General features: G+C 65.2%; 48 protein-coding genes and 2 pseudogenes (1 of these 50 running past the window's edge). 19 read left to right on the forward strand and 31 right to left on the reverse strand.

Annotated features, from left to right (window positions below; all coding sequences use genetic code 11):
• The 8 genes and pseudogenes from ACCC97_RS11665 to ACCC97_RS11700 all read right to left on the reverse strand — a co-directional run.
• Positions 1-405 (reverse strand): annotated as a pseudogene (locus ACCC97_RS11665) (hypothetical protein); the annotation flags it as partial.
• A 79-nt stretch (positions 406-484) separates the two neighbouring features.
• The gene (locus ACCC97_RS11670) at positions 485-1,312 is read right to left on the reverse strand and encodes a GNAT family N-acetyltransferase (RefSeq protein ID WP_413332915.1); all 828 of its coding nucleotides are present in this window, start codon (positions 1,310-1,312) and stop codon (positions 485-487) included.
• 8 nt (positions 1,313-1,320) lie between these two features.
• A complete protein-coding gene (locus ACCC97_RS11675; RefSeq protein ID WP_007837288.1) occupies positions 1,321-2,415 on the reverse strand; it encodes a hypothetical protein in 1,095 nt (364 codons plus the stop codon).
• Entirely contained in the window at positions 2,415-3,359 is a 945-nt protein-coding gene (locus tag ACCC97_RS11680) for a methyltransferase (protein WP_413332917.1), read from the reverse strand. The genes ACCC97_RS11675 and ACCC97_RS11680 overlap by 1 nt, the downstream gene beginning before the upstream one ends.
• On the reverse strand, positions 3,356-4,258 hold the full coding sequence (locus tag ACCC97_RS11685) for an iron-containing redox enzyme family protein (protein ID WP_413332919.1): 903 nt from the start codon (positions 4,256-4,258) through the stop codon (positions 3,356-3,358). Before ACCC97_RS11685 ends, ACCC97_RS11680 begins: the two co-directional genes overlap by 4 nt.
• A gap of 106 nt (positions 4,259-4,364) precedes the next feature.
• Positions 4,365-5,195 carry an urease accessory protein UreD gene (locus tag ACCC97_RS11690; RefSeq protein WP_007837292.1) on the reverse strand — a complete coding sequence of 277 codons (831 nt, stop codon included), beginning with the start codon at positions 5,193-5,195 and terminating at the stop codon, positions 4,365-4,367.
• Between the two features lie 124 nt (positions 5,196-5,319).
• Positions 5,320-5,847, reverse strand: coding sequence for a nucleoside deaminase (locus ACCC97_RS11695; RefSeq protein ID WP_007836108.1), 528 nt, complete (start codon positions 5,845-5,847; stop codon positions 5,320-5,322).
• Positions 5,844-6,869, reverse strand: coding sequence for an ABC transporter substrate-binding protein (locus ACCC97_RS11700; protein WP_007836107.1), 1,026 nt, complete (start codon positions 6,867-6,869; stop codon positions 5,844-5,846). Before ACCC97_RS11700 ends, ACCC97_RS11695 begins: the two co-directional genes overlap by 4 nt.
• Positions 6,870-7,203: 334 nt before the next feature.
• Between ACCC97_RS11700 and ACCC97_RS11705 the strand changes: the two genes are divergently transcribed.
• Positions 7,204-8,286 (forward strand): aromatic ring-hydroxylating oxygenase subunit alpha, encoded by a 1,083-nt coding sequence (locus ACCC97_RS11705; protein WP_007836105.1) that lies wholly within the window; start codon positions 7,204-7,206, stop codon positions 8,284-8,286.
• Between the two features lie 12 nt (positions 8,287-8,298).
• Here the strand turns inward: ACCC97_RS11705 and ACCC97_RS11710 are convergent, their stop codons facing one another.
• Complete coding sequence (locus ACCC97_RS11710; protein ID WP_007836104.1) at positions 8,299-9,600, reverse strand: D-amino acid dehydrogenase; 1,302 nt, start codon at positions 9,598-9,600, stop codon at positions 8,299-8,301.
• Positions 9,601-9,728: 128 nt separating this feature from the next.
• Here ACCC97_RS11710 and ACCC97_RS11715 point away from each other — a divergent pair, with 128 nt between their 5' ends.
• The 4 genes from ACCC97_RS11715 to ACCC97_RS11730 all read left to right on the forward strand — a co-directional run bounded on the left by ACCC97_RS11715 (position 9,729) and on the right by ACCC97_RS11730 (position 11,943).
• Entirely contained in the window at positions 9,729-10,196 is a 468-nt protein-coding gene (locus tag ACCC97_RS11715) for a winged helix-turn-helix transcriptional regulator (protein ID WP_007836101.1), read from the forward strand.
• A 25-nt stretch (positions 10,197-10,221) separates the two neighbouring features.
• The gene (locus ACCC97_RS11720) at positions 10,222-10,623 is read left to right on the forward strand and encodes an OsmC family protein (protein ID WP_007836099.1); all 402 of its coding nucleotides are present in this window, start codon (positions 10,222-10,224) and stop codon (positions 10,621-10,623) included.
• Positions 10,624-10,716: 93 nt separating this feature from the next.
• Entirely contained in the window at positions 10,717-11,613 is an 897-nt protein-coding gene (gene lpxO / locus ACCC97_RS11725; RefSeq protein WP_007836098.1) for a lipid A hydroxylase LpxO, read from the forward strand.
• A gap of 108 nt (positions 11,614-11,721) precedes the next feature.
• On the forward strand, positions 11,722-11,943 hold the full coding sequence (locus ACCC97_RS11730) for an oxidoreductase-like domain-containing protein (protein WP_007836097.1): 222 nt from the start codon (positions 11,722-11,724) through the stop codon (positions 11,941-11,943).
• Between the two features lie 101 nt (positions 11,944-12,044).
• On the opposite strand, the gene ACCC97_RS11735 is transcribed toward ACCC97_RS11730, so the two are convergent.
• The 5 genes from ACCC97_RS11735 to ACCC97_RS11755 all read right to left on the reverse strand — a co-directional run bounded on the left by ACCC97_RS11735 (position 12,045) and on the right by ACCC97_RS11755 (position 21,250).
• The gene (locus ACCC97_RS11735; RefSeq protein ID WP_007836096.1) at positions 12,045-12,425 is read right to left on the reverse strand and encodes a cupin domain-containing protein; all 381 of its coding nucleotides are present in this window, start codon (positions 12,423-12,425) and stop codon (positions 12,045-12,047) included.
• A 127-nt stretch (positions 12,426-12,552) separates the two neighbouring features.
• On the reverse strand, positions 12,553-13,920 hold the full coding sequence (locus ACCC97_RS11740; RefSeq protein ID WP_007836095.1) for an HlyD family type I secretion periplasmic adaptor subunit: 1,368 nt from the start codon (positions 13,918-13,920) through the stop codon (positions 12,553-12,555).
• Positions 13,921-13,964: 44 nt separating this feature from the next.
• Complete coding sequence (locus ACCC97_RS11745; protein ID WP_007836094.1) at positions 13,965-15,689, reverse strand: type I secretion system permease/ATPase; 1,725 nt, start codon at positions 15,687-15,689, stop codon at positions 13,965-13,967.
• On the reverse strand, positions 15,686-17,479 hold the full coding sequence (locus tag ACCC97_RS11750; protein WP_007836093.1) for a type I secretion system permease/ATPase: 1,794 nt from the start codon (positions 17,477-17,479) through the stop codon (positions 15,686-15,688). Before ACCC97_RS11750 ends, ACCC97_RS11745 begins: the two co-directional genes overlap by 4 nt.
• A 90-nt stretch (positions 17,480-17,569) precedes the next feature.
• Positions 17,570-21,250, reverse strand: a complete 3,681-nt coding sequence (locus ACCC97_RS11755; protein ID WP_413332923.1) for a beta strand repeat-containing protein — start codon at positions 21,248-21,250, stop codon at positions 17,570-17,572.
• Positions 21,251-21,731: 481 nt separating this feature from the next.
• Here ACCC97_RS11755 and ACCC97_RS11760 point away from each other — a divergent pair, with 481 nt between their 5' ends.
• On the forward strand, positions 21,732-22,379 hold the full coding sequence (locus ACCC97_RS11760; RefSeq protein ID WP_413332925.1) for a LuxR C-terminal-related transcriptional regulator: 648 nt from the start codon (positions 21,732-21,734) through the stop codon (positions 22,377-22,379).
• An 11-nt stretch (positions 22,380-22,390) separates the two neighbouring features.
• Here ACCC97_RS11760 and ACCC97_RS11765 read toward each other — a convergent pair whose 3' ends face one another.
• From ACCC97_RS11765 to ACCC97_RS11780, 4 genes are all read right to left on the reverse strand, one after another.
• A complete protein-coding gene (locus tag ACCC97_RS11765) occupies positions 22,391-23,161 on the reverse strand; it encodes an ABC transporter permease (RefSeq protein ID WP_007836088.1) in 771 nt (256 codons plus the stop codon).
• Between the two features lie 10 nt (positions 23,162-23,171).
• Positions 23,172-24,017, reverse strand: coding sequence for an ABC transporter ATP-binding protein (locus tag ACCC97_RS11770; RefSeq protein ID WP_413332927.1), 846 nt, complete (start codon positions 24,015-24,017; stop codon positions 23,172-23,174).
• Positions 24,017-25,051 (reverse strand): ABC transporter substrate-binding protein, encoded by a 1,035-nt coding sequence (locus ACCC97_RS11775; protein WP_007838478.1) that lies wholly within the window; start codon positions 25,049-25,051, stop codon positions 24,017-24,019. The genes ACCC97_RS11770 and ACCC97_RS11775 overlap by 1 nt, the downstream gene beginning before the upstream one ends.
• Before the next feature lie 181 nt (positions 25,052-25,232).
• Positions 25,233-27,533, reverse strand: a complete 2,301-nt coding sequence (locus tag ACCC97_RS11780; protein ID WP_007838480.1) for an NADP-dependent malic enzyme — start codon at positions 27,531-27,533, stop codon at positions 25,233-25,235.
• 230 nt (positions 27,534-27,763) lie between these two features.
• On the opposite strand from ACCC97_RS11780, the gene ACCC97_RS11785 reads away from it, so the two are divergent.
• Positions 27,764-29,098 carry an NAD(P)/FAD-dependent oxidoreductase gene (locus tag ACCC97_RS11785; protein WP_413313737.1) on the forward strand — a complete coding sequence of 445 codons (1,335 nt, stop codon included), beginning with the start codon at positions 27,764-27,766 and terminating at the stop codon, positions 29,096-29,098.
• Positions 29,099-29,207: 109 nt separating this feature from the next.
• On the opposite strand, the gene ACCC97_RS11790 is transcribed toward ACCC97_RS11785, so the two are convergent.
• From ACCC97_RS11790 to gcl, 3 genes are read right to left on the reverse strand one after another with little or no spacing between them, the layout of a single operon-like run.
• The gene (locus ACCC97_RS11790) at positions 29,208-30,116 is read right to left on the reverse strand and encodes a 2-hydroxy-3-oxopropionate reductase (RefSeq protein WP_007839011.1); all 909 of its coding nucleotides are present in this window, start codon (positions 30,114-30,116) and stop codon (positions 29,208-29,210) included.
• A 23-nt stretch (positions 30,117-30,139) separates the two neighbouring features.
• A complete protein-coding gene (gene hyi, locus ACCC97_RS11795; RefSeq protein ID WP_413332930.1) occupies positions 30,140-30,925 on the reverse strand; it encodes a hydroxypyruvate isomerase in 786 nt (261 codons plus the stop codon).
• Between the two features lie 20 nt (positions 30,926-30,945).
• Entirely contained in the window at positions 30,946-32,736 is a 1,791-nt protein-coding gene (gene gcl, locus ACCC97_RS11800; RefSeq protein ID WP_413332932.1) for a glyoxylate carboligase, read from the reverse strand.
• Positions 32,737-32,951: 215 nt separating this feature from the next.
• On the opposite strand from gcl, the gene ACCC97_RS11805 reads away from it, so the two are divergent.
• The gene (locus ACCC97_RS11805) at positions 32,952-33,857 is read left to right on the forward strand and encodes a LysR family transcriptional regulator (RefSeq protein WP_413332934.1); all 906 of its coding nucleotides are present in this window, start codon (positions 32,952-32,954) and stop codon (positions 33,855-33,857) included.
• 22 nt (positions 33,858-33,879) lie between these two features.
• Here the strand turns inward: ACCC97_RS11805 and ACCC97_RS11810 are convergent, their stop codons facing one another.
• The 3 genes from ACCC97_RS11810 to ACCC97_RS11820 form a co-directional block, all read right to left on the reverse strand.
• Positions 33,880-35,376 (reverse strand): carotenoid oxygenase family protein, encoded by a 1,497-nt coding sequence (locus ACCC97_RS11810; RefSeq protein ID WP_413332936.1) that lies wholly within the window; start codon positions 35,374-35,376, stop codon positions 33,880-33,882.
• Positions 35,377-35,389: 13 nt separating this feature from the next.
• The gene (locus ACCC97_RS11815; protein WP_413332938.1) at positions 35,390-35,827 is read right to left on the reverse strand and encodes a DUF2141 domain-containing protein; all 438 of its coding nucleotides are present in this window, start codon (positions 35,825-35,827) and stop codon (positions 35,390-35,392) included.
• Between the two features lie 166 nt (positions 35,828-35,993).
• Entirely contained in the window at positions 35,994-37,106 is a 1,113-nt protein-coding gene (locus ACCC97_RS11820) for an AI-2E family transporter (RefSeq protein ID WP_413332939.1), read from the reverse strand.
• Between the two features lie 448 nt (positions 37,107-37,554).
• Between ACCC97_RS11820 and ACCC97_RS11825 the strand changes: the two genes are divergently transcribed.
• The 6 genes and pseudogenes from ACCC97_RS11825 to ACCC97_RS11850 all read left to right on the forward strand — a co-directional run bounded on the left by ACCC97_RS11825 (position 37,555) and on the right by ACCC97_RS11850 (position 44,729).
• The gene (locus tag ACCC97_RS11825) at positions 37,555-42,399 is read left to right on the forward strand and encodes an RHS repeat-associated core domain-containing protein (protein WP_413332941.1); all 4,845 of its coding nucleotides are present in this window, start codon (positions 37,555-37,557) and stop codon (positions 42,397-42,399) included.
• Positions 42,396-42,731, forward strand: coding sequence for a hypothetical protein (locus ACCC97_RS11830; RefSeq protein WP_413332943.1), 336 nt, complete (start codon positions 42,396-42,398; stop codon positions 42,729-42,731). Before ACCC97_RS11825 ends, ACCC97_RS11830 begins: the two co-directional genes overlap by 4 nt.
• A 158-nt stretch (positions 42,732-42,889) precedes the next feature.
• Positions 42,890-43,102 carry a hypothetical protein gene (locus tag ACCC97_RS11835; RefSeq protein WP_413332945.1) on the forward strand — a complete coding sequence of 71 codons (213 nt, stop codon included), beginning with the start codon at positions 42,890-42,892 and terminating at the stop codon, positions 43,100-43,102.
• A 57-nt stretch (positions 43,103-43,159) separates the two neighbouring features.
• Positions 43,160-43,594: pseudogene (locus tag ACCC97_RS11840) on the forward strand (RHS repeat domain-containing protein); the annotation flags it as partial.
• A 209-nt stretch (positions 43,595-43,803) separates the two neighbouring features.
• Positions 43,804-44,082 carry a hypothetical protein gene (locus ACCC97_RS11845; RefSeq protein ID WP_413332946.1) on the forward strand — a complete coding sequence of 93 codons (279 nt, stop codon included), beginning with the start codon at positions 43,804-43,806 and terminating at the stop codon, positions 44,080-44,082.
• Positions 44,083-44,171: 89 nt separating this feature from the next.
• Entirely contained in the window at positions 44,172-44,729 is a 558-nt protein-coding gene (locus ACCC97_RS11850; protein WP_413332948.1) for a hypothetical protein, read from the forward strand.
• 723 nt (positions 44,730-45,452) lie between these two features.
• On the opposite strand, the gene ACCC97_RS11855 is transcribed toward ACCC97_RS11850, so the two are convergent.
• Together ACCC97_RS11855 and ACCC97_RS11860 are read right to left on the reverse strand one after the other, a co-directional pair.
• Complete coding sequence (locus tag ACCC97_RS11855; RefSeq protein ID WP_413332949.1) at positions 45,453-46,160, reverse strand: GntR family transcriptional regulator; 708 nt, start codon at positions 46,158-46,160, stop codon at positions 45,453-45,455.
• 35 nt (positions 46,161-46,195) lie between these two features.
• Positions 46,196-47,521, reverse strand: a complete 1,326-nt coding sequence (locus tag ACCC97_RS11860; RefSeq protein ID WP_413332951.1) for a C4-dicarboxylate transporter DctA — start codon at positions 47,519-47,521, stop codon at positions 46,196-46,198.
• Between the two features lie 396 nt (positions 47,522-47,917).
• On the opposite strand from ACCC97_RS11860, the gene ACCC97_RS11865 reads away from it, so the two are divergent.
• A complete protein-coding gene (locus ACCC97_RS11865; RefSeq protein WP_413332952.1) occupies positions 47,918-48,961 on the forward strand; it encodes a DMT family transporter in 1,044 nt (347 codons plus the stop codon).
• Positions 48,962-49,222: 261 nt separating this feature from the next.
• Here ACCC97_RS11865 and ACCC97_RS11870 read toward each other — a convergent pair whose 3' ends face one another.
• The 3 genes from ACCC97_RS11870 to ACCC97_RS11880 are packed head-to-tail and all read right to left on the reverse strand — an operon-like array spanning position 49,223 to position 51,378.
• A complete protein-coding gene (locus tag ACCC97_RS11870; RefSeq protein WP_413332954.1) occupies positions 49,223-50,437 on the reverse strand; it encodes an L-dopachrome tautomerase-related protein in 1,215 nt (404 codons plus the stop codon).
• Positions 50,438-50,479: 42 nt separating this feature from the next.
• Complete coding sequence (locus ACCC97_RS11875) at positions 50,480-50,773, reverse strand: putative quinol monooxygenase (protein WP_413313746.1); 294 nt, start codon at positions 50,771-50,773, stop codon at positions 50,480-50,482.
• Between the two features lie 14 nt (positions 50,774-50,787).
• Positions 50,788-51,378, reverse strand: a complete 591-nt coding sequence (locus ACCC97_RS11880; RefSeq protein WP_413332956.1) for an SDR family NAD(P)-dependent oxidoreductase — start codon at positions 51,376-51,378, stop codon at positions 50,788-50,790.
• A gap of 122 nt (positions 51,379-51,500) precedes the next feature.
• Here ACCC97_RS11880 and ACCC97_RS11885 point away from each other — a divergent pair, with 122 nt between their 5' ends.
• The 3 genes from ACCC97_RS11885 (at position 51,501) to ACCC97_RS11895 (ending at position 53,802) form a co-directional block, all read left to right on the forward strand.
• A complete protein-coding gene (locus tag ACCC97_RS11885; protein ID WP_007839034.1) occupies positions 51,501-52,406 on the forward strand; it encodes a LysR family transcriptional regulator in 906 nt (301 codons plus the stop codon).
• Between the two features lie 397 nt (positions 52,407-52,803).
• A complete protein-coding gene (locus ACCC97_RS11890) occupies positions 52,804-53,082 on the forward strand; it encodes a phage integrase family protein (protein ID WP_007839035.1) in 279 nt (92 codons plus the stop codon).
• Positions 53,083-53,151: 69 nt separating this feature from the next.
• Positions 53,152-53,802, forward strand: coding sequence for a hypothetical protein (locus ACCC97_RS11895; RefSeq protein WP_413332957.1), 651 nt, complete (start codon positions 53,152-53,154; stop codon positions 53,800-53,802).
• A 27-nt stretch (positions 53,803-53,829) separates the two neighbouring features.
• On the opposite strand, the gene ACCC97_RS11900 is transcribed toward ACCC97_RS11895, so the two are convergent.
• Together ACCC97_RS11900 and ACCC97_RS11905 are read right to left on the reverse strand one after the other, a co-directional pair.
• Positions 53,830-54,789, reverse strand: coding sequence for a Bug family tripartite tricarboxylate transporter substrate binding protein (locus ACCC97_RS11900; protein WP_413313754.1), 960 nt, complete (start codon positions 54,787-54,789; stop codon positions 53,830-53,832).
• 74 nt (positions 54,790-54,863) lie between these two features.
• Positions 54,864-56,123 (reverse strand): CaiB/BaiF CoA transferase family protein, encoded by a 1,260-nt coding sequence (locus ACCC97_RS11905; RefSeq protein WP_413332959.1) that lies wholly within the window; start codon positions 56,121-56,123, stop codon positions 54,864-54,866.
• A 108-nt stretch (positions 56,124-56,231) separates the two neighbouring features.
• Here ACCC97_RS11905 and ACCC97_RS11910 point away from each other — a divergent pair, with 108 nt between their 5' ends.
• Positions 56,232-56,840: the 5' portion of an SMP-30/gluconolactonase/LRE family protein gene (locus ACCC97_RS11910; RefSeq protein ID WP_413332961.1), read on the forward strand. 273 nt of this gene lie beyond the right edge of the window; 609 of the gene's 882 nt are visible here — the first part of the coding sequence; it begins with the start codon at positions 56,232-56,234; its stop codon lies beyond the right edge, outside the window.

The following is a 56,840-nucleotide window of genomic DNA, read 5'->3' on the forward strand; positions in this document are numbered from 1 at the left end:
TGCGCGCGCGGACGCGAATTCCGAACCGTCCGTTGCGAGCTGCCCCGTACCGTCGAGCCGCTTGCCGGTGGCGTCCGCGACCATCAGGCCGAGCGGGAAGACCGGGCTCAGCGTGCTGCGCTCCGCCAGCCATCCCCGCAGCCGGTCGGGCTGCGTCAGGAGTTCCGGCGGCAGGGTGGCCGCCAGGCGTTCGAGGAACGACAACCGCTCGCCCAGGTAGTTGTCGACGTTGCGCGCCACGTAGGCGGCCAGCGCCGTTTGCTGCACCGCCACCGATCGGGTCAGCTCCTCCCGCAGGAAGCGGCTGAGCTGGATGTAGCTGCCGGCGGTTCCCACCACCGCCATCAAAAGGCCCATCATGAGCAGGCGAACAACAAGGCTGTTGGCGGATTTTCTGAAGTTCACTCTGGCGGTGGGGCGTGAGGGCGTGAGGTGCGGGACTGTATCCCAAGCGCCCGGGCGCGCCGTGATCGCGCCCGCAACGTCACGCGGCGACGCCGAAGAAATGCTGGCGGTAGCGCGGCGACACGTCGTCCACGCGCAGCATCATCGGCAGGTCGGCGGTGTTGAACGCGACATCGAGCGCGGGCGGGCCGAGCAGGCGCGCGCCGCAGCGCAAGTAACCCTTGATGAGCGGCGGCGCGGCGGGAGGCGCGGTGTCGCTGTCGGCATCGGCTTCTGCATCGGTGTCCAGCGGCAGTGCGATGCGTGGCTCCACGCGCCAGCGCTGCTCGACCAGGTGCGTGCGGCACAGCTGGTGCCACAGCCGCGCGGCAGTCAGGCCCTGGTCGTCGAGCCCGATGCTGGCGCAGCCGATCATGGTGTCGAGTGCGTGGTCGACCATGTACTGCCCCAGCGCGGCCCACAGCGCCATGATCACGCTGCCCGAGCGCCAATCCGCATCCACGCACGAGCGGCCCAGCTCCAGCGCCCGCGCACGCAGCGGCGCGAGCGGCGCCAGGTCGAACTCGGTGTCGGTGTAGAAGCCGCCCGCGCGGCGCGCTGCTTCCGGAGTCAACACGCGGTAGGTGCCGATGAGCGGGCCGCGGCCGTGCACGGGGTCCACCGCATGCACCAGCAGGTGGTCGCAGAAGGGGTCGAAGCGGTCGGCATCGAGTCCGGGCGGCGTGCCTTCGGGTGGCGCGAGACGGGCGCCCATTTCCTGCGCGAACACGCGAAAGCGCAGGCGCTGGGCGTCGCGCACGTCCTCTTCGCAATCGGCCCAGCGGGTTTCCAGCATGGGCGCCGCGGCAGCGAGCGGCGCGAGCGAACGGCGGGGCAGGGCGTGCGAAGCGGTGATGTCCATGTGCATGCGGCAATTCAGTTGGATGGCGGATAGCGGTCGACCAGGCGGTTCTGCCGCCGGTTGAGCCGTGCGAGGGCGAGCAGGCCGATGGGCCGTACGCCGGCCTTGCGCTGCGCTGCGCCGATGGCGAACAGCAGCCGCTGCTTGGCGAAGACCATGCGAAAGCCCTGCAGCACGCCGATGTCGGGGTCCCAGGCCTCGATGGCTTCGGATCCCGCGCCGTTGATCTCCATGATGGTGAAGCCGCGCCCGGCGCCGAGTTCGCGCAGGTTCTCGCAGCGCACGTCGAAGCGCCCGAAATGGAAGTCGGGCATGTCGCGCGCGATGGCGTCGATGGCACGCACCAGCTCGGGCGTGATGAGCGCCGCGCCGTCGCGGTACAGCCCGCCCACGCGGGTCGAGCCGATGGTGGCCAGCCGAACCTGCTGGCCGGCGGCCGGCACGCTCTCGGACGGCACGCTGCATTCGTGGCGCGGCGAGCGCGCGATGCGGCGCGCGCGCACGTCGGCCGCCACGAGCTGCGCCACGGTGCTGCGGCCGTCGCCCGTCACGCGCGGGAAGTAGCGCAGCGCGAGGCCGATGATGCGGCCCTCGCCGGTGACGGGATCGCGTGCGTAGAAGATGCCTGCCTCGCCTTCCTGCGGCAGGTAGCGTTGCAGCACGACCGTTTCGCCGGAAGGAAAGGCGGCCAGGTACGCCCGCAGCGCAGCCATGTCGGGCAGCAGGCGAACGCCGTAGCCGCACAGGCCCAGGTCGGGCTTGGCGACGATGGGGAATGCGAGGCCGTTCTCAGCCATGATTCGCCGCAACGAGTCTTCGTTCGCCGTGCCATCGTTGAACACCGCGCAGTAGTCGGCCGTGAGCGAGCGCGCCAGCGGCCCCATGCCGCGGAAGTATTCGAGCTTGCCTTCGCCCACCAGTCCGCCCGAGGTGAGATGCGGGTTGGCCGCCGACGGCAAGGTGGCACCGCCGTAGCGCAGCGACAGCCACAGCCACTGCACCACCAGCGGCACGCAGATGAGCCACTTGGGCATGCGCTCCAGCACGCTGCATTCGCGCACCACGGCGAGCCGCGCGGTGTCGGCGCCGAGGTCGAGTCCGGCGGCCATCACGCGGCCTCCGCTGTGCGCGCGGCAACGAGCCCGACGGCGGCGATGCGGTCGATGTGCGCATACACCGGGCGTTCCAGTTCCTCGCCGAACACGTCGGGATCGATCTCGGCATACGACCACTCGAAACCCGGCGCGGTGAGCAGCGGCCGTATCTCGGCAAGGAACGGGTCTTCGCCATCGACCATCGCCACGCCGGTGTAGAGCAGCAGCTGCCCGCCCGGCGCCAGCCGCTTCAGCGACTCGGCCGCGATGCGCACGCCGAGCGCCCGCCCGAGCCGTGCGCCGCCGTGGCGGTAGGCGCGCTGCGCGGCATCGTCGAGGTAGGGCGGGTTCGACACGATGAGGTCGAAGTCGCCTTCGACCGCCGACAGCGCATCGCCCTGCGCGAGCGTCACAGGGATGCCGGCGGCCTCCGCATTGACGGCCGTGTACTCCAGCGCCAGCGGATTGATGTCGTTCATCACGATCGTGCAGGGCGTGTCCGTCGCCGCCAGCGCACGCGCCACCGCAATGCCGCCCGCGCCGCTGCCGCAGCCCACGTCGAGCACGCGCAGCGGCTGCTTTGTCTTGCGCGGGTTCAGCGCATAGCGGATGAAACGCCCGAAGCGATGCGTGTCGGGCCCGAAGAACACGGCGTTCTCCTCGACCGTCGGGTAGGCCGAGTGAAAGAACAGGTCGTCGCCGAGGCTGGCTATGCGCACCGTGCTGCGCAGCAGCGACCCTGTGCAGCGCACGATGCCGGCCTGCTCCATGCCGGCCAGCAGTTCCGGCGGCACGGTGCCCGCTTCGAACGGCAGGTTCCAGCCGAAGATGTCGCGCAGCGTCGCTCCCGGCTCGCGCCCGCGCCGCGCGAGCACGCGCTGGTGGGTCAAGGGCGTGACGGTCGTGAAGCGATAGCCCGTGGCCGCCACCTGGCGCAGCACGCCGGCTGCGTTCATCATGCGGCGACCTCCTCGGCTTGTTGCAGTTCGGCGGTGTAGCGCGCGAAGCAGCGCTCTCCGCAAACGAGCCGCATCAGCGCGCCCTCGGCGATGAACTGCCCGCAGGACGGATCGGCCTCGACCAGCGGCCGGATCACCTCGCGTATCCACGCGCGCGAGTGCGACACGTCGAGCGCCGCATGCAGGTCGAAGTAGGCGCGCGCACGGCCGCTCAGGCCCAGGCGGCGCATGCCGGCCGCCACCTGCTTCACCCGCCCGGGGGCCGTGAGCTCGATGACGCCGAGCGCGCCGATGGCGTGGTACGCGTAGCGCCGCGTGGTCGCCAGCCCGACCATGGTGTTGGCCAGCGCGAGCGACTCCCATACGGTGGTGTCGATGGCCGGATGCAGGTCGAGTTCGCGCACCATGTGCTCCAGCATCTGGCCGTGCATGGCGCTGCGCTTGCCATGGCCCATCTCGTCCCAGAAGTTGCGCGCGCATTCGAGCTTGGGCTGCGGCGGCAGCTTGACCTGGGTGCAGGCCAGCAGGTCTTCGAAGCCCGCTTCGCCTGCGGCCTCCTGCGTGAGGAACCAGCGCATCTGCGGCAGGGTGGCTTCCTGAGCCAGCCAGTCGAACAGCGGGTGATGCTGGCCGGGGCCCGTGCGCGCGAGCGACGCGAACCAGTTGGCGAAATGGTCCGCATTGCCGGCCGAGGCCGATGCCGCCACCTGCACCGTGGTGCGCAGGGCTTCGAGGTACCTGCCTTCGATCAGGCGGCATTCATGCTCTCGGGCGAGCTCATCCTGCCAGTGGGGCGACGGGCTGCCGAACTTCAGCCGTGCGGCGTTGAAGTGCGCCAGATGCCGATGAAGCTGCGTTTCCGCATGGGTGTGGGCGTTCGGGGCGTTGTCTGGAGACATGGCCGATCCTCGTCATCCGCTGGGCAAAAGAGGCAGCGTGCGCCTTTGCAAAGCGGCTGTCCGTCAGACGGCGCCTACAGATTGGCCCCAGGGGCGAAGATCGGGCTCAGGTCGCCCAGATGCGCGGCGTGGCCGCGGGCAGCTGCCACAGCTCGCCGCGCCATGCCTGCCAGACTTGCCGCAGCAACTGCATCGCGGGCTCGACCACGGGCGCGAGCACGCGCAGCACGACCACTTCGGCATGCGGGCTGGTGGCACCTGCGCTGCCGAACAGCGGGCTCGCTTCGAGCAGTGAGCGTGCGTGCGCCAGCAGGGCCTCGCGCCGGGCGCGCGCTACCGGCGAGCCCGCCACGAAGAACAGCGAGGCCAGGCAGCGGTGGCCGTTGAGGCCAATGGGGCTTTGCAGCAGCCGGTGGTCGGCCGCGTCGATGCGTCCGCGCTCCAGCCACACGCCGGGCACCTCGATGTGCTGCAGGTAGCTGCCGCGCTCGAAGGGCTGGTTGGCATTCGGCAGGCCGAGCGCGGTGATGTCCCAGCCGATCAGCTCGGCGCCGGGCTCGATCTCGATGGAAAGCCGGTTCTCTGCCTGGCAGCCGCTGTAGCAGATGGCTTCGAGCGGCAGCCATTCGAGCCGCGCGCCGGCTGCGAGGCGGATGCGCGTGCGCTGCAGCGCCAGCTCGCCTTCGGAGCGGTAGAAGCGCGAGGCGCCGGGCGTGGTGATCAGGCCATGGCTGCCGTCGGCGGCCTCGATGCCGAGGTCGAGCGTGTCTCCACCCACCAGGCCGCCCGGCGGATGCACGAGCACGTTGTGGCAGACGGCATCGCCCTCGGGGTACAGGCTCTGCAGGATGCGCAGCGGGCCGTCATGGCGGAAGCGGGCGACGGTGCGGGCGGATTCCCGCTGGTAGGAGAGATGGAGACGGGCGTGCCAGGGCATTCGCGGAGTCTAGTCGGGGTGTTTTCGTGGAACACCGCGGAACCGGCTTCGCCGGGCCGCCGGTGTTGCCCCCGGTAGGGGGTTGGCGAAGCGACACGAAGTGCGCGAAGCCTGGGGGCGAGCCCTACTTCCAGGCGCCGTCGTGCGCGGCACTCGCTTCGTCGACGAGTGCCGGCCCGATGCATTCGATCGGGTGTGGCGAGGCGCGGAACACATCGCGGCACGACAGCTCGGCATCGCGCTGGTCCTGCCGCTCGCCGCGGAACACGCGCAGGCGCTCGGCATCGATGCCGAACACCACGCGGCCGATGTTCGACCAGAAGATCGCGCCGGCGCACATCACACAGGGTTCGCCCGAGGCATAGAGCGTGGCGCCCGCGAGTTCCTCGCGCGGGAGCTTGCGCTCGGCCAGCGCGCGCAGCGCATTGATTTCTGCATGCGCCGTGCAGTCGCCGGTCTCGGCATTGCTGTTGCCGGCTTCGGCCAGCACTTCGCCGGCGGCCGAGACGATGACGCAGCCGAAGGGGCGGTTGCCCCGGCGGCGCGCCGCGTGCGACCAGACGATGGCCTTGCGCAGATAGCGGCCGTCGCGTTCATCGAGTGCTGTTTCGGCGGGATAGATGACGGTGTGGGTGTCGCTGTGGAAATTCATGCTTTGGGAAGGGAGCGTTCGATGCGCAATGGAAGCATCGAAGTATTGAAGATGGCGTCGGACGCGGGCTTGATCTTGAGGCCGAAGACATCGGCCACTTCGTCGACCTGCTGTTCGAGCAAGAGCTTCCGGATGTCGCCGAGGCCATGATCGCGCGTGTCGGCCGCACCCACGTACTGCGCGGTGATGCCCCAGCGCTCGAGTTCGATTTTCTCATCGAGGATGGGCTCGCGCTGGCGCATGGCCGCGATGCTCGGCGCCGGATTGGAAAAAGTCTCGACGATGGCGCGGTTGCTCGCGCGCAGGAAGGCCGCGACCACCTTCGGGTTCTGCGCGATGAGATTGCTGCCTGCAAGGATCGCGTTGCCGTACAGGTTGACGCCAGCGTCGGCGTACTTGAGCACCGACAGTTCCTCGGGCTTCATGCGCGCGAACAGCGACACGGCCGAGTCGTGGAAGTAGGTGGCGGCATCGACGTCGCCACGCACCATCACGTTGTCGCGCGCGCTGAAGTCGGTGGTCTGCCACTGGAAGGCGTCGGCGCGCATACCCTGCTTGCGCGCGACCAGGGGCCATGCACGGCGGGTCGATTCGACGGCGGCGGCCGCCACCTTCTTGCCCGCGAGGCTCTTGAAATCGCCGGTCACGCCGCGGTCCTTGCGGCCGATGATCGCGAACGGTGCGCGGTTGTAGTACTGGTACACGGCCTGCACCATCGGCGTGCCGGGGTTCTGCGCATTGAACTCGACCAGCGAACTGATGTCGCCCAGGCCGAGCTGGTAGACGCCGCTGGCGATGCGGGTGATGGAGGCCACCGAGCCGGCGCCGGTGTCGATGCTCACGTCGAGCCCCTCGTCCCTATAGTAGCCCTTGGTCTGCGCGAGGAAGAAGGGCGCGGTCTGGCCGTTGATGCGGAAGTCGAGCGTGAACTTGAGCGGGGTGAGCCTGGCGCCGCCCTGCGCGAAGACGGCGGGAGCGGCAAGGGTGGCGGCGCTGGCCGCGAGGAAGGATCGGCGTTGCATGTGGGGCCTCGGAAGCTTCGGTTCTTGAATCCCTCCGCAAAAATGCGGCAGGCGTTTCAAGAGCAATTTCCGGGCGGGCGCACGTTCGTGGTGCGTGCGCTGCTGAACGCTTCTACTCTTGCGGTGGGTCATGCACGACGCATGCCAAGGGATTTTGCTCGGGCATTGCAAGGGAAAACGTGCGCCGACCAGGAAGCCGCGCCACAATCCGGGCGCGCAATTTGCAAGGCAGGTTGCGCAGAGTAGAAGCGTTCAGCCACGCGACGGTTCCCGTCGATGGTGGGAAATTGCTCTTTCAGTTCGTCCCCCACACGACCACCGAAGGAGTCCGCGCATGCTCGTCACCCAACAACCCGTCTTCCGCAAGTTCTGGCATGCCGTCATGCCGCTCACCGAACTGGCCGGCGGCCCGAAGCCTTTCAGGCTGCTGGGCGAAGACATCGTTCTCTTCATCGACGCCGACGGCCAGCCCGCGGCGCTGCGGGACCGCTGCTGCCACCGCACCGCGAAGCTCTCGAAGGGCTGGTGCGTGGACGGAGAGGGCCGGACCTGCGGCACCGGCGCCATCCAGTGCGGCTACCACGGCTGGACCTACGACCGCAGCGGCCAGGTCATCCGCATTCCGCAGTACGAGCCCGACCGCAAGATCTCGCCCGAGTACCGCACCACGGCCTACCGCTGCACGGCGCGCTATGGCTATGCGTGGGTGGCGCTCGAGGAGCCCATTGCCGACATCCCGGCCATTGCGGAGTTCGACGACCCGGGCTACCGCACGATCTTCCAGTTCTACGAAGAGTGGCAGACCAGCCCGATGCGCGCGCTGGAGAATTCCTTCGACAACTCGCACTTCAGCTTCGTGCACCGTGCCACCTTCGGCGTGGCCGCGAGCCCGAAGCCGAGCAAGTACGAACTGGTGGAGAACGAGTCGGGCTTCTACGCGGAGACGGTCATCGATGCGGCCAACCCGGTGAAGTTCCATGCGATCAGCGGCGTGACCGATCCGATCACCACGCGCCACATGCGCAACGCGTATTACCTGCCGTTCTCGCGCCGGCTCGACATCGAGTACCCGAGCGGCGTGCGCCACATCATCATCAACTGCTTCACGCCCATTGACGACGGCCGCATGCAGCTGTGCCAATGGCTGTTCCGCAACGACACAGAGTCTGACTGCACGGCGCAGATGCTGATCGACTTCGACGACGCGGTGACGCGCGAGGACAAGGACATCCTCGAATCGACCGACCCCGATGCGCTGGTCGATACGCGGCGGCGCGGCGTGGAGTATTCGATGGAATCGGATCGGCCCGGCATGCTGATTCGCAAGCACCTGATGCAGCTGCTGGCGAAGCATGGCGAGGCGGAGGTTTATCGCGGCATGAGCAGTGCCGTGATTCCGATTGCAAAGGCCGCCTGAGCGGCCTCCGCATCAAGCCGGGGCAGTCGCCGGGTTCGGGCGCGTTGCGTGCGACGAGCCCTGTTCGTAGCGGTCCATCGCAAGGCCATCGGTGCGGATCTCCGGGCGCTGGCCCATCACCATGTCGGAGATCAGCTTGCCCGAGCCGCAGGCCATGGTCCAGCCCAGCGTGCCGTGGCCGGTGTTGAGGAACAGGTTGGCATAGCGCGTGCCGCCGACGATGGGCGTGCTGTCGGGCGTCATCGGGCGCAGGCCGGTCCAGAAGCTGGCGCGGGGCACGTCGCCGCCGGGGAACAGGTCGGTCACCACCTTCTCGAGCGTGGCGCGGCGTGCAGGGTTCAGGCGCAGGTCGAAGCCGCCGAGCTCGGCCATGCCGCCCACGCGGATGCGGTTGTCAAAACGCGTGACGGCCACCTTGTAGGTCTCGTCGAGCACCGTCGATTGCGGCGCGAGCGATTCGTCGAGCAGCGGCACGGTCAGCGAATAGCCCTTGACCGGGTACACCGGGATGTCGAGGCCCAGCGAGGCGATGGCGGCGCGCGAGTAGCTGCCGAAGGCCATCACGTAGCGGTCGGCCGTGAGGATCTTGCCGGCGGTGGTGCGCACGCCGGTGATGCGGCCGCCGTCGGTTTCCAGCGCGTCGATGGTCTGGCCGAAGCGGAAGTCGACGCCCAGGCCGCGGGCGATCTCGGCGAGGCCGCGCGTGAACAGGTGGCAGTCGCCGGTTTCGTCGTTGGGCAGGCGCAGGCCACCCGTGAGGCGGTCGCGCGCGCCGGCCAATGCGGGCTCGACGCGGGCGAGGGCGTCGCGGTCGAGCAGTTCGTAGGGCACGCCGCATTCCTCGAGCACCGCGATGTCGCGCTGCACCGCGTCGAGCTGGGCCTGCGTACGGAACAGCTGCAGCGTGCCGCCGGTGCGCTGCTCGTACTGCAGGCCGGTGTCGGCGCGCAATTGCTGCAGGCAGCCGCGGCTGTATTCGGCCACGCGCATCATGCGTTCCTTGTTCACGGCATAGGCCTCGGGCGAGCAGTTGCGCAGCATCGCGGCCATCCAGCGCAGCTGGAACAGCGTGCCGTCGGGGCGGATCGACAGCGGCGCGTGTTTCTTGAACATCCACTTGATCGCCTTCAGCGGAATGCCCGGCGCGGCCCACGGCGTGGAGTAGCCCGGCGACACCTGGCCGGCGTTGCCGAAGCTGGTTTCCTCGGCGGGGCCGGCCTGCCGGTCGAGCAGGGTGACCTCGGCGCCCGAGCGCGCGAGGTAGTAGGCCGTGGTGGTGCCGATCACGCCGCCGCCGAGAACGATGACTTTCATGGTGTATTCGCCGATTCAGATGGAATGAGTGGAATCTAAAGTGCACAATGCAGTGGATTCCATCGTTTTCAGTGAATTGGCAGCGAAATTCACTGAGACTCATCGTCCAACGCCGCGCCAGAAGTGAAATGCCCGAACTCGACCGAATCGACCGCCGCATCCTCGACCTTTTGCAGCGCCAGGGCCGCGTTTCCATGACCGAGTTGGCCGAGCACATCGGCCTGTCGGCCTCGCCCTGCGCCGAGCGCGTGAAGCGCATGGAGCGCGACGGCGTCATCACCGGCTACCACGCGCACGTGTCGCCCGAGGCACTGGGCAAGACGCTGCTGGTGTTCGTCGAGATCAAGCTCTCCGCCAAGTCGGGCGACGTGTTCGACAAGGTGCGCAAGGAGCTGCTGCACATGCCCGAGGTGCTCGAATGCCATCTGGTGTCGGGCAGCTTCGACTACCTCGTGAAGGCGCGCCTGAGCGGCATGAGCGAGTACCGGCACCTGCTGGGCGACATCCTGAAGAAGCTGCCGGTGGCGGCCGAGTCGCACAGCTACGTGGTGATGGAAGAAATCAAGGAAACGCTGATGCTGGCGGTCGACCGCTGAGCACACACCTCATTCAAGGACAGGCATGACCATTTCGATTCGCCGCGACGGCACCACCGGCACGCGCCACATCCTCAAGATCCGCAACCACGAGATTCCGGTCGACGCCTCGCCCGCGGGCGGCGGCAGCGACGCGGGCCCCGAGCCGCATGACCTGTACGACGCTTCGCTCGCCGCATGCAAGGCGCTCACGGTGCTGATCTACGCGCGCCGCAAGGGCATCCCGGTGGAAGACATCGAGGTCGTGGTCGACCGCGACGCCAGCGAGGAGCGCAAGGGCGTCTACCGCCTCAAGTCGGGCCTGCGCCTGAGCGGCGACCTGAGCGAAGCGCAGCGCGACGAACTGCTGCGCGTGGCGGGCAAGTGCCCGGTGCACAAGCTCATGACCGAGGTGAAGACCGAGATCGAGACCGGCTGGGCGGACTGAGCGCCAGGTGCCGCACGGCCAAAAGGCGTGGTCAGGTCCGTTTTGGGGCAAGGATTTACACTAGCCGGTGCCGTTTACAGGACACTTTCAACAATGAAGTGGGTCATTCTCGCCATCTTCGCGCTCAGTGCGCTCTACGTTCATTTCCGCGGCCAGGTGCGGCATCGCTTCTTCAGGCAGCTCTCCGACCACTCGACCTTCCTCGCTCCGCTGAACGTCTTCATGTACCTTTTCTCGAAGGTGCCGGGTACACCGTACCTGTCGCCCGCGCAGTTCCCCGAGATGCGCGTGCTCGAAGAGAACTGGGAGGTCATCCGCGAGGAAGCGCTGGCCATGCGCAATGGCGGCAGCATCAAGGCATCGAGCCAGTTCAACGACGTGGGCTTCAACTCCTTCTTCAAGAGCGGCTGGAAGCGCTTCTACCTGAAGTGGTACGACGAGGCGCATCCCTCGGCCGCCGTGCTGTGCCCGCGCACCACCGAACTGCTGAAGGGCATCGGCACCATCAAGGCCGCCATGTTCGCCGAACTGCCCCCGGGCAGCCGCCTGGTGCGCCACCGCGATCCCTTCGCCGGTTCGCTGCGCTACCACCTGGGCCTGTGGACGCCGGGCGTCGAAGGCTGCTACATCGACGTGGACGGCCAGCGCTACCACTGGCGCGACGGCGAGGCCGTGGTGTTCGACGAGACCTTCATCCACTACGCCGAGAACACCACCGACCACGACCGCGTGATCCTGTTCTGCGACATCGAGCGCCCGCTGAAATACCGCTGGGCCAGCGCCGTGAACCGCTGGTTCGCAAAGAACCTGCTGGCCGCCGCGAGTTCGCCCAACGACGTGGGCGACAAGACCGGCGGCATCAACCGCGCGTTCAAGTACATCTACCAGATCCGCGTGATCGGCAAGCGCCTGAAGGCGTGGGACAAGCGGGCGTACTACCTCGTGAAGTGGGCCATCTTCGGCGGCCTGGCGCTCTGGATCTTCTGGTAGGGCCACCAGGGCCGGCCTCTCGCGGCCTTTGCTGAACGCCAAAGGCGGTGAAGGATTGGCCTTCCCCTCGGCTCGAATCGAACCCCGACGCATGAAGATCTGCCGCCCGTGAACGCCATCGACCGGCTGCCCGAACCCACGAACCTCGCAGGCGCGCAAGCGCTCATCGCGCGCGTGCAGGCATTGCTCGATGCTGCGGGGCTTGCGATGCGTGCGCCGCCGTCCGAGCCCACCACCTGCTGCGGTCGCGGCTGCAACGGCTGTGTATGGGAGGGCTGGCTTGCCGCCGTGGCCTACTGGCGCGACGAGGCCTCGCTGATGCTCGGTTGAAGGCTCGGACATGGCGCCCCTGGCCGCGGCAAGGAGCGCTCGCGATCGCATCCCCGTTCGATCATCCCGAAGATTTCTGCCCCTGAGGCCTCCGCCCTGGGTCAGCTCTTGGGCTTTGCGTATTCCTCTGCGCTCATCACCTCGAGGCCGACGAACGAGTCGTTGCCTTCGACCCACGCGTCGTGACCCGGCGGGATGGTGTACGACATGCCTTCCTTGATGACGGCCTGCGAGCCGTCATTCATTTGCACGGTGATTCGGCCGGAAACCGCATACCCGACGTGAGCCACCTGGCAACTGTCCGTGCCCACGACCGGCTTGATGCACTTCGACCAGCGCCACCCGGGCTCGAACTTGAAGCGTCCGAGCGTGTACCCCTCGAGACGGACCACTTCGACCCGGGTCTTTTCAGGCTCCCGAACCTCGTCCGGTTCGTCATGGGATTTCGTCTGAAGCTTGTTGACATTCATTGGACTTGCCATCGCTACTCTCCTTGCACGAAGTGAGCAACTGGTTCGCGGCAGCCTCGTGCCAAGCCGCACGTGAACGATTGAATAGTAGTCCTGGGCCACCCGTGCGGTGACCTGGAAGCAGTGTTTTCTTTACCGATCATTCTTCCTTCATGGAGGCTGCGATGCGCTTGGTGAGCGGATGCAGGAGGTAGACGAGCAGCGAGCGTTCCCCCGTCTTGAAGACCACCTCGACCGGCATGCCCGGCTGCAGCGAGCGTTTGCCCAGCTTACTCTGGCCCTCCTGCGTCACTGCCACCCGCGCGAGGAAATAGCTCGTGTTGGTCTGGGCGTCCGTCAAGAGATCGCCGGATACCGAAACCAGCTTGCCCTGCACCACGAGCTGCGGAGAATGGGCAAACGTCGAGAAACGCACGTCCACCGGCATGCCGGCGTGGACGCGGTCGATCAGATGGGGTGGCACTCTCGTTTCAAGCAGCAAGGGCTCATTGGCAGGCACCACATCCATCAGCTTTTGCCCCGGCGCGATCACGCCACCCACGGTCTGCGCCACCAGCGCCACCACCTGGCCCGAAGCGGGCGAACGGATCTCGGTGCGGCCCAGTTCGTCCCGCAAGGCAAGAAACTTCTCGAAGTCTCCAAGCACCTCGCGGCTGACTTCCGCCTGCTGCGTCTCCACTTCCTTGTGATATTCCTGCTGCCTGGCAATGGCGCGCTGGCGAAGCTCCGCGACCGACCGCCGGGCCCGGCCCATGTTGCCGATGAGTTCGGCAATGAAGGTGCTCGATTCCGCTGCCTGGCGTTCCATCTCCAGCTGGCGAGTGCGCGGGACATAGCCTTCGGCAACCATCTTGCGTGTCTGGGTCAGTTCCTCGTCGAGAAGCGAAAGCTGGGTTCGGCGGCTGCTCAACATGCTTGCGTAGGCTTGGGACAAAGCTTGCTGGCCCTGGATGTTCTCTTCGATCGATTGCAGGTCGGCGCGCAAGGCGGCGCGGCGCGACCTGAGCAGTTGCTCCTGGTTGAACATCTGTTGCCGGATCAGCGGGTCCGCCGCAGCCGCCTGCAAGTCCGGATGGAATTCGATGGTGTCCTGTCCCCCCTGCTCGGCCAGCAGGCGGCCTTGTATGGCGCGAAACCCCAGGTAGCGCTGCCGCACCGTTTCGAAGCTCGCCCTGGCCGCGGCGTCATCGAGCTTGAACAGCAACTGTCCTTCCTGGACTTGATCGCCTTCGCCGACCCGCACCTCCTTGAGGATGCCTCCGACCTGGTGCTGGACCGCCTTGCGCTTCGTGTCGATGGCGACCTGCCCCTGGCTCGGCACGCCCTCGTCCAGCGGAGCAAATGCGGCCCACAGCAGAAACCCGCCGAATCCTGCGACCAAGGCCCATGCGCCGATTCGCCCTGCGCGTCCAAACTCGTTTCCGAGTCCATTGGCATCCTGCGATCGATCGTCCTCGATCGGCGCGGGGACGGAACTCACGTCTCTGAGAAGGTTCGGTTTGGCCATTTGGGACTCCCTGCGAGATGAATCGAGGACAGGACGGCGCCGGATCAGGCCGACTGCACCAAGGCCGCCGGCCGCACGTCGGTCCGAGGGCGACGAAAAGACGCGAGCACGGCATCGCGCGGTCCGTCTGCCGTCAGTTCGCCATCGCCCAGAACCAGGAGACGGTCGGCCACGGCCACCGCGCCCTGGCGGTGGGTCACCAGGAACACCGTTGTCCCCTTGGCCTTCAGCTCGCGTATGGCTCGCAGCAGCGCTGCTTCCCCAGCATCGTCCAGGTTGGCATTCGGCTCGTCCAGAACGATGAGCGATGGGTCGCCATAGAGCGCCCGGGCCAGCCCGATGCGCTGCCTCTGTCCCCCGGAAAGTAGGCGCCCTGCGTCCCCGATGGGGGTGTCGTAGCCCTTGGGAAAGCGCAGGATCGTCTCGTGCAGGCCGGCGCTGGATGCCGCCTCGATGACCTTGCGCGAGTCGACCTCGCCGAGCCGCGCAATGTTCTCGGCAATGGAGCCCCCGAACAATTCGACGTCCTGCGGCAAATAGCCAAGATGCGGGCCCAGTTCGAGACGATTCCAGCCCCGGACCGGCACGCCGTCGAGCAGCACCGCGCCACGGGATGCCGTCCAGATTCCGACCATCACCCTCACCAGCGTGGACTTGCCCGAGCCGGAAGGTCCCAGCACCGCGACCACGGTTCCCGCGGGGACCGCAAACGAAATGTTCTTCAGGATGGGGGCCGTGCGCCCTGCGGCCTCCGCAAAGACGCCTTGCAGGCTGATCTCGCCGGTGGGCGCGGCTCGGGAAGGGGCAGGCGCCTGCTCGGGGAAGTCGGCCAGCAGTTTCTCAAGACGTTCGAGTGCGGCACAGCAGGAGACAAACCCACGCCACGCACCGAGCAGCTGGTCGATGGGCGCGAGGGCGCGGCCCATCAGCACGTTCGCCGCAATCATCGCGCCTGCCGACAACTGTCCATCGATCACCAGCAGCGCCCCCGCCCCCAGCGCGAGCGACTGTTGGCTGTAGCGTATGAATTTGCTCCAGCCGGTGACGCGATTGACAAAGCCGTGCGCGGAAGCGCTCTTGTCCATGCAGGCCGCGTGCTGGCGATTCCAACGCTCTTGCAGGTTGGCGACCATGCCCATCGATTCGAGCACCTCGATGTTTCGAAGCTTGCTCTGCAGGTCGCTCATCGTCTCGCTCGCGGCTTTCAGGGCCGCTTCCGATGGCGCGACGGTCTTCCTCTGGCCGAACCAGGCCAGTGCGGCCTGGACAAGGGCGAAACAAAGCGCCAGGACGCCGAGCCAGGGATGAAGAAAGAAGATCACCGCGATGTAGATCGGCGTCCAAGGTGCATCGAAGAGCGCAAAGATGCCCAGGCCGGTCAGGAACTGGCGGATCTGGTTCAGGTCTGCGAACGGTCTGGACGCGGTGGATGTCGACTGGCCGAGGTAGGCCTGGAAGCTCCCGTTGAACACCCGGGTGCTCAGTTGCCGGTCGAAGCGCAGGCTGGCCCGCACCAGCAGGCGCGAGCGCAGCCATTCCGACAAGGCCAGCGCACAGAAAAGGAACATGGTGATCAAGGAAACCGCGAGCAGGGTGAGTTCGCTTTGACTGGCCAGCACGCGGTCGAACAGCTGCAGCATGTAGATGGTCGGCGCGAGCATGAGCAGATTGGTCAGGAAGCTCAGCATTCCGACCAGCAGGAACTCCCTGCGGAAACCCCAGAGGGCGCGCCCCAGTTCGCTGCGGTTGAAGAGCGGAGGTTTCTTCATGGCAGTGGATTCGTCTGAAGCGCGGCGCTCGCAGCGGTTGCGGCATCGCGCGGCTTCGGTACGGGACTGTTGGCCGCCTTGCGCATCCGGTCCACCGCCTGCTCACCGGCTTGCCGCAGCGCAGCCAGGACCTCGTCGCGTGCGCCGAATGCCTGCATCGCGCCGTCGCACAGCACCAGCATCTTGTCCGCCACGGCCAGCACGCTGGAGCGGTGCGTCATGACGACGAATGTCGTGCCGCGCGCCTTGAGCTTCGAAATGACAGCCGCCAATGCGGCGTCGCCAGCGTCGTCGAGGCTCGAATTCGGTTCATCGAGCACCACCAGCGCGGGCTCGCCGTAGATCGCGCGCGCCAATGCGACCCGCTGCCGCTGCCCGCCCGACAGCATGGTCCCTTCGGGGCCGATCGGGCTGTCGTAGCCCAGCGGAAGGCCCGCGATGCAGGCGTGCAGATCGACGGCCAAAGCTGCCGCCTCGACCTTCGCAGGCCGCACCTCCCCGAAGCGCGCGATGTTCTCGGCCACCGTGCCCTCGAGCAATTCCACGTCCTGGGGCAGATAGCCGATGTGCGGGCCGAGTTCGCTCTTGTCCCATGCGAAAACGTCCGCGCCGTCCAGCCGCACCTTGCCGCTCGTCGCGGGCCAGAGGCCGACGATCAGGCGTGCCAGGGTCGTCTTCCCCGCGGCAGAAGGCCCCACGACGGCGAGCACCTCGCCGGGCACCAGGCCGAAGGCCACGTTCTTCAGAATGGCCGGACCGTTGCCCGGAGCGCCGGCAACGAGGCTTTCGACTTGAAGCGCGCCTTTGGGCGGCGGCAAGGACATCGTGTCCGGTCTTTGGGCAATGACGCCCAACAGGCTGTCCAGACGCTGCCATGCATCGCAGGCATTCACCACCGCGCGCCATTGCGTCACGAGCTGCACCAGCGGCGCCAGGGCCCGGCCGCCCAGGATCGAGCCGACGACCATCATTCCGGCGCCGCCGTTGAGCTGGTTCTTCAGCAGCAGCCAGGCACCCAGGCCGAGCAACAGGGAACCCATGGCGACCTGCAGGAACTTGCTGACGGCCTGATAGGCCCCGGCACGGTCCGAAGCGATGGCCTCGCGCTGCAGGAAGTCGCGTCGCTTGTCCATCCAGCGGCGATGGACGTCCGGCAGCATGCCCATCGACTCGATGACCTGCGAGTTTCTCAACGCGGCGTCCGCATACTGCTGCGCTTCGATCGCACTGCGATTGGCCGACACCAGCGGCGGCCGCGTGCTCCGGTCGTTGATCCACCCGACGAACACCTGCAGCAGCGAGCCCACGACGGCCGACAGGCCCAGCACCGGGCTGATGGCGAACATCAGCCCCACGAAGACCAGCGAGACCGGCGCTTCCATCAACGCCAGCAACGGCGGTGAATACAGGAACTCCCGCAAGGTCCGAAGGTCGTTGAGAGGCTGCACGGTCCCGCCCGGCAGCCGCTTGAGACCCGCTTCGAAGATGGCGCAGAACACGCGGTCCCGCATCTTCCGATCCAGTTTCTGTCCGGCCCGATACATCACCTCCGCGCGTGCCCAGTCGAGTATTTCCATCAGGCAGTAAGCGGCCAGGACCAGCAATGTCAGCATGGCCAGCGTGAGCGGGCTGCGGCTGTTCACCACTCGCCCATACACCTCCAGCATGTACCCGCTCGGCGCCAGCAGCAAAAGGCCGGAGCAAACACTGAACCAGGCCGCCCGCACGAAGTAGGCGCGGAGCGTTGTCACCGCCTGCCGCAACTCGCCAGACTTTTCCTGAGGCTTCATACCACCTCGCAGGTTCGACATCAGTACGCCCGAGCACAGGCGGGGTGAGAAGGGGGCCGCGTTTCTGCTGCCCCCTTGCGCCAGGATTCGTTATGCGATCGCTTCCGTTTGCTGGGTCGTGCCTATCAGGTTGGCCACGCCGTCGATCTCCAGGTGGACGTCGAAGTTGAAGCCCGCGAAGTCGGCATCGCCGTCGATCACCTGACCCACAAAGTTCAGGTCCACGTCCGAATTGATCGTCGTCGATGTGATCACATCGATCTTGATGATCTTGAACACGTCGTTGTCCGCCGTATCGGCATAGTTCGAGCCGGTCGCTGTCAGATTCACCGTGTTGTGGCTGCTCAGGCTGATGCCCGTGCCGGTGATGTCTTCGGTGCTGCTCAGGACCTGCACGCCCGTGATCTGGTAGTTGGCGCTGTCGTAGTCGTCCTCGCCGATGCTGACGACCTTCAAACCTCCTCCGGCCGATTGATAGTCCGCCGCAGAGTTGGCGATCAGGAGCCTGGTCGTGGAAGTGTTTGTCGACGCGTTGAACAACTTCAGCAGAACAGCCACATCCTCGCCGTCCGTGATCTGGTCGATCGTGATGTTGATCGCGTCGGCGTAGGCCGTGTCCGTACCGACGATGGCCGCTCCTGGGCGCTGCGGTGGACTCGTCAGATTGGGGTTGCTTACCGGATTCGACCTGTAGAAGTCGAAGTTCAGCAACTCGCCCGATTGGACGGTATCGGAGTTCACGCCGAGGGTGTTGGTTGCGACGTTGACGAAACCGGCGCTCTCGCTGGTGAAGGTTTCGCCCGCCAGAAAGGCGTGGTTGTTGCCTGCCAGCAGGTCACCGGAGTCGCTCGGAGGCGTGGACGCCCTGGCCGAAAGCACGCCGAAGAAGTCGTTGCTGTATTGCTGGACCACGATCTCCGGCGAGTTGTTGCCTTCCGTGTCGTAATTGAAGGATGCCAGCGGCGCACTCGTGGAGAACGTCGTTTGTCCTCCGAAGACCTGGTCCAGGTCGAAGGAGAAGGTGCCGTCCGTCTTGTTGAAGACGACCGTGCCCGTTGCCGCCTGCGTCGTCGTCGACGTCGGCCCGGGGTAGTAGTTGAAGCCGAAGTTGTAGGTGACCGTCGTGGCGTCTTCGGCGAAGTGCGAGACGGTTGCATCGGTGATGGGCCGCCCGCCGCCGGTCGTTCCGGTCAGGCTGTTCAGCACGATGCCGTCGGTCGACGCGTTGTCCACGTCGTCGGCGCCAACGGAGATGTTGTAGGTCCCCGTAATGGGCTGGGCGTCGTTCGTTCCGTTGAGGTCGGAGATGGAGGTCACCGTCGGGCCGTCGTCGTCGAACTTGATGTTGGCGCCGATATTGAGCACCTTGGAATCGGTCGCGGTATCGCCATCCCCGTCGGTGAGCGTCACGGCATTGGTCAGGGTGATCAACGTGTCGACCAGCGTGGCCTGCTGGGCCGCGTAGTTCGACGAGGCACCCGGCAGCGCGTGGTCGATTTCGGCGAACTGCTGCAGTGTCACCGAACCGGTCCCACTCACCGTGAGGTCGAAGATGGTGTTGGCCGCCGTGATGCCGGCCGCGGTGGCGGAGGTCGATCCGACGACCGTCGTGCCAACCAGGTACAGCTTGATGCTTGCGCCGTCGCTCGTGAGTCCTGAAGCTCCCCCTTGCGTTGCCACGCCGAGCGCATAGGTCGATGTGGTGCTGCCCGCCCCATCGGCGCCATAGCTGCTCGACGTCACGCCGAAGGCACTCGCGAAGTCCTGGGTGGCGGAGTCGGTGGCCGCTGCGATGGTCTGGGCGTCCTGGGTATTGAGCAGCGCCGTGTCGGTTGGCGTTGCCAGCACGATCGTCGGGCCGTCATCGTCGAACTTGATGTTCGCGCCGATGTTGAGCACCTTGGAATCGGTAGCGGTGTCGCCATCGCGATCGGTGAGCGTCACGGAATCGGTCAGGGTGACCAGATCGTCGGCCAGCGTGGCCTGCTGGGCCGCGTAGTTCGACGAAGCACCCGGCAGCGCGTGGTCGATTTCGGTGAACTGCTGCAGCGTGACCGAACCGGTTGCGCTCACGGCCAGGTCGAAGACGGTATTGGCCGCTGCGACGCCGGCCTCGGTGGCGGAAGTCGAACCGACGACCTTGCCGCCCAGCAGGTACAGGTAGATGGTCGCGCCATCGCTCTTGAGCCCGGAATCTCCGCCTTGCGTCTTCACGCCGAGCGCGAAGCTCGAGCCGGTCGTGCCCGCCCCGTCGGTTCCGAAGCTGCTCGAAGTCGTGCCGAAGGCAGTCGCGAAGTTCTGGGTGGCGGAGTCGGTGTTTGTTCCGATGGTGTCGGCGTCCTGCGTGTTGAGCAGTGCGGTGTCGGTGGGCGTCGCCAGCACGATGGACGGGCCGTCGTCCTCGAAGTTCATCATGGAGCCGACCTCTGCCGTTGCGCTGGAAACCTGCAGCAGCCGGAAACCCCCGATGTCGAAGTCGGCGTGGGTGTTGCCCGAGGCATTGAGGGCGGCCCCGTTTTCGATGAGTACGCGGTTGTGGTCCGCCGAGGTCGTGTATTCGATCGAGTAGCCGGCCTTGACGCCGGTGATCGTCGCAACGCCGTTGGTGATGCTGATGACGATGGCCGAACTCAGTGCGCCCTCGGCGCCGTTCGAGAAGGTTTCCAGAGGCGCCCCGGTGACGGAATCGAGTACGCGCACGCTCGTGATCGAAACCACCTGGTCGCCCGCATAGCCGTCGATGAAGCTGTTGCCGGACTCGACCGCCGTGCTGTACGCGGTGACCTTGACCTGGGCACTCTTTCCGCTTTGCAGCTGCACCACGTCGAAATCGGCGGTCCTGGCTCCGAACATGCCGGTGAAGTCGATGTTCGACTCCAGATCGGCCTCGTTCTGGTCCAGGTTCGGAATGGTGACGTCCGCCCTGGCGCCGGTCACGAACGTGAAGCGGATGCCTTCCTGCTCGGTGATCATCTGGCTGTTGGTGCCGAACGTGGTCGGCCCGCCGGCCTGGCTGGTGTTGATCGTGTCGCCGGTCGTGATGTTGATGTCGTCGGCGGTGCTGTTGGGGTTGGCGCCGGACTGATTTGCCGGGTCCTTTCCCGTCGCGATGATCGTCACGTCGGAAATCCGGCCGTTGACGATCGTCGGGTTGTCCTTCGTGAACATCAGGAACAGGTTCTGGCCGGATGGCGCGCCTGCGAGGTTGAAGTCCGCACTCTGGCCGACGCTGACGAAGACCTTGTTCAGCAGGTTGACCGCATCGTCTGGATTGGTCGCATCGGGGTTCGCTATCGCTTCATACTGGACCATCCACATCTTGGCGCCGGTCACCGGGGTTCCCGTCTCCTCCAGGTAGGCCGCGAACACGACGACATTGAGGGCCGTCTTCCCGTAGACGACGTTGTTGTTGGTCGGATCGGTGTACAGGAAGATGTCTTCGCCATCGGCGGTGTTGAGACCGCTGTCGAAGCCATTGAGCGGAGCGCCGTTCGCGTCCGTGAAGGAGATATCGGTGACCGCGCCGGTTACGCTGAACGTGAATGCGTTGGTGCCGGCATTGGTCCCGTCATAGCCGCTCAAAGCGGCGTTGATGGCGGTGCCGACACTCTGGGCCGCCAAGCGGCTGCTGAAGGCCGTCGGCAGCGAGCTTGCGGAGATGTCATTGTCGTTACTGTCGCCGGCAATGGCGGGAGTATCGGCAAGGTTCTGCAAATTGGCGGATTCGTCCAGAGTGACGGTCGAGCCGGCCGTCAGATTTAACGCAGGCATAAACACTCCTCGGTTTGGAAAAAAATGCCGACAGCATTGATGCCCCGATTTACGCGCGTTCGCTGGCAATCAGTCAGGTCCATGTATCAGCAGGGAGGAATGCTGAACCGCCAGGCGGCGCGCTGTCCATAGGATAAAAGTTGTCACCCAAGGGATGACGCGCTGTGCCGGGCGTGTGCCCCTCATGCCCATAACCTTTTGATACCTTGCGAGGGCCGCGGACCTATCTGCACGATGACGTGGTCTTTATCATTACCTTCCGGATACCTCCAAAACAAGCGCCTCGGAGGAAGCCATGGAAGAAGTCCCAATGTCGCCTGCTGGGCGGGAGCCTGCGTGGAACGCAGATCCGCGGCCGTTCACGCAAGACTTCCGTCCGCTGTCGCCGTTTGCGCTACCCGCGCTGTGGACATCGAGCTGCTTTCAGCCAGCTTGCCTGGAGATTCCATCTCCAGCCCCTTGCCCTGCGGTCGAAGTCCGTGTGCCGGTTCTCGTCGCAACCTGCCCGGGCCGCGCGTCGACGTTGTCCGGGCTGGGCCTGTTGGCCTCGAGGCACTCGGCCGAGCGGATGTACCGGATCGAGCACGCGGAAATGAACGGCATCTCCGAGCTGGAAGCGCGCTGCCTGCTGCAGGCACCCCGTCTGCTGCTGGTGGACATCGCGCTGATTGCGCCGGAAAGAGTCAACAAATTGGACGACCTGCGCCGCCGCTTTCCAGCCACCGACTGGCTCCTCGGCTGGGAGGCGCCCTCAATGCCCGGGCTGGATGCAGCGATCCGAAGTCAGGCGCGCGGCTGCGTCGAGTGGGCCGCGAGCGCAGAGCAGTTCGCGCAATCGCTGGATGCCGTGCTGGCAGGCACCTTGGGCTTCCCGGGTCCGGTGTTGCAGGCGCTTTATCTGTCTGTGCTGCGATTGAAGGCAGCCGGCGGGCGGCCGGCGTCCTGTGCGATATCGCCTGCAATGAGACTGACCGCGCGAGAGAACGAGGTGCTGTCGCTGATGTACCGTGACATGACCAACAAGCAGATCGCCGAGCGGCTCGGCATCAGCGTCAACACAGTCAAGAAGCACCTTGCCCATGTGTTCGCGAAGCAGGGGCAGCACAGCCGGCGCTGGCATCTCGCCTGATCAGGCGCGGCCTACTGGTTCTGCGATCCGCGATGCGCCCAGCCTGTCGTGTGCTTCTCGATCACGCTGAACAGTTCGTACATCAGCATCGCCATCGCGCCCACCACCATCAGGCCCGCGAAGGCCAGGCCCATCTGCATGGCCGAGCCGGCGGAGATCAGCAGGTAGCCGATGCCTTCGTTGGCGGCCGTCATCTCGCTGACGGTGGTGCCGACGAAGGCCAGCGTGATGGCGACCTTCAGAGAGCCGAAGAAGTACGGCATGGAACGCGGCAGGCCGATCTTCATGAGCACGTCCCAGCGCCTGGCGCCGAGCACGCGCAGCACGTCTTCCAGCTCGGGTTCGAGCGTGGCGAGGCCGGTCGCGATGTTCACCATGATCGGGAAGAAGCTGATCAAAAAGGCCGTGAGGATCGCCGGCCCCGCGCCGATGCCGAACCACACCACGAGGATGGGCACGAAGGCTGCCTTGGGCAGCGCGTTGAAGGCCGTCATCAGCGGGTAGATGGCCGCATACGCGATGCGCGAGCTGCCGATCACGAAGCCCAGCAGCACGCCCACCACGATCGCCAGGCCGAAGCCCGCCATCGTGACCCAGAAGGTGCGCCAGGCGTGGCCCGCGATGATTTCCTTGAATTCCCAGAACTGGTTCCAGATGCGCAGCGGGCTCGGAAAGATGAAGTCCGAAACCTCGAAGCCCGCGCAGATCACCTGCCACAGCAGGATCACCGCCACGAGCAGCAGCCATGGCGACCAGCGTTCGATTTGCTTGGTGTTCTTCATGGCGCGTTCCTCAGTGCGCCGCCGCCGTGGCGCCGGCGGCATTGCCGCGGATCGCGCCGATGTGCCCGCGCAGCTCCAGCACGATGTCGGTGAACTCCTTGGTGTAGGTGAGTTCGAGCTCGCGCGGACGCGGCAGCTCGATGTCGCGCTTCACCACGAAGCGCCCCGGGCTCTTGCTCATGACGTACACCGTGTCGGCCAGGAACACCGATTCGCGCAGGTCGTGCGTCACCAGGATCACGTTGAACTGCTGCTCGGTCCACAGGTCGCGCAGGATGCACCACAGCTCTTCGCGCGTGAAGGCGTCGAGCGCGCCGAAGGGCTCGTCGAGCAGCAGCATCTTGGGCTCGTGGATGAGCGCGCGGCAAATGCTCGCGCGCTGCTGCATGCCGCCCGAGAGCTGCCATGGGAACTTGTCCTCATAGCCCGCGAGGCCCACCTTCTGCAGCAGCTTGCGTGCGCGCTCGACGTACTCCTTGCGCTTGGCCTTGAAGTTCGAGCGGTAGGGCTCGACGATCTCCAGCGGCAGCAGCACGTTGTCGACCGTGGTGCGCCACGGCAGCAGCGAAGGCGCCTGGAAGGCCATGCCCGAGATCTTCAGCGGCCCGGTCACGTTCTGCCCGTCGATGCGGATCTTGCCCATCGACGGCATCTTCAGCCCGGTCGTGAGCTTCATGAAGGTCGACTTGCCGCAACCCGAGGGGCCGACGATGGCGATGAATTCGCCGCGCCTGACCTTCAGGTCGATGGCCTCGACCGCGAAGTGGTTGGCGCGAAGAAGCTCCTCGTTGTAGGCGAGCCAGACGTCCTGGAAGTCGACGAAGGGGGCGGCCGCGTCCTGCGATGCGTCCACCATCACTTCTTCGACAGGATGTTCAGTTCGGCCGACGGCGGCAGCAGCGAGGCGGTCCACACCGCGTCGGGGCTCACGCGCGTCTTGGTGCCGAACGCGTCCGACACCTGCGAGGCCATCAGCGACATGCGGCCTGCGTTGACCGTGCCGAAGCCTTCGGCGCGCGCGTCGGCGCTGTTGATGACGGTATCGATGGCCAGCTGCAGGCGGCGCGTTTCGAGCTTGCTGTCGATGATGCCGTCGCGCGCCTTCACCGATTCGATGGCCACTGCCGGGTTGGCGATGACTTCCTTCGCCCCCTTGGCAAAGGCCGAGAGGAATTTCTTCACCGCCGCCGGGTTCTCCTTGATGAGCTTGGGCGAGGCGATGATCACGTTGCCGTAGAGCTTCACGCCGTAGTCGGGGTAGGGCAGCACGACGATGTCGGCCGCCTTGGCGCCGCGCGCCTCGAGGTTGAGCAGCGAGGTGAAGGTGAAGCCGGTGATGGCGTCGATGTCGCCGCGCATCAGCATGGTCTCGCGCAGCGTCGGGTCCATGGCGGTCCAGTTGACGGCACCGATGTTGTTGGCCTTCGCGAAGATCGGAAAGGCGCGCCGGCCGGCATCGAACACCGGCGCGCCGAGCTTCTTGCCGGCGAGGTCGGTGGGCTTGGTGATGCCGCTCTTCTTGAGCGCCATGACCGAGGCCGGCGTGTTGTTGTAGACCATCATCACCGCGACCGGCTTGTTCGGGCTGTCGGGGTTGTTGGCGTGGAACTCCATCAGCGCCGCGAGGTCGGCAAAGCCCATGTCGTAAGCGCCCGAGGCCACGCGCGTGACGGTGCCGCCCGAGCCGTTGCCCGCGTCGATGCTCACGTCGAGCCCGGCCGCCTTGAAGTAGCCCTTGGCGGCGGGATGCAGGAACAGCGCGGCCGGTCCCTCGAAGCGCCAGTCGAGCTGGAACTTGATCGGCGTCGGGCTCTGGGCAAGGGCCGGTGAGAGGCCGAAGCAGAGGGCCGAGGCGGCGAGGAAGGACTGGAGCAGTTGGCGCTTGTTCATGCGTTATCCGTGATGTGAATGCTTCGGCATTCAAGCAAAAACGGTGCCCGCACGCGATTGGTGCGAACCCTCCCGGTGGGTCGATACGGTGCGCCATCTGCACCCCCCAAATGCAAAAACGCGGCATTGCCGCGTTTTTGGCACCGAAGGCGGGCAGTTCGCCCGCCGGATGGCCCGGTGATTACTTGTCGACGGTCACTTTCGCCACCGCCAGCGCCGTCATGTTGATGATGCGGCGCACCGTCGACGACGGCGTGAGCACGTGCGCCGAGCTCGCGGCGCCCAGCAGCACCGGGCCGACCGTGATGCCGTTGGCACCGGTCATCTTCAGCACGTTGTAGAGGATGTGCGCCGAATCGAGGTTCGGGCACACCAGCAGGTTGGCTTCGCCGCTCAGCGTGGTCTCGGGCAGGGCGGTGCGGCGGACATCTTCCGACAGCGCCGCGTCGCCGTGCATCTCGCCGTCGCATTCGATGTCGGGTGCCATCTGCGCGAACAGGTCGCGCGCCAGCCGCATCTTGCGGGCCGAGGCGCGGCTCGAGGTGCCGTAGTTCGAGTGCGACAGGAAGGCGACCTTCGGCGGCAGGCCGAAGCGGCGCACTTCCTCGGCGGCCATCACCGCGATGCTCGCCAGCATCTCGGCGCTCGGGTCTTCGTTCACGTTGGTGTCGGTGATGAAGATCGTGCCCTTGTCGAGCGTCAGCGCGTTCAGCGTGGCGAAGCCGGGCGCGTCGCGCTTCAGGCCGATCAGGTTGCGGATGTGCTCCAGGTGCACGTCGAAGCGGCCGACCAGGCCGCAGATCATCGCGTCGGCGTCGCCCAGGTGCAGCATCAGCGCGGCGATGGTGGTGTTCGAGCGGCGCACCATGGTCTTGGCGGCCTCCGGCGTCACGCCGCGGCGGCCCATGATCTTGTGGAAGCTCTCCCAGTAGGTGCGAAAGCGCGGATCGTCCTCGGGGTTGACGATCTCGAAGTCGGTGCCCGCGCGGATGTGCAGGCCGGCCTTCTTGATGCGCGCCTCGATCACGGCGGGGCGGCCCACCAGGATCGGCTTGGCCACGCCTTCGTCCATCGCCCACTGCGCGGCGCGCAGCACGCGCTCGTCTTCGCCTTCCGCGTAGGCCACGCGCTTGGCGGTGGCGATCTTGGCGGCGCTGAACACCGGGCGCATGAACATGCCGGTCTGGTAGACGAAGCGCGTCAGGTGCTGGCGGTAGGCGTCCATGTCCTCGATCGGACGCGTCGCGACGCCCGAGGCGGCAGCGGCCTTGGCCACGGCCGGCGCGATGCGCAGGATCAGGCGCGAGTCGAAGGGCTTCGGAATGATGTAGTCGGGGCCGAAGGCCAGCTCCTGGCCGGCGTAGGCGGTGGCCACCTCTTCGCTGATGTCGGCCTTGGTCAGCTCGGCGATCTCGCGCACGCAGGCCAGCTTCATCTCTTCCGTGATCTTGCTGGCGCCGCAGTCGAGCGCGCCGCGGAAGATATACGGGAAGCACAGCACGTTGTTGACCTGGTTCGGGTAGTCCGAACGGCCGGTGGCAATGATGCAGTCCGGCCGCACGGCCTTGGCCAGCTCGGGGCGGATCTCGGGCTCGGGGTTGGCCAGCGCCAGGATGATGGGCTGCGTGCCCATGGTCTTGACCATCTCGGCGGTCATCACGCCCGGGGCCGAGCAGCCCAGGAACACATCGGCGTCCCTGACCACGTCGGCCAGGGTGCGGGCGCCGGTGTCTTTCTGGGCGTAGCGTGCCTTGGATTCGTCGAAACCGCCCGCGCGGCCCATGTAGATCAGGCCCTTGGAGTCGCAGGCGTGGATGTTGGCCGGCTTGGCGCCCAGGCCGACCATCACGTCGAGGCAGGCGATGGCTGCGGCGCCCGCGCCCGAGACGGCGATCTTCACGTCCTCGATCTTCTTGCCGACCAGCTCCAGGCCGTTGAGGAGGGCTGCGGCCGAGATGATGGCCGTGCCGTGCTGGTCGTCATGGAACACCGGGATGTTCATGCGCTCGCGCAGCTTCTTCTCGATGTAGAAGCACTCGGGCGCCTTGATGTCCTCGAGGTTGATGCCGCCCAGCGTGGGCTCCAGCGCTGCGATGATCTCGACCAGCTTGTCGGGATCGCGCTCGGCCAGTTCGATGTCGAACACGTCGATGCCGGCGAATTTCTTGAACAGGCAGCCCTTGCCTTCCATCACCGGCTTGGCGGCCAGCGGGCCGATGTCGCCCAGCCCGAGCACCGCGGTACCGTTGGTGATCACGCCCACCAGATTGCCGCGCGCGGTGTATTCGGAGGCCGTGGCGGGGTCTGCGGCGATGTCGAGACACGGATAGGCCACGCCCGGCGAATAGGCCAGCGACAGGTCGCGCTGGTTCAGCAGGGGCTTGGTCGGGGTGATCGAGATCTTGCCCTTGACGGGTGAGCGGTGGTATTCGCGCGCTGCCTCGCGAAGTGCTTCTTCTGCGGGGGAAAGGGGTGCAGCCATGAAAGTCTCCTTGTTTCTGACGGGCAATGAGGCTACCGCAAAAGCGCAGCCCCTTTGTACAGGGGGAATGCCGAAAACGCCTGAATCCATATCTTCGGCGTGATGGAGTTGGCCGGCGGTTGGCTAAACTGCGCGATCGTTACCTGCGGGGGCTCACGGCTTGCGATTGGCCGGTGCTGGCCCCGGGGTAGCGCCAACAGCGATAAAACCACAACGAGGGGCAACAACGCATGACATCAGGACCTTTCACCGGCAACGACCCCGATGTCGTGGTCATTGGCGGGGGCCCTTCGGGCTCCACGGTGGCCGCCTTGCTCGCGGACAAGGGCCACGACGTGGTGCTGATCGAGAAGGCGCAGCATCCGCGCTTTCACATCGGCGAGTCGCTGCTGCCGATGAACATGCCACTGTTCGACCGGCTGGGCGTGCGCACCGAGGTCGAGGCCATCGGCATCCGCAAGCACGGCGCCGAGTTCGTTTCGCCCTGGCACGACCACAGCAGCCACTTCAACTTCGGCGAGGCGATGGACAAGAGCTTTCCGTACGCGGTGCACGTGCGCCGCTCGGAGTTCGACGAGCTGCTGTTCCGCCATGCCGCCGCGCGCGGCGCGCGCACCTTCGAGGGCCGGCGCGTCACCGGCGTGGACATGGACGCCGACACCGGCGGCGAGAAGCGCCCGCTGGTCAAGGTCAAGGCCGACGACGGCACCGAAACCACCTGGCGCCCGCGTTTCGTGATTGACGCCAGCGGGCGCGACACCCTGCTGTCGAACCAGTTCGATGTGAAGCAGCGCAACCGCAAGCACGCCAGCGCGGCCCTGTACGGCCACTTCGCCAACGCCGAGCGCCGGCCGGGCCGCTTCGAGGGCAACATCACGCTGTTCTGGTTCGATCACGGCTGGTTCTGGTACATCCCGCTGAAGGACGGTACCGTGAGCGTTGGCGCTGTGGCTTCGCCGGCCTACTTCAAGCGCCGCAAGGGCTCGCTCGAAGAGTTCCTGATGGAAACCATCGCGCTCGCGCCCAAGCTGGCCGCGCGCCTGAAGAACGCCACGCTGATGGAAGGCGCCACCTCCACCGGCAACTACGCCTACGACTCCAAGTTCTGCCGCGGCGACCGCTTCATGATGGTGGGCGACGCCTACGCCTTCGTCGACCCGATGTTCTCTTCAGGCGTGTACCTGGCGATGAACAGCGGCTTCGAGGCCGCCACCGCGGCCGACCACTGGCTCAAGGGCGAGGCGAAGGAGGCCGAGAAGGCCTTCCGCCACTACGAGAAAGTGATGAAGCGCGGACCCAGGATGTTCTCGTGGTTCATCTACCGCATCACCTCGCCGGCCATCCGCCGCCTGTTCATGAACCCGCGCAACGTCTGGCGCATGCAGGAGGCGATGCTGTCGATCCTGGCCGGCGACCTGTTCCGAGACACGCCCATCGGGCCGCGCTTCTGGGGCTTCAAGGTGACCTACTACGCGTCGTGCCTCGGCATCCTGCCGCAGGCCGTGAAGACCTGGGCATGGCGCCGGCGCAACCTGAAGGAGTCGCTGGAAGCCGCAAAGACCTGATTCTTTCCAGGAACACCGCGGAACCGGCTTTGCCGGGCCGCAGGTGTTGCCCCCGGCGAGGGGGTTGGCGAAGCGACACGAAGTGCGCGAAGCCTGGGGGAGAGCCTGGTCAGTCCGGGGTCACCGTGTGCTGCGCCAGCGCCTCCAGCGCGCGCACCAGCGCCGAGTGGTCGAGCTGGCCGTAGCCCAGTGCAGCGCAGGCGTTCATGAGCTGCGCCGCGCCGGCCGTCTGCGGCAGCGCCACGCCCAGCGAGCGCGCGCTCTGCATCGCGAGGTTCAGGTCCTTCTGGTGCAGCGCGATGCGAAAGCCCGGCGCGAAGGTGCGCTTGATCATCCGCTCGCCGTGCACTTCGAGGATGCGCGAGCTCGCGAAGCCGCCCATCAGCGCCTGGCGCACCTTGGCCGGGTCGGCGCCCGCCTTCGAGGCGAACACCAGCGCCTCGCCCACGGCAGCGATGTTCAGCGCCACGATGATCTGGTTGGCCACCTTGCAGACCTGGCCGTCGCCGGCGCCGCCCACGAGCGTGACGTTCTTGCCCATCTTGTCGAGCAGCGGCTTCACGCGGCCGAAGGTGCCTTCGTCGCCGCCGCACATGATCGTGAGGCTGGCGGCTTTGGCGCCCACCTCGCCGCCGGAGACCGGCGCGTCGATGTAGCCGGCGCCGAGCGCGACGATGCGCCTGGCGAAGTCCTTGGTGGCGATCGGGTCGATGGAGCTGCAGTCCACCACGATCTTGCCGCTGGAGCCCTTCAGGCCGTCGGCCACGCCTTCGGTACCGGGCGCGCCGAACAGCACCTTCTCCACGTCGGGCGTGTCCGGCACCATGATGAAGACCACGTCGGCCTGGCGCGTCACCTCGGCGGCCGAGGCGCAGATGGTGGCCTTCGAGATGAAGGGCTCGGGCGTGTTGCCATGCGTGTTCACGAAGAGCTGGTGGCCCGCGTCGAGCAGGTGCCCCGCCATGGGCGCGCCCATGATGCCGAGGCCGATGAATCCGATTTTTTGCTGGGTTGTCATGTCTCTGTTTCCTTGTCCGATGCTTATTGCTGTTGGGTGAGTGCCTGGCGCCATCCGAGGCCTTCCACTGTGGTGGCGCGGGGCTTGTATTCGCACCCGATCCAGCCGTCGTAGCCGAGCGAATCGATGTGCCGGAAGAGCCACGGGTAGTTGATCTCGCCCGTGCCCGGCTCGCCGCGGCCCGGGTTGTCGGCCAGCTGGATATGGCCGATGCGCGGCAAATTCTTCGTGAGCGTGTTGCCCAGTTCGCCTTCCATGCGCTGCGCGTGGTAGATGTCGTACTGCACGCGCAGGTTGGACGAACCGACTTCGTCGATCAGCGCCAGCGCCTGGTCGGTGCGCGTGAGGAAGAAGCCCGGAATATCGAAGGTGTTGATGGGCTCGATCAGCAGGCGCAGGCTGGCCGCTTCGAGTTCGCGTGCGGCGAGGCGCAGGTTCGCGACCACCGTCTTGTGCGCGGCCTCGGTGGTCACGCCCGCGGGCACCTTGCCGACGAGGCAGTTGACCTGCGGGCAGCCGAGCGCGGTCGCGTAGTCGATCGCCATGGCGATGCCCTCGGCGAACTCGCCGGTGCGGTCGGGGTGGCAGGCGATGCCGCGCTCGCCCTTGTCCCAGTCGCCGGCCGGCAGGTTGTGCAGCACCTGCTGCAGGCCGTTGTCGCGCAGGGCGGCAGCGAGTTCCTTCTTCTCGAAGGGGTAGGGGAAGAGGTACTCCACGCCTTCGAAACCCGCCTTGGCGGCGGCCTCGAAGCGTTGCATGAAAGGCAGCTCGGTGAAGAGCATCGTGAGGTTGGCTGCGAACTTGGGCATGTCTTTTCTCTTCCTTCTTTTCAGTCGAGCAGGGCCGCGACGGCGGTCGGCGCATCGGCCAGCGTCTCGGCCAGCGGCTCGAACTCGGTGATGTTGTCGATCTCGGTGCCCATCGCGATGTTGGTCACGCGCTCCAGCATCACCTCGATCACCACCGGCACGCTGAACTCCGCCATCAGCGCTTCGGCGCGGCGGATGGCCGGTGCGATCTCTTCCTGCCGGTTCACGCGGATCGCCTTGCAGCCCAGGCCTTCGACCACCTTCAGGTGGTCCACGCCGTAGGTGCTCTCGATGCCGGCGTCAGGGCCGGCGTTGATGTTGTCGAACGCGAGCTGCACGCAGTAGTCCATCTCGAAGCCGCGCTGCGCCTGGCGGATCAGGCCGAGGTAGGAGTTGTTGACCACGATGTGGATGTACGGCAGCTTGAACTGCGCACCCACGGCCAGCTCTTCGATCATGAACTGGAAGTCGTAGTCGCCCGAGAGCGCGACGATCTTGCGCGCCGGGTCGGCGGCGCGCACGCCCAGCGCGGCCGGAATGGTCCAGCCCAGCGGGCCGGCCTGGCCGCAGTTGATCCAGTGGCGCGGGTTGTACACGTGCAGGAACTGCGCGGCGGCGATCTGCGAGAGCCCGATGGTGCTCACGTAGCAGGTGTCGTTGCTGAAGTTGTTGTTCATGCACTGGTACACGCGCTGCGGCTTCATCGGCACTTCGTCGAAGTTGGTCTTGCGCAGCATGGTCTTCTTGCGCTCGATGCATTGCCTGGCCCAGTCGCGGCGGTCGGGCAGGCGGTCGGCGGCCTTCATTTCCTCGGCCACTTCGACAAAGAGCTGCAGCGCGGCCTTGGCGTCGGAGACGATGCCGAAGTCGGGCGTGAACACGCGGCCGATCTGCGTGGGCTCGATGTCCACGTGCACGAACTTGCGCCCCTTGGTGTAGACATCGACCGACCCGGTGTGGCGGTTGGCCCAGCGGTTGCCGATGCCGAGCACGAAGTCGCTCGCGAGCATCGTCGCGTTGCCGTAGCGGTGGCTGGTCTGCAGGCCGCACATGCCGGCCATCAGTGGATGGTCGTCGGGAATTGCCCCCCAGGCCATCAGCGTGGGAATCACCGGCACGCCGGTGGCTTCGGCAAAGCGCACCAGCAGGTCGGCCGCATCGGCGTTGATGACGCCGCCGCCGGCCACGATCAGCGGGCGCTCGGCCGCGTTGAGCATGCCGATGGCCTTCTCGATCTGGGCACGCGTGGCGGCCGGCTTGTAGGGCTTGAGCGGTTCGTAGCTGTCGATATCGAACTCGATCTGCGCCATCTGCACGTCGAAGGGCAGGTCGATCAGCACCGGGCCCGGGCGGCCCGAGCGCATCAGGTGGAAGGCCTGCTGGAACACCTGCGGCACCTGGCCGGGCTCGCGCACCGTGACCGACCACTTGGTGACGGGCTTGGAGATCGACTCGATGTCGACCGCCTGGAAGTCTTCCTTGTAGAGCCGTGCGCGCGGCGCCTGGCCGGTGATGCAGAGGATGGGAATCGAATCGGCCCAGGCCGAGTACAGGCCCGTGATCATGTCCGTGCCCGCCGGGCCCGAGGTGCCGATGCACACGCCGATGTTGCCGGCCACCGCACGGGTGTAGCCCTCGGCCATGTGCGAGGCGCCTTCCACGTGCCGCGCGAGGATGTGCGCGATGCTGCCGCGCTGGCGCAGGGCCGAATACATCGGGTTGATCGCCGCGCCCGGCACGCCGAAGGCCTGCGTCACGCCTTCCTTCTCCATCACCAGAACCGCGGCTTGCACCGCTGTCATCTTTGCCATTTGAGTCTCCAGAATGAATAAACCCCCAGGCTTCGCGCACTTCGTGTCGCTTCGCCAACCCCCTTGCTGGGGGCAACACCGGAGGCCCGGCGGAGCCGGTTCCTCGGTGTTCTCGGATCGGTAGGCTGACTGTAGGAAGCGGGGCTGTTTCCAAGAAGACGGCTGCGGACCATAAAACCTATTCCAGGCTGGAATAAGTGACTACCATCCGGCCCATGGACAGATTGCTTGCAATGGAAATGTTCGTGCGCGTTGTCGAGACGGGCAGCTTCTCGAAGGCCGCGCGCGAGTTCAACACCACGCAGCCCACGGTGACCAAGCAGATCGCGGCCACCGAGGAGCGGCTGAAGGTGCGCCTGCTCAACCGCAACACGCGCGGCGTGAGCCTCACCGAGCCGGGCGCGCTCTACTACGAGAAGTGCAAGACCATCGTGCGCGAGGCCGAGGAGGCCGACAGCATCGTGCAGCTGCGGCAGAACCAGGCGCAGGGGCTGCTGCGCGTGGGCACCTCGGTGGCGTTCGGGCGGCGCGTGGTGGTGCCGCTGGCGCTCGAGTACATGCGCCGGCATCCGCAGGTGCAGCTCGACCTGAGCTTCGAGGACCGCTACGTCGACCTCATCGCGCAGGGCATCGACGTGGCCATCCGCATGGGCAAGCTGGCCGACTCGTCATTGGGCGCACGCTACCTGGGCGCCAATCCGTGGGTGATGGTCGCCTCGCCCGCCTACCTGAAGAAGCACGGCACGCCGAAGCGCGCGCAGGACCTCAGCGCGCACGTGGCTCTCATCTACAGCAGCGTGGTGGGCGACGAGTTCTGGCGCATGCACACGCCCAGGGGCGAGCCGGTCACGGTGCCGGTATCGGGCCGCTTCCGCTCGAACAACCTCTCGGCCGTGCTGGCGGCGGCGCGCGACGGCCTGGGCATCGCGCTGATGCCGCGCTACGTGGCCAGCGACTCGCTGGCCGCCGGCAAGGTGCGCGAGGTGCTCGGCGACCATGCGCTGCCCGAGCAGGAGATACACGCCGTCTTCCCGTCGCCCAAGCTGGTGCCGGGCAAGGTGTCGGGCTTCGTGGCCTTCCTGCAGGGGCGCTTCGACGAAGGCTGGTGGGCGGCGGCCTGAGCACCAGGCCCACCGGCACGCTTCACGTCGCCACGAAGGCACCGTGCAGGCCCAGCGGCAGGGCGTAGGGCAGCGTGGCCTGCGCCACCGGTCCCGCCGCGAGGTTGTCGGCCGCGAAGCACGACAGCACCGTCTTCTGCCTGCCGAAGTCGAGCACTGTGCCCAGCACCCAACCCGGCTTCGAGCCGTCGGGTACGAAGACGTGTTCTTCCACCATGGCCTGCGCGCCGTAGCTGTAGCGCTGGCTGCGGCCGGTCTCGACGTCGGTGCGCGCGATCGAGCCGAAGCCGGGCAGGTCGCGCCGGATCTGCGTGGCGTGCACCACCTGGCGATGGCGCAGGCCGACGCGGCGCGGGTCGATGCGCGGGAACTCGGCTTCCTGCGCCAGCGTCTCCTGCGTGGCGCGCTCCGTGGACAGGTTCAGCGTGGCCACGGTCAGGTGCGGCTCGGTGGTCTTCACGCGGCGAGCGCGCATCAGTTCGCGGCTGGTGACGAACACCGAGCCGGCATTGTCCGAGCGCACGTAGTCGATGTGGATATGCGTGCCGCGCGGCGTGTCTTCCTCCCAGGCGTTGCCGACGTGGAACAGGAAGCCGGCCGGCAGCGCGAGCACCTGGCGGCGCTCCCAGTTCCGCTTGTCGATGACCAGCGCGCGCATGCCGAGCTCCGGCCGCCAGACGTGGGCGTCGAGAAAGCTCGCGCCGGCGGCCTTGCGTTTGCTGTCGTAGACCAGCGGCGGCAGCAGGAACACCAGGTGCCGCTCGGTGACGGCGAAGTCGTGGACCATCGGCATGTCGGCCACCGGCACCACGGCCGCGCGCCGCAGCGCGCCTTCGGGTGCGATCTCGTACAGCGCCAGCAGGCCCTGGCCCGAACTCACGCCGAAATTCCACACCGTGCCGTCCGGATCGACCTTGGGGTGGGCCGAGAACGGCATGCCCGCGAGGTCGGCGCGCCAGGTCTTCACGCCCAGCGTGTCGAGCGTGAGCGCGTCGATGCGCGTGGCCGAACCGCCTTCCCATAGCGCCAGCACCTCGCCGCGCATCGGCAGCACGCTGGTGTTGGCGACGTTGATGCTGTCGGCAGAGGTCGGCGGCTCCACGCCCGGCGGCATGGTGCCGAAGGCCTCGAACAGGCGGCGGCCGGCCTTCACTTCGGCCACGCGCTTGGGCGTGGCGACATAGCGGCCCTGGTGCCGCACGTCGGCACCCTCGATCACGAAGCGGTGCACCATGCCGTCGCCGTCGAACCAGTGGTGGTAGCGCTCGCCGCCCAGGTCGTGGCCGGCCGGGCCGATACGGAACAGCGTGCCCGCCACGGCATCGGGGAAGCGTCCGCGCACCGTGGCGCGGGTGAGCGGGAAGTCGTCGGCAGGCGTGGCGAAGCCTGTCTTCCAGGGGGCGCCGGCAGCTTCGAACTGAGTCTGCCAATCGTCCGTGCCGGCTGCGCGCGCCAGCGGTGCCAGCAGGGGCAGGGCACCGGCCGAAACCAGCAGGCGCAGGAGTTCGCGTCGTTCCATGGCGTCCTGCTCCTCAGCGCAGGTGGATGACGGCCTGCAGGTCCGCGTCGACAGCGATCGCGGCGGCCTCGAAGTCGGGCGCGGCGCGGTTGCCCTTGGCGTCGTTCGAGAAGCCGTAGCGCTCGATCGGCATGCCCATGAGGTTGGTGTCGAGCTTGCCGTTGCCGTTCTCGTCGGCGAATGCGCGCAGCGCGTAGCGTCCGGGCGCCAGCCCCGCGAACACGAGGCGGGCCTTGCCGTCCTGCATCGGCGCGGTCTGCGAAGCCACGGCCTTGCTGTCGGCGTAGCTGGCGGCGTCGCTGTACAGCGCGACGTAGAGCGTGGCGTTGGCAGTGGGGCCGTCGGCGACGCTCAGGCTCAGGTCGGCGGCGACGGCGGCGGCGGGCAGGAGGATCGCGACGGCGCACAGGGAGTGCACGGCCGGGCGGGACATGAATGCGGGAAGTTGCATGGCGGGCCTCGTTGGAAGTTGGAGGTCCGACGATCTCGCAGGCCGGGCACGGTGCCCAGCGCCATGTGACGAAACGCAGGATTGCGCGCGCGAAATGCGCGCGGTGAGGATGAAACGGGAGCGGAACGGGGCCGAACGGAGGAGCGGGCGGGTGCCCGCGCCTGCCTCAGCCCTTCTTCTTGCCGCTGTTTTCGGCGCCTTCCGCGCCTTCGGCCGCCTCGTGGCCGTTGCCCACGTGCCCCGAATCGGCGAACAGGCTCCACGCCGCCATGAACAGCGCCGCGATCACCGGCCCGATCACGAAGCCGTTGATGCCGAAGATCGCCATGCCGCCGATGGTCGACATCAGCACGATGTAGTCGGGCATCTGCGTGTCCTTGCCCACCAGCACGGGGCGCAGGATATTGTCGACCAGGCCGATTACGAACACGCCCACGAAGATCAGCACGCCGCCCTGCCAGAAATGGCCCGTGGCCAGGAAGTAGATGGCCACCGGCCCCCAGATCAGCGCCGCGCCCACGGCGGGCAGCAGCGACAGGAAGGCCATCAGCACCGCCCACAGCAGTGCACCCTGCACGCCGAGGAACCAGAACGCCAGCCCGCCGAGCGCGCCCTGCGCGACGGCCACCGCCACGTTGCCCTTCACGGTGGCGCGGATCACGGTGGTGAACTTGTTGAGCAGGTAGTGCGTGTGCGGCTTGGCCAGCGGCACCGCGTCGCGCATCGTCTTCGACAGCGTTGTGCCGTCGCGCACCAGGAAGTACAGCAGGTACAGCATCACGAAGAAGCTGACGATGAAGTCGAAGGTGTTCTGGCCGATGGCGAGCGCCTGGCTCGCGATGACCTGGCTGGCCTGCCCGGCGGCGGCCGAGATGCGCGCCTGCCAGGCCGCCATGTCGCCGAGGTTGAAGCGTTCGACCAGGTTCAGCAGCCACTGCGGCGAGGCGTCCAGGATCTGCTGGAAGTAGGCCGCGAAGTTGAGCTGCCCGGAACGGATGCTTTGCGTGACCAGCGCGATCTCCTGCACCAGCGAAACGCCCACCATGGCCAGCGGCAGGATCACGATGAACAGGCAGATGGCCAGCGTCGACAGCGCCGCGAAATTGGGTTTGCCGCGCATCTTCTTCAGCAGCCATTTGTAGAGCGGCGTGAACAGGATCGCCAGCGCCACGCCCCACAGCACCGCGCCGAAGAACGGCATCAGCACCCAGAGGAAGGCGACGGTCACGGCGGCGAGCAGGGCGAGGAACACGCCGCGCTGGAGTTGGGGTGAGTTCATAGGTGTCTCGGACTGTAGCCGAGCGCAGCGGCGGCAGAAGCCGTCCGCCAGCTGCGGCTCGCTCGATCCATCGAGGATCTGCTTTCTTGCGTTGGGAATATCGAGATAAATCGCACCAAAGCTCGCTCGTTTATTTCAGATGGCCGCATTCGCGTCGGCTTGAGTTCTAGGATTGCCTGCAAGGAATAAGAGAGGGAGGTGAGCGTGAGCTCAATTTGCAATTGCTATTCGTGCAGAACGAATTGCCCCTGGATCTTTGTCGCGTCTGCATGCATTGATTCGGCAATGGTCCTGCACGTCCGGACTCCGATCCCGTCGGCAGAGGCGCCGTAACTCCGCAAGCCGGCAGCCCGATTGCACAGCCGGTTCCGCGCAGGCGCGGCCGAGCCTCTTTTCTTTCCCAATTGATTTTCACGACATAAACAGACGCAGTCAGGGAGACTGGACAATGGGACCAGGCACGCCGCAGCGGCCACCATCGGGCACACATCAAGGCCAGCCCGCACCGACATCGATTGCCGAGCGCGAGCCTCAGACGGCCGTCGCCCCGCTGAACACCATCGCCAAGGAAGATATCGCCGCCGCGAGCAAGGTGGTGGACGAATGGCTACGGTCCTTCACCGGCGGCTACGTCACGCTCGATCGGCTGACCACGGTGCTGGGCAGCATCCCCATCGTGGGCAACATCATGGCGCTGGTGGATGTGTTTCTCGACATCGTCACCATCCTCGAGAAGAAGTCGACCGATGCCGTCACCAGGTTCCTGAACTGGGCCAGCCTGGGCATCAATCTCATCGGCCTGATTCCTGCACCACCCACCATGGCCGCAGCGCGCATGAGCCTGCGGCCCACGCTGCACCTGGTGAAGCAGGAACTCATGCATGGGGCCAGGAATCTTGGCGAGACCATCGTCACCACGCTCGTGGGACACCTGAATGCGTCCATCGTCGGTGAGCTGGAGACCTTCATCGACGGGGCCATCGCCAGGCTCTCGGGCATTCTGGAGGACTGCGCAAAGCTCTCCGACAGCATCCTGGACAACCTGATCGGCATCCTGCAGCGCGCGCTCGGCGGGCAGGACCTCTTCACCGTCGCCAGGCCGGGTGCCGCGGAGGCCAACGACTACGACCCCAAGACCCAAAGCACATGGAGCGGCATGTGGCGCCGGGCGCTGAAGTACTCCGAGGGCACTGCCAAACGGGCCGCCAACTACGCCGCCAGGAAGGCAGCCGGCTACCTGCCTGAAAGCGTAAAGGCAAAGGTCAACGAGGTGATCGCGAGTCTGAGCACCTTGAAGGCGGATTTCCGCAAGCAACTGACGGATCTCGCCAACCAGGAACTGGAGGGCAGCATCATGTGGCTGCTGCGCAAGCTGCTGTCGGCCATGACGCGGAAGAAGAGCCCGCGCGCGGCAATCGTGTCGCCAGGTGCCGGTGCCGAAGCAACAAAAAGCAGGCCAGACACGCGGGTCGAGCACCTCCGTGTGCAGGCTCCGGTCAACGGCGACCCCGGATGCAAGAACTGTCCGATTTCCGGCGCACCGGTCCCCTCGACAAGCAAGTTCGCCATCAGTCTTGCCACCGGCTGCGAAAGCTTCACTCACATCGATTTCACGCTGGTCGCACCATTGCCCATCACCTGGGCGCGCACCTACCGCAGCAATCTTGGCGCGTTCGATCAGGGCAGCCTCGGTGCGAGATGGCTCACGCCCTACAGCACTCGCGTGGACATCGCCACGCCGGCCCAGGGGCCGCGGACCGGCCAGCTCAGCCTGATCTATCACGGCGCGGACGGCCGCAGCCATGCCTACCCGCCGCTGGCCGTGGGCCAGAGCTACCGCGATGCCATCGAAGAAGCGACGCTCACACGGCTGAGCGAGACGCTGTTGACCGTGGATTTCGGCAAGGCCGTGTCGGCCGGCGAGGCCAGCGACTGGCGAGAGGTCTACGAGCTCGTGGATACCGCGGCTCGCAAGGTCTCTACGCAGGGCAGGCAGCACTTTCGTCTCGTTGCGTTGCATGCCGGCAAGGACGCCAGCATCGGCCTGCGTTACGACCATGTGATCGCAACGACGGGCGAACAGGTCTTGAGCGACATCATCAGCAAGCAAGGCGATCTCACGATTGCCCATGTGGGCACCCGCCCCGATGCGCAAAGCGGATTGATCACCAGCCTGTGGGAGATCAAGGGCGGACAGGTCGTCCGCCAGCTCGCCGCCTATGTCCACGATGCCGAAGGCGACCTGGTCTCGGCCCAGGACGAGAACGGCGAGAGCTGGAACTACAGGTACAGCCACCACCTCGTGACCCGATACACCGACCGCACGGGCCGCAGCATGAACCTTGAATACGACGGCACCGGTGTCGATGCCAAGGCCTTGCGTGAGTGGAGCGACGACGGAAGCTTTGCCCTCAGGCTGGAGTGGGACAGGAACATCCGGTTGACCTATGCGACCGACGCGCTCGGCGGCGAGACCTGGTACTACTACGACATCCTCGGCTACACCTACCGGATCATCCATCCCGACAAGCGCCAGGAGTGGTTCTTTCGCGATGAAGCAAAGAACATCACCCGCCATGTCCACACCGACGGCGGCACGGACGACTTCAGCTACGACGCCGACGGCAACCTGCGGACCCACACGCGGGCCGATGGCACTCAGGTGCACTTCGCGCACGACAAGCGCGGACGCATGACGGGCCTGCGCGACGCCGAGGGCGGTGTCTGGAAGCGCGACTACGACGCCGACGGCAACCTCGTCGAAGAGATCGACCCCCTGGGGCACAAGACCGAATACGCCTACGACAAGGCCGGCCGGCCCGTGCGCATCACCGATGCGAAGGGCGGCATCAAGTTGCTGACTTACACGCACGCTGGTCAACTTGCCAGCCACACCGATTGCTCGGGCAAGACCACGCGGTGGGAATACGACGAGCAGGGACGCCTGGTCAAGGCGACCGATGCCATGGGCCAGAGCACGCGGTATCGCTACACGACGGCGGACGAACCGGGGAAGGCCACCGCCGCAGCGAACGCCAACCGTCCGGGCCAACTCGAGGAAATCACCCTGCCAGACAACAGCAGCGAGCATTTCGTGCACGACGCCGAGGGACGCCTGCTTGCGCACACCGATGCGCTGGGGCGCAGGACGAGCTATGACTACACGCGCTCCGGTCTCGTGTCCAGGCGCACCGATGCGGCCGGGCACACGCTCAAATACCGCTGGGACCTGCTGGGACGCTTGAGCGAACTGCATAACGAGAACGGCAGCAGTTACGACTTCCGCTACGACCCCGTGGGCCGGTTGCTGGAAGAAACCGGCTTCGACCGCAAGACCACACGGTACCGCTATGACGAATCCACGGGCGTGCTGTCGGAAGTGGTCGAGGGCGAACACAACACGCTGCTGCAATTCGACCCTATCGGCCGCCTGACCGAGCGCAGCGCCGGCGGCGTTGCCGAGAGCTTTGCCTACGATCGAAACGGCCGATTGGTCGAGGCCGGCAACAGCGACGCCAAGCTGCAATGGTTCTACGACCCCGCGGGCAACCTGACACGCGAGCATCAGCACTACCTGGAGGGCGCTCGCACCGCGGTCTGGCAGCACGGCTACGACGAACTCAACCAGCGCATCGCGACCATCCGCCCAGACGGTCACGTCACTCGATGGCTCACCTATGGCTCTGGCCACGTGCACGGATTGGTTGTCGACGGGCAGGACATCCTGGGCTTCGAGCGCGACGACCTGCACCGCGAGATTGCGCGCGAGCAGGGCAACGGACTCACACAGGAGCAGCACTACGATCCGGCCGGCCGATTGCTGGAGCAGCAGATATCCCAGACCGGGCGCGGCGCCCTCGGAGCCACCGGCATTCGCCGCAGCTACCAATACGACAAGGCTGGCCAGTTGATCGCCATCGGCGACAGCCGGCGTGGCAACCTCAGCTACCGCTATGACCCGGTAGGGCGACTGCTCGAAGCCAACGGCCGCTTGGGACGGGAGACGTTCGCGTTCGATCCGGCAGGGAACATCGGCAACCCTTCTTCAGAAGCGGAAGGCACAGCGGAGCCGGCAGGCCGCATCACCAATCGCGTCGCCGTTCGCGCGGGCGCTGACGGTCGCGGCTCGGTCGGCAAGCTGATGGACAACCTCCTGAAGGACTACGCCGGCACCCGCTACAAGTGGGACGAGCGCGGCAACCTCATCGAGCGCAGCCGTAACGGCGAAAAGACGGTGTTCACCTGGGACGGCCACAACCGAATGCGCAGCGCCGAGACCTTCGGCGAAACCACGACCTTTAGCTACGACCCGCTTGGCCGGCGCATCGCCAAGCGCACGAGGCACGCCTGCACCTTGTTCGGCTGGGACGGGGACACGCTGGCGTTCGAGAGCACGCAAAGCACAGAGGGTTGGCGGGAGCACGCTTGGCGTGGTGACAGCGTTCACTACATCCATGAACCCGGGTCGTTCGTGCCGCTGGTACAGATCCGGCAGGCACAGGCAGTCGTGTTGAGCCGGACGACAGATGTGAAGGCACTGATGGCCGACAACGGCGGTCGCTACGACATCGAACTTGATCCGCTATGGAACGGTGAACAAAGTCGAACGCCTGCGCCGTTCGCCAGGGAAGAGGTCGCCTTCTACCAGTGCGACCATCTGGGCACGCCGCAAGAGCTGACGGATCATGCGGGGCGTGTGGCGTGGTCTGCGAGCTACAAGGCTTGGGGAGAGGCGAAGCAGGCGATCAGTGAGGTGGGACGAAAGGCTGGCTTCAGGAATCCGATTCGCTTCCAAGGTCAGTATTGGGATGAAGAGACGGGACTGCACTACAACCGGTATCGGTACTACGACCCGCAGACGGGGCGCTTCGCATCAAAGGATCCGATCGGGCTAGCTGGCGGCATCAATGTATTCGAGTACGCAAGCAACGCGATTGAATGGGTTGACCCATTGGGACTTTCGGCTGCATCTGATTTGCCTCGGATGAAGGGGTTAAGCGTGCCGAATGTTGGGTCGACGCTGAATAGTTCGGGCTTTTCCAAAAAGAAAGACAACGGTGTTAATGAAACTTGGACGCATGCGGATGGGTCCGAAGTTCGGATTCATAAATATGGAAACAAATGCGTTTGCCCGTATAAATCTGGAAATAATGCGCATGTCCACAAGGAAGATTCTGTCGGAAATCAATTAAATGATCGCGGAATTGTTTCGCTGGATCCCAAGGAGACACATATTGGGATTCGCAATCCTATTGACTTACCATTTGTTCGAGGAAGGCCGCATGGATCATGAGCTATGAATATAGGTTGGTGTTTGATGATTCATATTTGATGCAGTGTGTCATAGGTTCGCTGAAGTCCAGTGAGGCTTGCATTAAAGTTGAAGGACGGGAAATTTATCTAAAAGACCAATTGCTGCAGTCTGTGGCTCAATATGACGTCAAGTTGACTTTGGAAGGCAATTTGTCCGTATGGTTGGAGGTGAACTTCAGATCAATGGGGTTATATGATTTATTTCAAAAAGCGTTGGGCGGAGGGGGCGTAAAGTGCTACGAGGACGGGGATGTAAATGACGAAGTGAGTTTGAAGGAGGTGTTTCGCATTAAAGGTGGGAGGCAAATTTAATTCAAACGGAAAATGTTATGAATTCTCGGAGATATTGGATTTCGAGCCCAATGATGAGTTAAGAAAAAAGGTGCAGCAGTCAGTGTTGGTATTTCTGCCTGTGAGTAGTCGCTTTGCCAGGAGCGTTCCGATTTCATGGCTGGCAAGATCAATAAGAAATGGCACGCGCCAAATTTGCTGGAATGAATGGGCCGTCTGCTGGGATTGGCAAAGGCTGGACAAGTCGGCGGCATTACAAACCAAAGATCGAGTGCACAAATCAGTTTCCCCGCAGCATCAGCCAAGCCGTCAGATTGAGCGAGATCACGGATGTGAAGGCGTTGATGGCCAATAACGGCGGGTGCTACAGCATCGAGCAAGACCTGCTATGAAACGGAGAACAAAGCCGAACGTCTGCGCTATTCTTCAAGGAAGAGGTCGCCCTCTACCAGTGTGACCATCTGGGCACGCCGCAGGAGCTGACGGATCATGAGGGGCGCGTGGCGTGGTCGGCGAGCTCCAGGGCTTGGGGGGAAGCTAGGCAGGCGATCAGTGAGACGGGGAGGGAAGCGGGGCTTCGGAATCCGATTCGGTTCCAGGGGCAGTATTGGGATGAAGAGACGGGGCTGCATTACAACCGTTACCGTTACTACGACCCCTTCAGCGCTAGATACCTTAGTCGAGACCCGATCGGGCTTGATGGCGGGAATAATATTTACCAATATGCGCCAAACCCCTGTCAATGGGTGGATCCGCTCGGCCTAGCCCGAAATGATCAAAAAATCCAAACATCACGTCAAAGCAAAAAAAGTTCTACTGAACCGAAGTTGCCTGAAAAAGTCATTGCGCAAGATGGCGTACTACGTTTGGAGCACTATTTTTGAAGCGGTGATCATGCGCCTGCTCATTTTCATTTGAGAGGCGAGGGAGGTTTGAACATTCGGATCGGCCAAAATGGAAAGCCGATTAATCGATCCGAAGAGTTGACCGCTGTGCAGCGGGATTCTATTCAAAACAACAAACCTAAATTAAGGTCTTCTGTCGATAAAATCCAGTGATGGCATCGATATGGAAATTTACCTGAGGAATGTGAATGACTGACATTAAGGAAGTTTGGATTTTCAATGGAGCTAATGAAAAGTTTCCTTCGGCAGTATTCGCGAGCAAAGAAGATGCTTTGGGCTGGATAGAAAACCATCAATTGACTGGAGTTTTAATCAAATATCCACTAGGTATTTCGGTTTATGATTGGGTGATTGAAAGTGGTAATTTCAAAATCAAATCGGATAGGGATTCAACGCCAGAGTTGATAGGAAAGTTCTCGAGCGCAGCGCAAGAACACATGCATTTCGAAGATGGAAAACTTGATTGATTTCTCGCGCCGAATGCACGAGTGCACGGCTAGAGGTAGGTGAAAAAAGCTAACCCACCAGAAACTTTGCTGCTCCAGAACTGCTTCCCGTGCACGGCGCCAACTCAGATAAGAGAATCCTTTTTCAACGCAACACGGTTGCAGCAATCTACCGGCATCGAAGTCCCTGGAAATTCAGATCAAATAAAAATTCCAATTTCAATGTGATCTCCGGTTCAACAGAAAAATTCCAGAATCTGCGCGAATTGTGCATCCGAATGGGGGCGAGGGGTTTAATGGCAAAAAATCTTCAACATCTTATTTCGCACTTGGAGTCAAATATCATGTCTTTTAAAGAAATGATTTTTGATCTCTTGGATTCTAGTTTCACCAACTTGGGGGTGGTGTCGATCGAGTCGCTGGAGAATGAGGTATGTAGAGGAAAATTTTCACCAAGCAGTCTATTTGAAAAATATAAGAATATATTTTTAGAGTATGAAATGCTTGTTGAATCTCAGCAATTTTCTGCGATTGATAAGATGGAGTTGAATATTGCAGGCTTGGGATTTTTTGTGGTTCCCGTGGGTCATGAAGGCCCTGCGCGTGCGATTTCCGATCTTCAAATTATGAAGGATGGTATTTCTTTTAAAGTGGCGTTTCAGGGTTGAAATTTGACTGAAGATTTCATTTTCAGCGATGCTGCCTACTGAAATTCGACCCTGATGAAAAAGAAAATTCTCGCTCAAATACATGTCTGAATTGGTTTGCCTTTTTTTTGACGATGAGCGATGACGATCTGGATGAGTTTTATATAAACGAAGAGAACTGTCGTTCCGGACTCTTCCAGGCAATGAAGGCAGACTATGATCGGTTTGGTCCAGTGAGCAAGCAGAGGGGGCTGGAAGCCATCGGGCTCATCTTGTCGTCCGGCCAATTCGAACAGTTCTGGACTACGTGGTCTCAAAGTCAGTATCTTTGGACGATGTCGAAGATAAGCCTGCTTACCTCCGCGTTCTGTGCGAGAGCCTGTCGGGTCAGGTGCCGCCGATGTACGACTTCGGCTCTGATGTGTAGGTAGTCTCCACCATCAACCCGCCTGGCATCGACTTATGCGAGTAGCCCCCAGGCGCGAGACTCGGTTCGGATGTGAAGTTTGTCGATACCGTCGGGGCACATAGGGCCTGCGTCAGGCAATAGAGACCCGATGTCCAATTGCGTTTAGCGGAAGCCCAGGCCATCACCACCGAATCTCTTCGGCGAGCGTGGATCTGATTGCTGCTCCCATGGAGCGACGAATCATCGAATGCGCATTGCCTGGCGGCTCACGGATCACTGCACGCCAAGCGGCGGTATCAACTGCACCCGCATTGCGAGGCGCAAGCCCCCGCGACTCACCGCCGCGCCCGCGGCAACGCCACCGGCGCCAGCGTAGCCTTCAGCCTGCTCGTCGCATCCGGCTCCGCCGCCGCATCCACCTCCAGCGCCCGCTCGACATTGCCGATGTGCTCCAGCATCAGTCGCCGCGCCCCGGCCGTATCCCCGGCCTCGAGCGCCGCGACGATCGCCCCGTGCTCCGCACAGGACTGCCCGGCCTCGTGCTTCGACTGGTAGAGCGTGGCCGCCAGGGTGGTGCGCGCCGTAAGGTCGCGCAGCACGTCGACCAGCAGCTGGTGCCCCATCTGCTCGGCGAGGCAGACGTGGAAATCGGCCAGCAGGAAGGCGCGTGTTGCGGCGTCGGCGCCTTCAATGGCGCGCTGTTCGTCGGCGATGTGGTCGCGCAGCTTGCGGATCACCTTCGCGAGCGGCCGGCCCTCGCTGGCCTCAAGGATGCCGGCTTCGACGATGCGCCGCGCCGAGAAGGCGTCGCGTGCCTCTTCGGCCGAAGGCTCCACCACGTACCAGCCGCGGCGCGATTGCACCTCGACAAAACCGCGCGCCTGCAGCTGCATCAGCGCCTCGCGCACCATGGTGCGGCTCACCGAGAAGTTCTCCGCCAGCGCCTGCTCGCCGAGCCGCTCGCCCGGCGCGAGCTTCTGCGCGAGGATGGCCTCGACGACGCGTTCGGCGATGACGGTGGGGCTGACGTCGGGGGCGGGCATGTCGGTGGTCCTGATCTTTCTCGTTGTCTCTTTTTTCAGTGGCTCGCGGTATTTACCACGGGCGCCGCCTCTGCTTCAGCCAGCGGCTCGTCATCAGGCGAATAGCTGCCGTTGAGCACCGCATGGGCGCGTTCGCGGTCGATGTCGCCTTCCCAGGCGGCGATGGCCACGGTCGCCACGCAGTTGCCGATCAGGTTGCCCAGCGCGCGGGCGATGCCCATGAACCAGTCGACCGACAGCACCAGCACCAGACCGATGGCGGGAATGGCAGGAATCGCGTGCAGCGTGGCCGCCAGCACCACGATGGCCGAACCCGGCACGCCGTGCGCGCCCTTGGAGGTGACCAGCGCGATCGCCAAAATGGTCAGCAGGTCGGCCATCGAGATCGGCGTGTTGGTGGCCTGCGCGATGAACACGGCCGCCAGCGTGATGTAGATCGAGAAAGCGTCGAGGTTGAACGAGTAGCCGGTCGGGATCACGAGGCCGACGGTCGAATCGCGGATGCCCATGCGGCGCAGCTTGGCCATGATCTGCGGCAGCACGCTGTCCGACGAGGTGGTGGCGAAGACGATGGTGAGTTCCTCGCGCAGGTAGCGCAGCAGCTTGATCAGGCTGAAGCCCGACATGCGCATCACGAGCCCGAGCACCACGAACACGAAGATCAGCACCGCGCCGTAGAAGAGCGCGACCAGCATGCCCAGCTGCTTGAGCGAGCCGATGCCGTACTGCCCCACGGTGAACGCGATGGCGCCCAGCACGCCCAGCGGCGCCAGCTTGATGATGATCCCCATGATCTTGAACAGCACCAGCGAAAGCGCATCGACCACCACCGCCACCGGCTTGCCGCGATCGCCCAGCAGCGTGAGCGCGCAGCCGAACAGCACCGCGAACAGCAGCACCTGCAGCACGTCGCCCGTGGCGAAGGCATTGACCACCGTGGTCGGAATGAGCTTCATCAGGAAGTCGACCGTGCCGCCGCTCGTGAGCTTGTCGGCGTTCGACGCATAGGCGCTCATCGCGGTCGCATCGAGCTTGGAGGGATCGACGTTCATGCCCGCGCCGGGCTGGAACACGAAGGCCAGCACCAGGCCCATGGCCAGCGCGATGGTGGTTAGCACCTCGAAGTAGATGAGCGACTTCACGCCCACCCGGCCCACGCGCTTGAGGTCTCCCGCGCCGGCGATGCCATGCACCACCACGCAGAACACCAGCACCGGGATGATCATCTTGATCAGCTTGATGAAACCGTCACCGAGCGGCTTGAGCTTGACGGCGTACTCGGGCGCCAGGAGCCCCGCGAGCACGCCGAGCACCAGCGCGATGACCACCTGACCGAAAAGCGATTTGGCGAAGCGGGGCATGGAAGTCTCCTGTCTGTTTTGTCAAGATTTGCATGCAAGCAATGCCATTTCTTGCATACAAGAAATGTAGGCAAGAAGACTTCGGGGGGACAGAGGGTATTCCCGGGCACAAGCCTTTGCCCACGGGGAATTAAGTCGTGGACCGGGGAACAAAGTGCTGGACGGGGGAAAGCGGTGGACTGCAGGCGCGGGAGGCATCTAACCGGGGGCTTTGCCACACCCGACCCCAGCATCGTGAGGTAGCCACCGAGGCCGTTTGGCGGTGGTATGGTGGCGTGGTTCGATACGGCGGGCGATGCATCTGCGCCTTGGGCGCCACCGTCTGGCATCGTGCTGGGCTACAGCAATCTCTGGACTGAATGGCCACGAGGCCCCTCAATCCGCTACAAACGCAGCATGAGCATCCTGTTTCACCGCGGCGTCAGCGCCGCCCTTGGCGCGGCAGCGCTCTTTGGCGCCGGTACACCTTTCGCGAAGCTGTTGCTAGCGCATGCCAGCCCTTGGCTGCTCGCCGGGGTGCTCTATTTGGGCTCGGGTATCGGTCTGTTGATCTGGCGGCTTGCGTCGCGTGCCCCGGCCGTGCGGCTCCAGCGTGCGGAAGCGGGCTGGCTTGCCGGCGCCATGATTGCAGGCGGCATGCTGGGGCCGCTGCTGCTCATGACGGGCCTGGCAGGCATGGCGGCCGCCGATGCATCCCTGCTGCTCAACGCCGAAGGGGTGCTGACCGCGCTGATCGCCTGGTTTGCTTTCAAGGAGAACTTTGATCGTCGCATTGCCTGGGGCATGGTCGCCATCGTCGCTGGGGCCATGGTCCTCAGTTGGCCGAGCGAAGCCCGTGCGGGCGCCCTCTGGCCATCGCTGGCGGTGCTCGGCGCCTGCCTTGCCTGGGCCTTGGACAACAACCTGACGCGCAAGGTGTCGGTGACCGACGCCTCGTTCATCGCCATGACCAAAGGACTGGTGGCGGGAGCTACGAACCTCGCGCTCGCAGTGGCCACCGGGGCCAGTTGGCCCTCTGCAGTTGTTCTCGCAAGCGCCGGCGTCCTGGGCCTGCTGAGCTACGGCACGAGTCTGGTCCTGTTCGTGATCGCACTGCGACACCTTGGAACCGCGCGGACCGGCGCGTACTTCTCGGTGGCACCTTTCTTCGGCGCCGTTGTGGCGATCGGGCTGCTGGGCGAACCGTTCACCCTTCAGCTCGCGCTGGCCGGCGTACTGATGGCAATCGGTGTCTGGCTGCATCTGACCGAAAGCCATGGCCACCTCCACATGCATGAGCCACTGGAGCACGCTCACGAGCACGAGCACGATGAGCACCACCAGCACGCCCATGCCGACGGCACACCGGTTGCGGCGAAGCACGCGCACTGGCACCGGCATGAGCCGGTGGTGCACGCTCATACGCACTATCCCGATGTTCATCATCGACACACGCACTGAGACGAGAAACAGGCGCAGGCGGTCCTGTTCCTGCGCAATGCGGTGGCTTATTACGCGCGCTTGGGCATCACCGTGAAGCGCCTGCCGACGGACTTGTCGCTCCACACCTGGAGGGGGCAAGTCCACGACTTTGTTTTTTTGCCCGCTCTTTGCCGCACTGTGTGATCAACGACTTACGCGTCTTCTGGTCCAGTAGTTCGTTCCTCATGGGCAGCCTTCACGCAGGCGCCTCGCATCCGGCACCTCCAAGCCGCCGTACTTTCAGTTGGCCTTGGTCTTCCGGCCGTTGAGCGGTAGACGCCACAACTCATAGCGCTCCTCGCCGCTCTTGACCGAACCGGCGAAGTGATTGTTCAGTGCGCTCGAAGTGAAGACCAGGTCTCCATCCGGAAGGATCGCGGGCGTATCCGGCCACTGAACGCCGTCGTCGGATGCGATCAGCGACATCGTGCGGCTGCGTGGGTCGTACTTCACGATGCCGTTGCGGGTGACGTCCGTGATGTAGAGCCTGCCCTTGGTGTCGGTCACGATCCCGTCGGTGTTGCCGCCTACTGCGCCGAGATCGCGGATGGCTGAGGCGATCTGTTCATCGCTCGACGCCGCATCGCGCAAGACCGATGTCGGGACCGAGCGCGCGCGCGTTCCCGTCGTCACTGTCCAGTACAGCGTGCGCGCATCGGGCGACAGCGTGATGCCATTGATGCCGAGCAGCAGCGGGTTGCCCGGCCAGACTTCCGCGCCGTGGGAGACGACCTTGACGCCGGGTTCGATCTGCAGGCTCGGGTGCCTGTCGAGCACGCGTCGGGCCTCGCCTGAGGCGAAGTCCACGACGATCAGGCCCACCATGTTGGCGGGTGCGCTGCGCATGCCGCTGTCGGAGATGTAGGCGATGCGGCGGCGCTCGTCCACGGCGATGTCGTTGAGGAAGCTGCCCTTGCGGTCGGCCACGCCGTCCAGCGCGATGCGCTTCACGGTGCGCCCCGACTTCAGGTCAAGCACCAGCACTTTCTGGGCACCTGCGGGAGCCTCGGCCTCACCGGCGACGAAACCCATGTCGAGCGCCCACAGCCAGCCGTTCCTGCGGTCGACATGGAAACCGAGCACGTTGCGCAGGCTGTCCTGCGGCGCAGCAGCCACGGCATTGCCCGAAATCGAAGGAAATGCGGTCAGCCGTGCGGGACCGGTCTCCGCCCGGGTGTCGAGCCTGCTGAGTGTTGCAGGCGCAGACGCCGACACGAGGCGTGGCGTGCTCACGTAGGCGGTGCCTCTTGCATCGAAGTGCAGGCCGGCGATGGGCGCGCTGACCGAGGTGGCGAACGGGGCCGGGTCCTTGCCATCCTTCGAGGGCTCCCAGCTCACGCCGGCGTAGCTGCGCCAGCGCTCGAGCGGAAGGCCGTCCGCCGCGTGGGCGGCTTGCTGGTGATGGAGGAGGGCGGCCAGCGCGAGGGCCGCGAATCGAAATGAATGATGGCGCATGATGAAACCTGATGTGAAAAGAAATGGCTGGGCAAGCCGCTGTCAAGCCACCTGGCGCAGCTGCAGAAGTTCAAAGGCCCCGATCAAAGGACCCGCATTGGCGCGGAACGCGTCCATGTGGCCCCCGCGCATATGGCGCTCCCAGGATGTCCGGTCGAGCCACCGTTCGAAGAACACGACCCTTCCAGGTTGATCGATGGCCTCATGGAGTTCGTAGCTGATGCAGCCCGGCTGCTCGCGTACGACCTGAACCAACTTCGCCTGGGCCTGGACGAGCGCTCTTTCGTGACCTGGCTTGGCTTGAACGAGTGCGACGATGACGAGATCGTTGGGCATGCTGGGCTTCCTGTTCAAAGGATCGAGCGGAAGGTTCCGCCTTCGACGCGCACGGCGGCGCCGTTCGACGCCGCGCCCAAGGGGCTCGCAAGCAGTGTCACCATGGCCGCGATCTCGTCGGCTTCGATCATTCGTGCGATCAGGGAACTGGGCCGATAGGTCTGGAAGAAGTGGGCCTCGATCTCGGTGTCGGTCATGCCGGCCCGCGGCGCTGTCTGCCGCAGGTAATCCACGATGCCTTCCGAGCGGGTGGCGGAAGGCAGCACGCTGTTGACGGTGACGCCGGTGCCCTTTGTCAGTTCGGCCATGCCGCGCGACACCGCGAGCTGTGCCGACTTGCTGACGCCGTAGTGCACCATGTCCGGCGGCGTGAAAGCGCCGACCTCGCTCGACATGAAGATCACCCGGCCCCAGTTCTTCTGGAGCATGCGCGGGAAATAGTGGCGCGACAGGCGCACGCCCGACATCACGTTGACGTCGAGCATCCGAAGCCAGTCTTCGTCGGTGATCTCGGGATGGCGGTCTTGCCCTTGAGTTGCATGTCCATGGTGGGGTTCCTGTTGGCTATTACTTGAGGCGCTTGGGCATTTCGTTGGCCACGCCAACCGCCGAGGCAGGGTTCTGGCCCGTGGCGAGCTCGCGGTCGCAGCGATGACTTGAATGTATTGATTGCATTCGCGGGGATAAACTGGCCTTCGAGGAAAATATTTATTCTTGAAAGGACCAAATGAGTCGCAGATTCGATCACCTCGGTGATGTGGAGGCCTTCGTCACGGTGGTCGAGAAGGGATCGATGACGACGGCCGCGGTTGCGCTGGCCACGACGCCATCAGTGCTCAGCCGGGCGATCACGCGCCTCGAGGCGCGCTTGGGCGTGCAATTGCTGCGGCGAACCACCCGGCGCCTGAGCCTGACCGAGCAGGGGCGGCTGTACCTGGAGCACTCGCGCGCGGCCTTCGCGCTGATCGACGAGGCCGAGCGCACGGTGCAGGGACAGGGCGATGAGTTGAAGGGCAGCGTACGGTTGAGCGCCCCCACCACCTATGCCCATCATCGATTGCCTGCGTTGCTGCAGCACTTCTCGGCACAGCATCCACAGGTGCGCATCGAGTTGAACATCACCAACCGCAACGTAGACCTCGTGGCAGAGGGCTACGACCTGGCCATCCGGATGGGCAGCCTGCCGGACAGCGGACTGGTCGCGCGCAAGCTCGAGGACGCAGCCATGTGCCTGATCGCCGCACCGAGCTATATCGCCCGCGCCGGGGCGCCGGCAGGCATCGGCGACTTGGCGCGGCATAGCTGCCTGGCTTTCGTGATGCCCAGCACCGGGCGGGTGTCGCCGTGGATCCTGCGGGCGGATGGACGCGACGTCGATTGGGTGCCGCAAGGCGGCTTGCAGGTATCAGACGATGTGCTGGGCGTGGTCACGCTCGCTCAAAGCGGCCTTGGCATATGCCAAACCTATGACTTCATCGCGCAGGATCTCATTGCGCAGGGGCGAGCCGTCGAGGTCCTGGCACCGGCGCGTGGTCGCTCGCGGCCGTTTTCGGTAATCTATGCACCGCATCGGCGGCTGTCGTCCGCATCGAGGGCGCTGATCGATTCGCTTGTCGCGACCACATGCGAATAGTCACGGTGCCTGGAAGTCCGCGAGTCCGACTCGTCTCGACGCCGAGGCTCTCGCAACGCCAGCTTCCGCAGGCTTGGCTGATCGACGGTTTGCATGTCTTTGGGTCGACCGGTTTGCTCTCCGTGGGCAATAAAGGAGGAGCAACAGGCTCTTCTGCGGTAAACCCTGATCGGCTGCCAGACACATGTCCAAGGATCGGACACGCAATTTGTCTGAATGACTTGCATCAGCCAGCCGGCCATTCAGAATTCCCTTGCGGATCAAGGCCTGGGCAGCTGGCACGCCCCGTGCAAAGTACAGCCCATTCCAATCCACCCCGGCCAGTGCGCTCGCCGCGATGCGCAGGCTCGCAAGCGCGCAGGGGAGGGCGGTACACGTTGCGCAGGAAGAAGACCCCATGGACACACCGCAAGCGCGCCGAAATGCGCCGCAAGCCCACGACAGCGTTGCAGCCTGGTTCGAACCGCTGCTGTCCGAAAGACTTTCACAGGCGGGCTTCGGCACGCTGAGGCAGCTGGTGCGGCGCATCAACGACGCGGGCATGACCTGGTGGTATCCGGTGCGAGGCATCGGCGTCAGGCGCGCCGAACGCGTCGTGCAGTGGCTGCACGAACAGCAGGAAAGCACAGGCATGGAAGTGAGCCTGCCGGCGCACGGGCGCCGCCATGCGCCTTGACTGACGGCTCGCTCGGCGCCCCCGACCCATCCGGATAATGGCGCCCTTCGTATCAGCAGCAAGGCAAGGATGAGCGCCGCGGATTTCCTTTTCTCCCCCGAAGTGCAGAAACTCCTCACGGTGCTGTACGCGGCCCCCGATCAACAGTTCCCGACGAGCGAGCTTGCACGTCGCTCGAAACTGGCCGAGGCCGAAACGGCCCTCACCGTGGACCATCTCGTTCGCAGCGGCATCGCGAAGCGGCAGGCGGCGAAGGCAGACCAGGCCGAGACGGTCCAGGTCGATCGCTCCTTCGTCTTCCACGACGAACTCCGGAGCATCGCGCTGAGATCGTTCGCCGCGGCAGAGCCGATCCGCTCCATGCTGCAGTCCAGGTTCAAGGACTCGGTCGTGCGTGCGTTCGTGCTGGGAGAGGACGCACAGGGCACCGTGGAACTGCTCGTCGTGCACGGCCAACTGGTCCCGGACGAAGCCGCGATGGCAGCGGCTTGCCAGAAGCTGTCGAAAACAATGGGCCGGCACCTCAAGGTGCACGTCATCCCGCTCGGGAGGTTCAACGACATGTCACCGCGCGATCCGTTGTCTTCCAGGATCTCGGCAGCCACCGTGCATGAGATCGTCGCGCTGGGGGACACCAAGGCAGCGCTGCCCGTCGAACGAGGCGGCCTCTTGCAGGCGGCCAGAAAGAAGTTGGCGACGCTGGCCAGGCCGTCTGCCTGACGACCCACGGCGCGCGCCGCGCTCCGCTCAGTGCGACTGCTTCGGCAGGTTCAGGCTCTTGAGCATCGGCACCCAGCGCTCGAACTCGGTCTGCACGAACTTCGCCAGCTCTTCAGGCGTGCCGCCGCGCGGCTCCATGCCCATGGCGCGCGCGCGGGTGACGAAGTCGGGCTGTGCGATCACCTCGTTCACGGCCTTGTTCAGGCGGCGGATCGAGTCACCCGGCGTGCCGGACGGCACCGAGAGCGAATACCACAGCACGGCCTCGAAGTCGTAGCCCTGCTCCTTGAAGGTCTGGGCGTCGGGCACCTGCGGCAGGCGCTGGCTGTCCATCACGCCCAGCACACGCAGCTTGCCGGCCTGGATCAGCGACAGCGAACCGGTGAGCGAGGTGCCGTGGATGTCTATGGTGTTGCTCAGCAGCGCCTGCACGGCCGGTGCGTCGCCGTTGAAGGGCACGTGCGTCGTGCTGAAGCCGTTGTTGCGCTCGAAGCTCAGCGGCGCAAGGTTGGTCAGGATGGCCTCGCCCGGCGAGCCGCGGTTGATCTTGCCGGGGTGGGCCTTGGCGTAGGCGACCATCTCCTTGATGTTCTTGTAGGGCAAGTCGATGCGGCCGACGATGATCGCGGGCTGGTAGCCGATCTGCGAAACGGGTGCGAAGTCTTTCTTCGGGTCGTAGGGCAGCTTGTCGTACAGCACGGTGTTGTTGGCCAGCGTGCCGAGCGACGAGACCAGCACCGTGAGCCCGTCGGGGCGCGAGCGGGCCACGTAGTCGGCGGCGATGATGCCGCTGGCGCCGGGCTTGTTCTCCACGATGACCTGCGTGCCCTTCTTCGTGAGCTCGGAAGCCAGCAGGCGCACGTACTGGTCGGTGCCGCCGCCGGCCGCGAAGGGCACGACCAAGCGGATGGGTTGCTGCGCCTGCGCCGCGCCTGAAACCACGGCCAGCCCGAGCAACAGCGGGGCGATGAGTTTTCGATGAATCACGTTGTCTCCGATCTCTTTTAAGGGGTAAGTGGCTGCTGCCAGTCCCGTCGAGGCAGTCTATCGACGGGGCCGGGTCAAGGTGCTGCAGGGTGTGAAAAGCTGGTTTGTAGGTTGCGCACCGGCACGGGCGGGTTCGCCCCCTTGACGACGCCGGCTTCGCGCAGTGCCTCGATCTCGGCGGCGCCATAGCCCGCCTCGCGCAGCAGTTCCTCGGTGTGCGCGCCGTGTGCCGGCGCTGCCTGGGTCCGGCGGCGCGGCGTGTCGCACAGCTCGTAGGGCAGGCCGAAGCTGGCGTAGCCCGGCTCGCCGCCGTTGGGCGCGGCCTCGATGACCATGCGGCTGGCGCGGAAGTCCGCTCCCGCGAGCGCATCGGCATAGCTGCGCACCACGCCCACCACGATGTTGTTGCGCGTGAGCAGTTCGACGCACTCGCCGGTACCGTAGTGCGCGAGCCGCTCGCTCACGGCCGCCTTCATGGCTGGCCGGTTGGCCACGCGCAACTCGTTGGTGAGAAAGCGCGCCTCCGTCGCCAGCTCGGGGCAGCCGATGGTCTCGCACAGCCGCACCCAGTGCGCCTGCACGTAGGCCGAGATCACCACCATGCCGTCGCGCGTGCGGAAGATGTCGGCCGCCGGCGCGCTCAGCGGCTGGCCGTCGCCGCTGCGCGTGGGCTCCACGCCGCGCACCATGTAGTCGCTCCAGTTGGCCAGCTGCAGGTTCAGCGCCACCTCCAGCAGCGACACGCGGATGGTCTCGCCGCGGCCGGTGCGCTCGCGGCGGAACAGCGCGGCCAGGATGGCCTGCGTCGCCACCTGCACGCTGGCCGTGTCGATGATGGTGGCGCCCACCTTCTGCGGCAGGCCTTGCGGCTCGCCGGTCACGGACATGAGGCCGCTCTCGGCCTGCGCCGCGATGTCGTAGCCCGGCCGGTCGCGCGAAGGCGCGTCGGCCGGGAAGCCGCTGATCGAGACGTGCACAAGGCCCGGGTGCGCCGCGCGCAGCGCCTCGGCGCCCAGGCCCAGCGCGTCGGCGGCGCCCGGGCGCAGGTTCTGCACCACCACGTCGGCACCGGCGATCAGGCGGCGCGCCACCTCCAGCCCGCGGGGCTGGCGCAGGTCGAGCGCAATCGACTTCTTGCTGCGGTTGTAGGCGCGCAGCATCGCGTGGCCGAAGTGCCCGGTGTGGCGCGCCATGTCGCCTTCCATCGATTCGATCTTCAGCATCTCGGCGCCGAGGTCGCCCAGCGACATCGCCGTGCCGGGGCCCGCGATGTAGTTGCCGAGCTCGACGACGCGAATGCCCTGCAGGGGCGGTGGAGCGGTGGGTTCGTTCATCGGCCGCACTCTAGGAGCGTGCGGGCGCCATGGGAGAGCACGGCGCGCAAAGCAGCTTTGCACGATGCGCCGCCGGCCCTGCGCGCTGCATTGCCACACTGCGGTCCCATGGATGCATGCACTGTTCGGGAACTCGGCACGACCCGGGACCTGCTGGGCGAAAGCCCCTGCTGGGATGCGCGCTCGGGCGCCGTCTGCTGGATCGATTCGCTCGCGGGCACGCTGCACCGCCACTGGCCCGGCAGCGGGGAATCGGAGCGGCACAGCCTCCCCGCGCCCGTCGGCTCGATTGCGTTGTGCGAAAGCGGCGCGGTGCTCGTGGCGCTGAAGCACGGCTTTGCGCACTACGACCTGAGCACGCGCACGCTGGAGACCATCGCGCAGATCGGCACCGACCACCCGGACGTGCGCCTCAACGACGGCAAGTGCGACCCGTGGGGCAACTTCGTGGCGGGCACGCTGCACGTGCATCGCCAGCCCGGCGAGCCCATCGGCGGTGGACTGTACCGGCTGCGGCCCGGTGGCGACGTCGAGTTGCTCGCGGACGGCTTCGCGCTGACCAATGGCCCCTGCTTCAGCCCGGACGGCCGAACCTTCTACGTGGCCGACAGCCCGCTGCGCACGATCTGGGCCTACGACTATTCACCGCACGGGCCGCTCGCCAACAAGCGCACCTTCGCGCAGACCGACAGCTTCGGCTCCGGACCCGACGGCGCG

Source organism: Variovorax sp. Varisp85 (assembly GCF_047304045.1).
GTDB lineage: Bacteria > Pseudomonadota > Gammaproteobacteria > Burkholderiales > Burkholderiaceae_C > Variovorax.

Coding starts and splice junctions, on each gene's coding strand:
- ACCC97_RS11670 (WP_413332915.1), bottom strand. CDS start 1,312: ATGCACATGGACATCACCGCTTCGCACGCCCTGCCCCGCCGTTCGCTC.
- ACCC97_RS11675 (WP_007837288.1), bottom strand. CDS start 2,415: ATGGCCGCCGGACTCGACCTCGGCGCCGACACCGCGCGGCTCGCCGTG.
- ACCC97_RS11680 (WP_413332917.1), bottom strand. CDS start 3,359: ATGATGAACGCAGCCGGCGTGCTGCGCCAGGTGGCGGCCACGGGCTAT.
- ACCC97_RS11685 (WP_413332919.1), bottom strand. CDS start 4,258: ATGTCTCCAGACAACGCCCCGAACGCCCACACCCATGCGGAAACGCAG.
- ACCC97_RS11690 (WP_007837292.1), bottom strand. CDS start 5,195: ATGCCCTGGCACGCCCGTCTCCATCTCTCCTACCAGCGGGAATCCGCC.
- ACCC97_RS11695 (WP_007836108.1), bottom strand. CDS start 5,847: ATGAATTTCCACAGCGACACCCACACCGTCATCTATCCCGCCGAAACA.
- ACCC97_RS11700 (WP_007836107.1), bottom strand. CDS start 6,869: ATGCAACGCCGATCCTTCCTCGCGGCCAGCGCCGCCACCCTTGCCGCT.
- ACCC97_RS11705 (WP_007836105.1), top strand. CDS start 7,204: ATGCTCGTCACCCAACAACCCGTCTTCCGCAAGTTCTGGCATGCCGTC.
- ACCC97_RS11710 (WP_007836104.1), bottom strand. CDS start 9,600: ATGAAAGTCATCGTTCTCGGCGGCGGCGTGATCGGCACCACCACGGCC.
- ACCC97_RS11715 (WP_007836101.1), top strand. CDS start 9,729: ATGCCCGAACTCGACCGAATCGACCGCCGCATCCTCGACCTTTTGCAG.
- ACCC97_RS11720 (WP_007836099.1), top strand. CDS start 10,222: ATGACCATTTCGATTCGCCGCGACGGCACCACCGGCACGCGCCACATC.
- lpxO (WP_007836098.1), top strand. CDS start 10,717: ATGAAGTGGGTCATTCTCGCCATCTTCGCGCTCAGTGCGCTCTACGTT.
- ACCC97_RS11735 (WP_007836096.1), bottom strand. CDS start 12,425: ATGGCAAGTCCAATGAATGTCAACAAGCTTCAGACGAAATCCCATGAC.
- ACCC97_RS11740 (WP_007836095.1), bottom strand. CDS start 13,920: ATGGCCAAACCGAACCTTCTCAGAGACGTGAGTTCCGTCCCCGCGCCG.
- ACCC97_RS11745 (WP_007836094.1), bottom strand. CDS start 15,689: ATGAAGAAACCTCCGCTCTTCAACCGCAGCGAACTGGGGCGCGCCCTC.
- ACCC97_RS11750 (WP_007836093.1), bottom strand. CDS start 17,479: ATGAAGCCTCAGGAAAAGTCTGGCGAGTTGCGGCAGGCGGTGACAACG.
- ACCC97_RS11755 (WP_413332923.1), bottom strand. CDS start 21,250: ATGCCTGCGTTAAATCTGACGGCCGGCTCGACCGTCACTCTGGACGAA.
- ACCC97_RS11765 (WP_007836088.1), bottom strand. CDS start 23,161: ATGAAGAACACCAAGCAAATCGAACGCTGGTCGCCATGGCTGCTGCTC.
- ACCC97_RS11770 (WP_413332927.1), bottom strand. CDS start 24,017: ATGGTGGACGCATCGCAGGACGCGGCCGCCCCCTTCGTCGACTTCCAG.
- ACCC97_RS11775 (WP_007838478.1), bottom strand. CDS start 25,051: ATGAACAAGCGCCAACTGCTCCAGTCCTTCCTCGCCGCCTCGGCCCTC.
- ACCC97_RS11780 (WP_007838480.1), bottom strand. CDS start 27,533: ATGGCTGCACCCCTTTCCCCCGCAGAAGAAGCACTTCGCGAGGCAGCG.
- ACCC97_RS11785 (WP_413313737.1), top strand. CDS start 27,764: ATGACATCAGGACCTTTCACCGGCAACGACCCCGATGTCGTGGTCATT.
- ACCC97_RS11790 (WP_007839011.1), bottom strand. CDS start 30,116: ATGACAACCCAGCAAAAAATCGGATTCATCGGCCTCGGCATCATGGGC.
- hyi (WP_413332930.1), bottom strand. CDS start 30,925: ATGCCCAAGTTCGCAGCCAACCTCACGATGCTCTTCACCGAGCTGCCT.
- gcl (WP_413332932.1), bottom strand. CDS start 32,736: ATGGCAAAGATGACAGCGGTGCAAGCCGCGGTTCTGGTGATGGAGAAG.
- ACCC97_RS11805 (WP_413332934.1), top strand. CDS start 32,952: ATGGACAGATTGCTTGCAATGGAAATGTTCGTGCGCGTTGTCGAGACG.
- ACCC97_RS11810 (WP_413332936.1), bottom strand. CDS start 35,376: ATGGAACGACGCGAACTCCTGCGCCTGCTGGTTTCGGCCGGTGCCCTG.
- ACCC97_RS11815 (WP_413332938.1), bottom strand. CDS start 35,827: ATGCAACTTCCCGCATTCATGTCCCGCCCGGCCGTGCACTCCCTGTGC.
- ACCC97_RS11820 (WP_413332939.1), bottom strand. CDS start 37,106: ATGAACTCACCCCAACTCCAGCGCGGCGTGTTCCTCGCCCTGCTCGCC.
- ACCC97_RS11825 (WP_413332941.1), top strand. CDS start 37,555: ATGGGACCAGGCACGCCGCAGCGGCCACCATCGGGCACACATCAAGGC.
- ACCC97_RS11830 (WP_413332943.1), top strand. CDS start 42,396: ATGAGCTATGAATATAGGTTGGTGTTTGATGATTCATATTTGATGCAG.
- ACCC97_RS11835 (WP_413332945.1), top strand. CDS start 42,890: ATGGCACGCGCCAAATTTGCTGGAATGAATGGGCCGTCTGCTGGGATT.
- ACCC97_RS11845 (WP_413332946.1), top strand. CDS start 43,804: ATGACTGACATTAAGGAAGTTTGGATTTTCAATGGAGCTAATGAAAAG.
- ACCC97_RS11855 (WP_413332949.1), bottom strand. CDS start 46,160: ATGCCCGCCCCCGACGTCAGCCCCACCGTCATCGCCGAACGCGTCGTC.
- ACCC97_RS11860 (WP_413332951.1), bottom strand. CDS start 47,521: ATGCCCCGCTTCGCCAAATCGCTTTTCGGTCAGGTGGTCATCGCGCTG.
- ACCC97_RS11865 (WP_413332952.1), top strand. CDS start 47,918: ATGAGCATCCTGTTTCACCGCGGCGTCAGCGCCGCCCTTGGCGCGGCA.
- ACCC97_RS11870 (WP_413332954.1), bottom strand. CDS start 50,437: ATGCGCCATCATTCATTTCGATTCGCGGCCCTCGCGCTGGCCGCCCTC.
- ACCC97_RS11875 (WP_413313746.1), bottom strand. CDS start 50,773: ATGCCCAACGATCTCGTCATCGTCGCACTCGTTCAAGCCAAGCCAGGT.
- ACCC97_RS11885 (WP_007839034.1), top strand. CDS start 51,501: ATGAGTCGCAGATTCGATCACCTCGGTGATGTGGAGGCCTTCGTCACG.
- ACCC97_RS11890 (WP_007839035.1), top strand. CDS start 52,804: ATGGACACACCGCAAGCGCGCCGAAATGCGCCGCAAGCCCACGACAGC.
- ACCC97_RS11895 (WP_413332957.1), top strand. CDS start 53,152: ATGAGCGCCGCGGATTTCCTTTTCTCCCCCGAAGTGCAGAAACTCCTC.
- ACCC97_RS11905 (WP_413332959.1), bottom strand. CDS start 56,123: ATGAACGAACCCACCGCTCCACCGCCCCTGCAGGGCATTCGCGTCGTC.